Annotated in this window: 50 protein-coding genes, 1 tRNA gene and 1 pseudogene; 38 read left to right on the top strand and 14 right to left on the bottom strand. The window is 67.7% G+C overall.

Annotated elements, in window-relative coordinates:
* The 5 genes from Q7W02_26255 to Q7W02_26235 form a co-directional block, all read left to right on the top strand.
* On the top strand, positions 1-282 hold a 282-nt coding region (locus Q7W02_26255; protein ID MDO8479635.1), incomplete at its 5' end, for a response regulator.
* A 154-nt stretch (positions 283-436) separates the two neighbouring features.
* Entirely contained in the window at positions 437-3,919 is a 3,483-nt protein-coding gene (locus tag Q7W02_26250) for a PAS domain S-box protein (GenBank protein ID MDO8479634.1), read from the top strand.
* A 410-nt stretch (positions 3,920-4,329) separates the two neighbouring features.
* Positions 4,330-5,133: a response regulator gene (locus tag Q7W02_26245; GenBank protein MDO8479633.1), complete on the top strand. Its 804-nt coding sequence runs from the start codon at positions 4,330-4,332 to the stop codon at positions 5,131-5,133.
* A 76-nt stretch (positions 5,134-5,209) separates the two neighbouring features.
* The gene (locus Q7W02_26240; protein MDO8479632.1) at positions 5,210-6,385 is read left to right on the top strand and encodes a response regulator; all 1,176 of its coding nucleotides are present in this window, start codon (positions 5,210-5,212) and stop codon (positions 6,383-6,385) included.
* 14 nt (positions 6,386-6,399) lie between these two features.
* Complete coding sequence (locus tag Q7W02_26235; protein MDO8479631.1) at positions 6,400-7,122, top strand: uracil-DNA glycosylase; 723 nt, start codon at positions 6,400-6,402, stop codon at positions 7,120-7,122.
* Between the two features lie 35 nt (positions 7,123-7,157).
* On the opposite strand, the gene Q7W02_26230 is transcribed toward Q7W02_26235, so the two are convergent.
* Positions 7,158-7,466 carry a hypothetical protein gene (locus Q7W02_26230; protein ID MDO8479630.1) on the bottom strand — a complete coding sequence of 103 codons (309 nt, stop codon included), beginning with the start codon at positions 7,464-7,466 and terminating at the stop codon, positions 7,158-7,160.
* Between the two features lie 76 nt (positions 7,467-7,542).
* Between Q7W02_26230 and Q7W02_26225 the strand changes: the two genes are divergently transcribed.
* Genes Q7W02_26225 through Q7W02_26205 form a run of 5 tightly spaced genes read left to right on the top strand, consistent with a single transcriptional unit; the run spans position 7,543 to position 13,286 of the window.
* Positions 7,543-8,889, top strand: a complete 1,347-nt coding sequence (locus tag Q7W02_26225; protein MDO8479629.1) for a pitrilysin family protein — start codon at positions 7,543-7,545, stop codon at positions 8,887-8,889.
* A gap of 5 nt (positions 8,890-8,894) precedes the next feature.
* On the top strand, positions 8,895-9,884 hold the full coding sequence (locus Q7W02_26220; protein ID MDO8479628.1) for an efflux RND transporter periplasmic adaptor subunit: 990 nt from the start codon (positions 8,895-8,897) through the stop codon (positions 9,882-9,884).
* The gene (locus tag Q7W02_26215; protein ID MDO8479627.1) at positions 9,874-10,851 is read left to right on the top strand and encodes an ABC transporter ATP-binding protein; all 978 of its coding nucleotides are present in this window, start codon (positions 9,874-9,876) and stop codon (positions 10,849-10,851) included. Before Q7W02_26220 ends, Q7W02_26215 begins: the two co-directional genes overlap by 11 nt.
* Positions 10,852-10,853: 2 nt before the next feature.
* The gene (locus Q7W02_26210) at positions 10,854-11,981 is read left to right on the top strand and encodes an ABC transporter permease (GenBank protein ID MDO8479626.1); all 1,128 of its coding nucleotides are present in this window, start codon (positions 10,854-10,856) and stop codon (positions 11,979-11,981) included.
* Between the two features lie 9 nt (positions 11,982-11,990).
* Positions 11,991-13,286, top strand: coding sequence for a pitrilysin family protein (locus Q7W02_26205; protein MDO8479625.1), 1,296 nt, complete (start codon positions 11,991-11,993; stop codon positions 13,284-13,286).
* Between the two features lie 41 nt (positions 13,287-13,327).
* On the opposite strand, the gene Q7W02_26200 is transcribed toward Q7W02_26205, so the two are convergent.
* Positions 13,328-14,629, bottom strand: coding sequence for a hypothetical protein (locus tag Q7W02_26200; GenBank protein ID MDO8479624.1), 1,302 nt, complete (start codon positions 14,627-14,629; stop codon positions 13,328-13,330).
* Between the two features lie 66 nt (positions 14,630-14,695).
* Here Q7W02_26200 and Q7W02_26195 point away from each other — a divergent pair, with 66 nt between their 5' ends.
* The gene (locus Q7W02_26195) at positions 14,696-15,355 is read left to right on the top strand and encodes a hypothetical protein (protein ID MDO8479623.1); all 660 of its coding nucleotides are present in this window, start codon (positions 14,696-14,698) and stop codon (positions 15,353-15,355) included.
* A gap of 20 nt (positions 15,356-15,375) precedes the next feature.
* Here Q7W02_26195 and Q7W02_26190 read toward each other — a convergent pair whose 3' ends face one another.
* Positions 15,376-15,747: a Slp family lipoprotein gene (locus Q7W02_26190; GenBank protein ID MDO8479622.1), complete on the bottom strand. Its 372-nt coding sequence runs from the start codon at positions 15,745-15,747 to the stop codon at positions 15,376-15,378.
* On the opposite strand from Q7W02_26190, the gene Q7W02_26185 reads away from it, so the two are divergent.
* From Q7W02_26185 to Q7W02_26170, 4 genes are read left to right on the top strand one after another with little or no spacing between them, the layout of a single operon-like run.
* The gene (locus tag Q7W02_26185; protein MDO8479621.1) at positions 15,748-16,338 is read left to right on the top strand and encodes a hypothetical protein; all 591 of its coding nucleotides are present in this window, start codon (positions 15,748-15,750) and stop codon (positions 16,336-16,338) included.
* A gap of 22 nt (positions 16,339-16,360) precedes the next feature.
* Positions 16,361-16,864 (top strand): thioredoxin family protein, encoded by a 504-nt coding sequence (locus Q7W02_26180; GenBank protein MDO8479620.1) that lies wholly within the window; start codon positions 16,361-16,363, stop codon positions 16,862-16,864.
* Positions 16,865-16,871: 7 nt separating this feature from the next.
* Entirely contained in the window at positions 16,872-17,840 is a 969-nt protein-coding gene (locus Q7W02_26175; protein MDO8479619.1) for a quinone oxidoreductase, read from the top strand.
* Between the two features lie 18 nt (positions 17,841-17,858).
* Entirely contained in the window at positions 17,859-19,454 is a 1,596-nt protein-coding gene (locus Q7W02_26170; GenBank protein ID MDO8479618.1) for an AsmA-like C-terminal region-containing protein, read from the top strand.
* Here the strand turns inward: Q7W02_26170 and Q7W02_26165 are convergent.
* Complete coding sequence (locus Q7W02_26165; protein ID MDO8479617.1) at positions 19,423-20,271, bottom strand: methyltransferase domain-containing protein; 849 nt, start codon at positions 20,269-20,271, stop codon at positions 19,423-19,425. The genes Q7W02_26170 and Q7W02_26165 overlap by 32 nt on opposite strands.
* Positions 20,272-20,387: 116 nt before the next feature.
* On the opposite strand from Q7W02_26165, the gene Q7W02_26160 reads away from it, so the two are divergent.
* From Q7W02_26160 to Q7W02_26145, 4 genes are read left to right on the top strand one after another with little or no spacing between them, the layout of a single operon-like run.
* A complete protein-coding gene (locus tag Q7W02_26160; protein MDO8479616.1) occupies positions 20,388-21,530 on the top strand; it encodes a citrate/2-methylcitrate synthase in 1,143 nt (380 codons plus the stop codon).
* Between the two features lie 19 nt (positions 21,531-21,549).
* Positions 21,550-22,332, top strand: coding sequence for a glycosyltransferase (locus Q7W02_26155; GenBank protein ID MDO8479615.1), 783 nt, complete (start codon positions 21,550-21,552; stop codon positions 22,330-22,332).
* Positions 22,329-23,192, top strand: a complete 864-nt coding sequence (dapF, locus tag Q7W02_26150) for a diaminopimelate epimerase (GenBank protein MDO8479614.1) — start codon at positions 22,329-22,331, stop codon at positions 23,190-23,192. The genes Q7W02_26155 and dapF overlap by 4 nt, the downstream gene beginning before the upstream one ends.
* 20 nt (positions 23,193-23,212) lie before the next feature.
* Entirely contained in the window at positions 23,213-23,503 is a 291-nt protein-coding gene (locus tag Q7W02_26145) for a barstar family protein (GenBank protein MDO8479613.1), read from the top strand.
* A gap of 240 nt (positions 23,504-23,743) precedes the next feature.
* Here the strand turns inward: Q7W02_26145 and Q7W02_26140 are convergent, their stop codons facing one another.
* The 3 genes from Q7W02_26140 to Q7W02_26130 are packed head-to-tail and all read right to left on the bottom strand — an operon-like array spanning position 23,744 to position 26,289.
* Entirely contained in the window at positions 23,744-24,646 is a 903-nt protein-coding gene (locus tag Q7W02_26140; GenBank protein MDO8479612.1) for an SDR family NAD(P)-dependent oxidoreductase, read from the bottom strand.
* A gap of 2 nt (positions 24,647-24,648) precedes the next feature.
* A complete protein-coding gene (locus tag Q7W02_26135) occupies positions 24,649-25,767 on the bottom strand; it encodes a hypothetical protein (protein MDO8479611.1) in 1,119 nt (372 codons plus the stop codon).
* Between the two features lie 9 nt (positions 25,768-25,776).
* Complete coding sequence (locus Q7W02_26130) at positions 25,777-26,289, bottom strand: peptidylprolyl isomerase (protein MDO8479610.1); 513 nt, start codon at positions 26,287-26,289, stop codon at positions 25,777-25,779.
* Positions 26,290-26,440: 151 nt separating this feature from the next.
* Here Q7W02_26130 and Q7W02_26125 point away from each other — a divergent pair.
* Positions 26,441-26,516: transfer RNA gene (locus Q7W02_26125), tRNA-Val, on the top strand.
* Between the two features lie 60 nt (positions 26,517-26,576).
* Here the strand turns inward: Q7W02_26125 and Q7W02_26120 are convergent.
* Positions 26,577-27,062 (bottom strand): GGDEF domain-containing protein, encoded by a 486-nt coding sequence (locus tag Q7W02_26120; GenBank protein MDO8479609.1) that lies wholly within the window; start codon positions 27,060-27,062, stop codon positions 26,577-26,579.
* 103 nt (positions 27,063-27,165) lie between these two features.
* A complete protein-coding gene (locus Q7W02_26115; protein ID MDO8479608.1) occupies positions 27,166-27,798 on the bottom strand; it encodes a hypothetical protein in 633 nt (210 codons plus the stop codon).
* A 56-nt stretch (positions 27,799-27,854) separates the two neighbouring features.
* Here Q7W02_26115 and Q7W02_26110 point away from each other — a divergent pair, with 56 nt between their 5' ends.
* From Q7W02_26110 to Q7W02_26085, 6 genes are read left to right on the top strand one after another with little or no spacing between them, the layout of a single operon-like run.
* Complete coding sequence (locus Q7W02_26110; protein MDO8479607.1) at positions 27,855-28,958, top strand: MaoC family dehydratase N-terminal domain-containing protein; 1,104 nt, start codon at positions 27,855-27,857, stop codon at positions 28,956-28,958.
* Entirely contained in the window at positions 28,955-30,328 is a 1,374-nt protein-coding gene (locus Q7W02_26105; GenBank protein MDO8479606.1) for an MmgE/PrpD family protein, read from the top strand. Before Q7W02_26110 ends, Q7W02_26105 begins: the two co-directional genes overlap by 4 nt.
* On the top strand, positions 30,321-32,819 hold the full coding sequence (locus Q7W02_26100) for a CoA transferase (GenBank protein MDO8479605.1): 2,499 nt from the start codon (positions 30,321-30,323) through the stop codon (positions 32,817-32,819). Before Q7W02_26105 ends, Q7W02_26100 begins: the two co-directional genes overlap by 8 nt.
* Positions 32,820-32,875: 56 nt before the next feature.
* Positions 32,876-33,271, top strand: a complete 396-nt coding sequence (locus Q7W02_26095) for a hypothetical protein (GenBank protein ID MDO8479604.1) — start codon at positions 32,876-32,878, stop codon at positions 33,269-33,271.
* 25 nt (positions 33,272-33,296) lie between these two features.
* Positions 33,297-33,902: a PHP domain-containing protein gene (locus tag Q7W02_26090; protein ID MDO8479603.1), complete on the top strand. Its 606-nt coding sequence runs from the start codon at positions 33,297-33,299 to the stop codon at positions 33,900-33,902.
* Between the two features lie 46 nt (positions 33,903-33,948).
* Entirely contained in the window at positions 33,949-34,773 is an 825-nt protein-coding gene (locus Q7W02_26085; protein MDO8479602.1) for an MqnA/MqnD/SBP family protein, read from the top strand.
* Between the two features lie 49 nt (positions 34,774-34,822).
* Here Q7W02_26085 and mqnC read toward each other — a convergent pair whose 3' ends face one another.
* From mqnC to Q7W02_26070, 3 genes are all read right to left on the bottom strand, one after another.
* Positions 34,823-35,896: a cyclic dehypoxanthinyl futalosine synthase gene (mqnC, locus tag Q7W02_26080; protein ID MDO8479601.1), complete on the bottom strand. Its 1,074-nt coding sequence runs from the start codon at positions 35,894-35,896 to the stop codon at positions 34,823-34,825.
* A gap of 3 nt (positions 35,897-35,899) precedes the next feature.
* Positions 35,900-37,003, bottom strand: a complete 1,104-nt coding sequence (gene mqnE, locus Q7W02_26075; GenBank protein MDO8479600.1) for an aminofutalosine synthase MqnE — start codon at positions 37,001-37,003, stop codon at positions 35,900-35,902.
* A 101-nt stretch (positions 37,004-37,104) separates the two neighbouring features.
* Entirely contained in the window at positions 37,105-37,383 is a 279-nt protein-coding gene (locus tag Q7W02_26070) for a hypothetical protein (GenBank protein MDO8479599.1), read from the bottom strand.
* 185 nt (positions 37,384-37,568) lie between these two features.
* On the opposite strand from Q7W02_26070, the gene Q7W02_26065 reads away from it, so the two are divergent.
* The 12 genes and pseudogenes from Q7W02_26065 (at position 37,569) to Q7W02_26010 (ending at position 47,550) form a co-directional block, all read left to right on the top strand.
* On the top strand, positions 37,569-37,883 hold the full coding sequence (locus tag Q7W02_26065) for a hypothetical protein (protein ID MDO8479598.1): 315 nt from the start codon (positions 37,569-37,571) through the stop codon (positions 37,881-37,883).
* 105 nt (positions 37,884-37,988) lie between these two features.
* Positions 37,989-39,782, top strand: a complete 1,794-nt coding sequence (locus Q7W02_26060) for a carbon starvation CstA family protein (protein MDO8479597.1) — start codon at positions 37,989-37,991, stop codon at positions 39,780-39,782.
* 81 nt (positions 39,783-39,863) lie between these two features.
* Positions 39,864-40,160, top strand: a complete 297-nt coding sequence (locus Q7W02_26055) for a hypothetical protein (protein MDO8479596.1) — start codon at positions 39,864-39,866, stop codon at positions 40,158-40,160.
* 20 nt (positions 40,161-40,180) lie between these two features.
* Positions 40,181-40,456 (top strand): hypothetical protein, encoded by a 276-nt coding sequence (locus tag Q7W02_26050; protein ID MDO8479595.1) that lies wholly within the window; start codon positions 40,181-40,183, stop codon positions 40,454-40,456.
* Between the two features lie 71 nt (positions 40,457-40,527).
* On the top strand, positions 40,528-41,514 hold the full coding sequence (locus tag Q7W02_26045; protein ID MDO8479594.1) for a TRC40/GET3/ArsA family transport-energizing ATPase: 987 nt from the start codon (positions 40,528-40,530) through the stop codon (positions 41,512-41,514).
* The gene (locus Q7W02_26040) at positions 41,511-42,500 is read left to right on the top strand and encodes an ArsA family ATPase (GenBank protein ID MDO8479593.1); all 990 of its coding nucleotides are present in this window, start codon (positions 41,511-41,513) and stop codon (positions 42,498-42,500) included. Before Q7W02_26045 ends, Q7W02_26040 begins: the two co-directional genes overlap by 4 nt.
* Entirely contained in the window at positions 42,497-42,949 is a 453-nt protein-coding gene (locus tag Q7W02_26035; protein ID MDO8479592.1) for a MaoC/PaaZ C-terminal domain-containing protein, read from the top strand. The genes Q7W02_26040 and Q7W02_26035 overlap by 4 nt, the downstream gene beginning before the upstream one ends.
* Positions 42,946-43,374, top strand: coding sequence for a hypothetical protein (locus Q7W02_26030; GenBank protein MDO8479591.1), 429 nt, complete (start codon positions 42,946-42,948; stop codon positions 43,372-43,374). The genes Q7W02_26035 and Q7W02_26030 overlap by 4 nt, the downstream gene beginning before the upstream one ends.
* Positions 43,374-44,519, top strand: a complete 1,146-nt coding sequence (locus Q7W02_26025) for a glycosyltransferase (protein ID MDO8479590.1) — start codon at positions 43,374-43,376, stop codon at positions 44,517-44,519. The genes Q7W02_26030 and Q7W02_26025 overlap by 1 nt, the downstream gene beginning before the upstream one ends.
* Complete coding sequence (locus Q7W02_26020; protein MDO8479589.1) at positions 44,516-45,196, top strand: polysaccharide deacetylase family protein; 681 nt, start codon at positions 44,516-44,518, stop codon at positions 45,194-45,196. The genes Q7W02_26025 and Q7W02_26020 overlap by 4 nt, the downstream gene beginning before the upstream one ends.
* Before the next feature lie 40 nt (positions 45,197-45,236).
* Positions 45,237-46,931, top strand: a complete 1,695-nt coding sequence (ilvD, locus tag Q7W02_26015) for a dihydroxy-acid dehydratase (GenBank protein ID MDO8479588.1) — start codon at positions 45,237-45,239, stop codon at positions 46,929-46,931.
* A 79-nt stretch (positions 46,932-47,010) separates the two neighbouring features.
* Positions 47,011-47,550: pseudogene (locus tag Q7W02_26010) on the top strand (TCP-1/cpn60 chaperonin family protein).
* Positions 47,551-47,716: 166 nt separating this feature from the next.
* Here Q7W02_26010 and Q7W02_26005 read toward each other — a convergent pair.
* Both Q7W02_26005 and Q7W02_26000 read right to left on the bottom strand, forming a co-directional pair.
* Complete coding sequence (locus Q7W02_26005) at positions 47,717-47,911, bottom strand: PIN domain-containing protein (protein ID MDO8479587.1); 195 nt, start codon at positions 47,909-47,911, stop codon at positions 47,717-47,719.
* A 98-nt stretch (positions 47,912-48,009) separates the two neighbouring features.
* The gene (locus tag Q7W02_26000; protein ID MDO8479586.1) at positions 48,010-49,491 is read right to left on the bottom strand and encodes a hypothetical protein; all 1,482 of its coding nucleotides are present in this window, start codon (positions 49,489-49,491) and stop codon (positions 48,010-48,012) included.
* Between the last annotated feature and the right edge of the window lie 213 nt (positions 49,492-49,704).

The following is a 49,704-nucleotide window of genomic DNA, read 5'->3' as shown; positions in this document are numbered from 1 at the left end:
CACCCCGGGCCCATCCATCTCCTGCTGACCGATGTCGTGATGCCGGGGATGGGCGGGCGGAAGCTGGCCGAGCATCTGTCCGCCGCGCGGCGGCCCGAGATGAGGGTTCTGTACATGTCGGGACACACCGACGATGTCATCCTCCGCTCCGGCGTCCTCCAGGGAGACTTGGCCTTCCTCAGGAAGCCGTTCACGCCGATGAGACTCGCGCGGAAGGTCCGGGAGACCCTGGACGCCCGCTCACCGGCCCGCGGCGCGGGATCTCCGCCTTCGGTCCCCTGACGGCCCACGTGGGGTCAAGGGAGGAAGGGATCACTTCTCGTCGATCACGAAGCCGGGGCTACTGGGTGAAATGGCGCGCCTTCGATGAGATGGCGGACGCGCTGACCCAGCGGGAACACGCGTGGCTTGACGAGAGACTCGGAGAGACCTGCGCATGAACACGGATCCTGCCGGCTGGGCCAAGATCCTGATCGTCGCCGACGAATCGAGCCCCCCCTTGCTGCTGGAGGGACTTCTCCGGGACGCCGGGTATGTCAATATCAGGAACACCACGGACCTGCGGGCGGTCCTGACCCTGGTGGCGGAGCTCCAGCCGGATCTCCTGTGCCTCGATCTGCGGATGCCGCATCGAGAGGGCGTCCAGGTCATCGAGGACCTCCGCCACCAGCGCCCAGCGCGGACCTACCTGCCGATCCTCGTGGTGGCCGGCGAGGCGACCCCGGAGGCCCGTCGGCGCACCCTGGCGGCCGGGGCGAATGACTTTCTGACCCAGCCGGTCGATCGGCTCGAGCTCCTTCTGCGTGCGCGGAACCTGCTCGAGACCCGCCGCTTGCACCGCGTACTCCAGACCGAGAGGGCCTCCCTCAACCGGGTGCAGAGTGCGGCGCTGGAGGCGGCCGCCGACGCCATCCTCATCACCGACCGCGACGGCACGATCCAGTGGGTAAACCGAGCGTTCAGCGCCCTGACCGGGTACGCGCCGGAAGAGGTGGTGGGGCGATCCCCGCGCCGACTCCAATCGGGGCAGCACGAGCCCGAGTTCTATCGGCGGCTGTGGGACACCATCCTGGCGGGCGCCGTCTGGCGGGGTGAGATCGTCAACCGATACAAGGACGGCCGGCTGGCGACCGAGGCGATGACGATAACCCCGGTGCAGGGGGACGAGGGCGCGATCACGCACTTCATCGCCATCAAGCGAGACGTCACGGCGGCCAAGGACGCGGAACGGTCTCGAGCCCGGCTGGCCGCGGTTCTGGAGGCGAGTCCTGATTTCGTCGCCATGGCCGACCCGCAGGGGCGGGTCCTCTCTCTGAACGCCGCGGCCCGCCGCATGCTGGACGTCCCGGACGATCTCGGTCCGTCCCTCGTCACGTTCGCCGGAAGCCACCCTCCGTGGGCCGCCGACCTCGTGCTGAAGGAGGGCATTTCGACCGCCCTGCGCGAAGGCGTCTGGAAGGGGGAGACGGCCTTTCTGAGTCGCAGCGGAAGACTCATTCCAGTCTCGCAGATCATTCTCGCCCACAAGGCGCCCGATGGCCGGGTCGAATTCCTGTCCACCGTCGCCCGCGACATCACCGAGCGCAAGAAAGCAGAGCAAGCGCTGGCCGAGGCGCTGGCCTTCCATACGACCCTCGTCACGGCGGCACCTGTCGGGATCGTGACGTACAGACTGACCGGCGAATGCGTCTCCTGCAATGACACGGCGGCCGCGATCGCCGGTGCGACGGCTGAGCAGCTCAAGAGCCAGAACTTCCGCACGCTGGACTCGTGGAAGGCCTCCGGCCTGATGGACCTCGCAGAACGAGCCATCACCACACGACAACCGCAGGCATCCGAGTTCCAGATCCACACCACGTTCGGCAAGGACCCATGGGTCATGGGACGCTGTACGGTCTTCCGGGCAGGAGATGAAGACCTCCTGTTGGTCATCTTGGTTGACGTCACCGAGCAGCAGCGGGTCGCGCAGGCGCTGCGCGCCGAGGAGGCGTTCAAGAGCGCCATCATCCGGAGCGCGGCAGAAGGTCTGAGCGTCCGGCACGAGATTCCGGAGCCGCCCCACGTTGCCTTCACCCTCTGGAACGACCGGATGACGGGAATCACCGGCTACACCATGGAGGAGATCAACCGGCTCGGGTGGTATCAGACCGTCTATCCCGACCCGGAGGTCCGAGCGCGCGCCGCGGCGCGGATGGGCCAGGTGCGCGAGGGCAAGAACCTGCACCACGAGGAGTGGGACATCACGCGCGCCGACGGCACCACACGGCTGGTGAGCATTTCCACCTCCGTCCTGCCGACTGAGGATGGCACCGCCCACGTGCTGGCCCTCATGGACGACGTCACCGAGCGCAAACGTGCGGAGGAGGCAGTGCGGCAGAGCGAAGCGAGCCTGCGCGCCATCGCCGACAACGCGCCTTTCGGCATCGCGGTCATTCAGGATGAATGCCGCGTATTCGCCAACCGCCAAGCTGCGCGGCTGCTGGGCTACACCGTCGAGGAGCTCGCGCAGTTTTCCATCGTTGACTTGGTACATCCGGATTATCGGGCCACGATGCTTGAGAAGTACCGGCGCCGTCTCGCCGGCGAGGCCGGGCTGGAGACGGCTGAGTACATGGTGCTGGCCAAGGACGGGCGGGCGATTGCGGTTGAAGGCACTTTCGCCACCACGACATGGAACGGCCAGGCCGCCCTGATGCTCTTCTCCGAGGACATCACCGAGCGCAAGCGGGCGGAGGAGGAGAGTCGGCGGCAGCACGAACTCGCCGCGCAGAACGAGAAGTTGGCGGCGATGAGCACGCTCCTCGCGGGCGTCGCCCACGAGCTCAACAACCCACTGTCCGTGGTCGTCGGGCGAGCCGCGCTGCTGCGAGCCCAGGTCCGCGACGAGGCGCTGGCCCGGCACACCACTCAGATCGAGGAGGCCGCCGCGCGGTGCGCGCGCATCGTCAAGAACTTCCTCGCCGTGGCCCGCCAGCATTTCCCCGAGCGCGAGCCCAGCTCCCTGAACCTGATCGTCCGGGATGCCGTGGAAATCCTCGCGTACCCCCTGCGGGTCGACGGCGTGGAGCTCCGTCTGGAGTTGGCCGAGGACCTCCCCGAATTCCAAGCGGACGCCCACCAGCTCGGGCAGGTCATCATCAATCTCGTCTCGAATGCCCACCACGCGGTCCGCGGCGCCGAGACGCGCCGGATCACCGTGACGACCCGCCACGAGGCCCCGCGCGGGCTCGTCAGCCTTGCGGTCGAGGATACCGGGCCCGGGATCCCGCCCGACATCGAACGCCGCATCTTCGAACCCTTCTTCACGACCAAGCCGATCGGGCAGGGCACGGGATTGGGCCTCGCCCTTTGCCGCGGGATCACGGAGGAGCACGGCGGCGCGCTCCGGGTCGACGGCCGCCCCGGGCGCGGCGCCCGGTTCGTGGTCGAGCTGCCCGCCCAGCCGGCGCCCGAGCCAGCGTCGGGGCCAGAGGCGCCCGGGGCGCCGTCGCCGATCCCGCCGTGCAGGATCCTCGTCGCGGACGACGAGCCGGAGGTCGCGAGCCTGGTGGCCGAGGTGCTCGCCGGCGACCATCATACGGTCGAGACGGTCACGAGCGGCCGGGCCGCCCTCGAGCGTCTCGCGGCGCGCTCGTACGACGTCATTGTGAGCGACATCCGGATGCCCGATCTCGACGGCATCGCGTTCTACCGGGCGCTGGAGCAACGCCAGCCTGCGGCGTGCGCGCGCCTGATCTTTCTGACCGGGGATACGCTCGATCCTGTCCTCGGGGAGTTCCTCCGGAGCAGCGGACGTCCATACGTCGTGAAGCCGTTCGTTCCCGAGCAACTCCGCCGCGCGATGGCGCAGGTCCTCCCTCCGGGACCCGCTGGGGCCCCGGATGGGCGCGGCGCCGCGCCGCCTTCTCCGTCTCGCTGAGGAGGACGATCATCGCCGCCGTGTCCGGCGCTGGCCTTGATCGGCCCACGGTGGTGCTGGATTCCAGACACTGCGGAACGGTGACCCGTGGACACCCCTCCGCGACGTGGCCCTGGCTGGGAGCCTTGGGCAGAGAAGCAGAACGGGAGGGCCGCCGTCTGGCCCGTTTACACACCTCTTGACGTCACCTCTGACGCAGCCGTGGCGGCCGTCACGGATGGCGGTGACAAACCTCGACGCCACCGGCCGCCCTTTCGTGGCGGAAGTTGAACGGATACCTGAGCACGCCACACGATTTCCCGAAGAATCGGATACTTGCAGGGCACCCCCTTTTGGCACGAGGTCTGCTTCGGTAACCATTGGAAGTAGTGCTGGCCCGAGCCGACGAGCGGGAAGAGAGGAGCCTTGGGATGGAGCTTCAGCCGGCGACTATCCTCTGCGTGGACGACGAGCCAGAGGTGTTGGATCTGCTCAAGGAGTACTTCGGCCTACAGGGATTCGTGGTCCTCACCGCCACCAACGGCGTCGAGGCCTTTTTGCAGGCCAAGCAGTGGATGCCCCGCGCGGTCGTGATGGATCTCTTCATGCCCCGCCTGGGCGGCATCGGGGCCCTCGCCCGCATCAAGGCGCTCAACCCGGGCATCGCCGTGATCCTCGTGAGCGGGATGGGCAACGCGCTCGACCTCGTGACCGAGGCCGGCCTCTCTGTGGACGCCGCGATCGCCAAGCCGCTGGACTTGGCGAAGCTCTCGGACGCGCTCGCGCGCGTAGGCGTCATGGCGCCCGCCGCCCTCGCCGCCGGGCACGGCTCCCACCGACCTCGCCCCATCCGCGCCCGCGTGCTGGTGGTGGACGACGAGCTCGAGTTGCGGAAGATGCTGTCCGAGCACCTCCAGGAGAAGGGCTACGATGTGCTCGAGGCGGCCGACGGCGAGGAGGCAATGGCGCGGATGCCGGAGTACCGGCCGCACATCGTGCTGCTCGACCTCATGATGGCCGGCATCGGCGGCATGGAGACGCTCCGCCGCGTCAAAGCTATGGCGCCGGAGACGTGCGTGATCATGGTCACGGCCATCGAGGAGATCGAGTCGGCGCGGACGGCGCTGGGCCGTGGCGCCTCCGACTACATCACCAAGCCCTTCAGCCTCAAGTACCTCGACTCCGTTCTCGAGGTCCACCTGCTGATGGACCGCATCGACCCCGACTCGAAGTAGACTTGCATCGAGCGGGTCGCGCGACCCCCGATGCGAGCGACACGTCGGTGGCGTCTCCGGGGAGGAGGAAGGGGTAATGTACAAGGCCGAGTGGGTCTCCATCACAGCCGGGGACTATGGAATGGCGAGCGAGCTCGGCGATCCCTCGGAGCGGGCGGACCGGGCCATGCCCGAGACCGCCGCGCGCCGCGGGGCTCGGTCGCGCGTGCTCGTGGTGGACGACGAGCCGGAGATCGTGGCCTACCTGTGCGAGGCCCTCGAGGGGCTGGGGTACGAGGTCTCGAGCGCGCGGGATGGCCGGGAAGCCCTCGAGCGCGTCACCGCCCAGCAACCCGATCTGATCCTCCTCGACTGCGTGATGCCCGTGATGGACGGCGTGGCCGTGTGTCAGGCGCTCAGGCTGCGGGAGGCGACACGCTTGCTCCCGATTCTCATGGTGACGGCGCTCACCGACGTGGAAAGCCGGGTGCGCGCATTCGAGAGCGGTGTCGACGACGTGGTGACCAAGCCCTTCCACCACCACGAGCTGGTCACCCGGATCCACAGCGCGCTCACCCGCAAGCACGCCATTGACCAGAAGGTCCGCGATCTGCAGCGCGCCCGAGACCACTTCTCGAACTACGTTCCGGAAACCGTCAAACGCCTGGTCATGGCGAATCTGGAGGCGTCGGACCTCGCAAAGGTCGAGCGCGACGTGACGGTCCTCTTCGTGGACATCAGCGGCTACACGCGGCTGGCCGAGCGCCTGCCCGCCCACGCGCTGAACGCCCTGGTTGAGCGCTACTTCTCGGGCTTCTTCGACCGGCTGACCGAGGCGGGCGGCGACGTCAACGAGACGGCGGGCGACGGCCTCATGGTCATCTTTCAACACGGTGGGCCGCAGGAGCACGCGACCCATGCCGTGGACGCGGCGCTCATGCTGCTGGCGCTCACCGAGGCGCTCAACCATACGGAGGTGGAGACGCCGCTCGCCATCCACATCGGGATCAACTCGGGCGTCGCATACGTGGGGTCGACCCACTTCGATGGGCGGCGCGGGACGCGCTGGACTTTCACGGCGACCGGGCTCGTCACCGCGGTGGCCGCCCGCCTGGCGGGCCTGGCGCAGGACGGCCAGATCGTGGCGGGGCCCGAAACGGTGCTGCGCCTCGGCGACCGCTACCGCCTTGAACCTGTCGGTGCCGTGCGTCTCAAGAACATCACGGAGCCCATCGAGGCGCAACGCATCTTTGGACCCTCGTCGAGCTATTAACCGCGGGCGCTTCCGTGATTAGCCGCGAAGTCACCGCCGAGGACGAGCGGAAGCTCGCCGCGCTGGCCCGGCGCATCGTCCGCTGCCGGCTCTGCCCGCGGCTCGTGAGGCACCGCGAGGGGGCCGCGGCCGACCCGCCGCGGCGCTACCGCGGGCAGACCTACTGGGCGCGCCCGCTGCCGGCCTTCGGCGATCCTCGCGCGTGCGTCCTCATCGTGGGTTTGGCACCGGCCGCCCACGGCGGCAACCGCACCGGGCGCATGTTCACGGGAGACAGGAGCGGGGACTGGCTCTTTCGCGCGCTCTACGAGTCGGGGTTCGCCAATCAACCGGCGTCGACCCACGCCGGCGACGGGCTCGCGCTCCGCGGCGCCTACATCACGGCCGCGCTCCGCTGCGCGCCGCCGGCAAACAAGCCGCTGCCCGGTGAGATGCTCCGCTGCCAGCCGTACCTGCTCGAAGAGTTGGCGCTGCTCCGCGACGTGCGGGTGGTGGTCGCCCTCGGCAAGATTGCGTGGGACGCCTATCTCCGCGCGCGGCGCGCCGCGGCGCTGCCGCTGCCCCGCCCGCTGCCGCGCTTCGGCCACGGCGCCCGCTCGGCGATGCCCGACGGCACCGTGCTCCTGGGCAGCTTCCATCCGAGCCAGCAGAACACCTTCACGGGCAGGCTCACGCGCCCGATGCTGCGGCAGGTATTTGTCACCGCGAAACACCTCGCAGGCGTCCCCTCACCCTGACCCTCTCCCCCAGTGGGGGAGAGGGGGAGAAGCGCTTATGGCCGGCCGGAATGGATCACCAGGCCGCCCAGGACGATGAGGGCGCCGCCGAGCCAGAGTGACGGCGACGGGCGCTCGCCGCCGACCCAGAAGGCCACGGCCTGGCTCACGACGAAGAAGACCGCGATGTAGAGGCCCAACGTCCGGCCGAAACCGAGCGCGGGCTGGTTGACGAGGAGGCCGTAGGCGGCCAAGGCGCAAGCGCCCGCGACCAGGCTGGAGCGCCGTCCGCCCAGTCCGACGCGCATCAGGAAGTCGCCCGACACCTCGAGCGTCGCCGCCAGGGCGAGGTAGACGATGGTCATCGGACACCTCCGCGTGAAGGTTCGCACGGCCGGCGCCAAGGTTGCCGGGCGCAGGGGCCCGTAGCATAATCGATCCATGCCCTTTCGACACGCGCTCAAGGCCTGCGCGCTCGCCGCGACGTGCCTGGCCGTGTCCCTCGCCCACGCCGCGCAGGCGCCGCCCGTCACCGATGTCGTGCTCGACAACGGCCTTCGCATCCTGGTCCTGGAGGACCATCGGAGCCCCATCGCCACCATCCAGACCTGGTACAAGGTTGGGTCGCGAAACGAGATCCCGGGGGCGACCGGGCTCGCGCACTTCCTCGAGCACATGATGTTCAAGGGGACGCCGACCCATGGGAAAGGCCAGTTCGCGCGGATCGTGGAGGGGAACGGCGGGCAGGACAACGCCTTCACCTCCCACGACGTGACGTCCTACTACGTCAACATCGCCGCCGACCGGGTCGACCTCGTCCTGGGCCTCGAGGCCGACCGCATGCGCAACCTCCTGCTCGACCCGAAGGAGATCGATTCGGAGCGGCAGGTGGTGGCGGAGGAGCGGCGCACGCGCACCGAGGACGACCCCGACGGGTACCTCTCGGAAGAGTTTCTCGCCGCCGCGTACAAGGCGCACCCGTACGGCTGGCCCGTGATCGGGTGGATGCAGGACATCCTGCGCGTCCGCCAAGCCGAGCTTCGCGCCTTCTACAACCGCCACTACCAGCCGGACAACGCTCTCCTCATGGTGGCGGGCGACGTAGACTCGCGCCGCGTGATCTCCCGGGCGCGCGAGACCTTCGGCCGCATCCCGCGCGGCCCCGCGCCACCGCCCATGGATGCGATCGAGCCGCCCCAGCTGGCCGAGCGCCGCGTCGTCGTCTACAAGGCGGACGCGCGCGCGCCCATCGTGTACATCGGCTTCCACGTCCCCAACTACCTCTCCAAGGACGCCCCGGCTCTCGAGCTGCTGTCGACCATCCTTCAGGAGGGGCGGGCCTCGCGGCTGTACCGGAGGCTGGTGTACGAGCGGAGGCTGGCGCTCTCCATTGGCGGCGACTACGCCTACCTCTCGCACGACCCCAACCTGTTCTGGTTCTCGGGCACGCCGCTGCCCGGGCAGACGCCCGAGGTGCTCGAGCAGGCCATTATGGCCGAGATCGAGCGCGTCAAGAGCGAGACCGTGCCCGAGGAGGAGCTCGAGCGCGCCAAGAACCAGATCGAGTCGGGCTTCGTCTGGCGCCAGGACTCGGTCTACTCGCGGGCCGCGAGCCTCGCCCGCTTCGAGCTGGCGGGCTCGTGGCGGAACAGCGAGAGCTTCGTGCCCTTGATCCGCCACGTGACGGCGGCTGATCTCCAGCGCGCGGCCCGCGCCTACTTCCAGACCGGCCGCCGCACCGTCGGCGTCCTGTTGCCCGGCGCGCCGCCCGCTGCCGCGGGCAAGTGAAGGCCATGCGTTCCCGCTGGGCCAAAGGGGCGGCAGGCCTCGTTCTTCTGGTCGCCCTGTTCGTCGCCGCCGCGTGGGGCGCGCGCCACCTGGGCGGCGGGGTGTCCAAGCCTGTCGCCGTCACAGGCACCATCGAGGCGACCCAGGTGGACGTCAGCGTCAAGATCACCGGGCGCATCCTGGAGCGCCTCGTCAAGGAGGGGGACAGGGTCACGCGCGGTCAGGTGCTGGTGCGCCTCGACGGCTCCGAGCTGGCAGCCGACGTCAGGCGCCAGGACGCGGCACTGCGCTCGGCCCAGGCGACGCTGCGCGATCTCCAGAAGGGGGCGCGGCCCCAGGAGATCGAGGATGCGCGGGCCGCCGTCTCGAGCGCCGAGGCCACGCGCACCATGACCGAGCTCGAATACCAGCGCAGCGATCAGCTGTACACGAAGAACCTGATCGCGGCCCAGGATGTGGACCGGGCGCGGCAGGCGTACGAGGTCGCCAAGGCGCAGGAGCGGAGCGTCCGCGAGCGGCTCGCGCTCCTTCTCGCCGGCTCGCGCCCCGACCAAATCGACGCGGCGGGCTGGCAGGTGACGCAGGCCGAGTCCGCGCTGGCCCAGGCCCAGAGCCGGCTGCGCGAAGCGGTGGTCGTGTCGCCCATCGACGGCGTGGTGCTGAGGAAGAACCTCGAGGCCGGGGAGACCGCCAACCCCGGCGTGCCGATCCTGACCCTCGTCAACCCGAAGGACGTGTGGCTGCGCGCCTACGTGCCGGAGACCGAGGTGGGCCGGCTCAAGGTCGGTGACACGGCCGCGCTGCGCGTGGACGCCTTTCCCAACCGCGTCTTCACCGGGCGCCTCATCGAGATCGCCTCCGAGGCGGAGTTCACCCCGCGCAACGTCCAGACCAAGAAGGAGCGGGTCAACCTCGTCTTCCGCATCAAGATCCAGATCGACAACCCGGACGGCCTGCTCAAGCCTGGGCTGCCCGCGGACGCCGATGTCGGATGACGGCTGCGCCGTCGTCACGCGCCAGCTGACACGCCGCTTCGGCAAGCGCGTCGCGGTGGACCACCTCGACCTGCGCGTGCGGGCGGGGGAGCTGTACGGCTTCCTGGGGCCCAACGGGGCGGGCAAGTCGACGACGCTCCGGATGCTCTGCGGCATCCTCGAGCCCTCCGAGGGCGGCGGGACCGTCTTGGGCATCGACCTCGTGGCCGAGCCGGAGCGGATCAAGTCGGTCATCGGCTACATGTCGCAGAAGTTCTCGCTCTATGACGACCTGAGCGTCGAGGAGAACCTGAGCTTCTACGCGCGCGTGTACGAGGTGCCTCGGGCCCAGCGCGCGGGGCGGATCGCGCAGATGGTCCGGATGGCGGACCTGGCGGAGCGGGAGCGCCAGCTCGCGGGCACGCTGTCCGGCGGCTACCGCCAGCGGCTGGCCCTGGCCTGCGCCCTGGTCCATGCCCCGCGGCTCATCTTCCTCGACGAGCCGACGGCGGGCGTGGACCCCGTCTCGCGCAGAAACTTCTGGGGGCTCATCCGACGGCTGGTCGACCACGGCACCACCATCCTCGTCACCACCCACTACATGGACGAGGCCGAGCTGTGCGACACGCTCGGCTTCATCTACGAGGGCAAGCTCATCGCGCAGGGGTCGCCCGCCGTCATCAAGAGCGAGACGTTCCGCCGCCCGGTCATCGAGGTGGACGTGGAGGACCTGCGCCGCGCCTCCGATCTCCTGGCCGATTGGGAAGCGGTCGAGGAGGTGCTGCGGGTCGGGACGCGGCTTCGCGTGGTGCTGGCTACGGGCGCGGCCGGGGCGGGGGACGTCAAGGGCTTCCTGGAGCGGGCCGGTCTGCGCGTGCGCTGGGCCCACGACGTCGAGCCCTCGGTCGAAGACCTGTTCGTCTCCTTCGTGGACAAGGAGCGCAAGGCGCGGCTCCGCGAGCAGCTGCGGGCGCTCGAGGCGCCCTAGCCATGGGCTCGCGGCTCCTCGGCATCATCGTGAAGGAGTTCATCCATCTCCGGCGGGACGTTCTCGCCCTCGTCCTGGCGCTGGGCGTGCCCGTGGCGATGCTCGGTATTTTCGGCTGGGCCATCAATACGGACGTCAAGCACCTGCCCACGGCCGTCTTCGAGCAGTCGGGCAGCGCCGAGGCGCGGAGCTTCCTCGAGGCCATGGACAACAGCCAGTACTTCGACGTGCGCTTCTGGGTGACGAGCCATCGCGAGCTGACGCGCCTTATCGACCAGGGCACGGCCAAGGTCGGCGTCGTGATCCCGCCGGACTTCGGGCGGCAGCTCTCCCGACAGTCCGCCGATGTCCAGGTGATCGTGGACGCCTCCGACCCGCTCGTGGCGACCTCGGCGCTGAACGCCGCCGCGTCGCTCGGCGCCCAGCGGTCGCTCCAGATCATGACCCGCACGCTCGAGGGCACGTCCTTCGGCCGCCAGGGCGAGCCGCCGCTCGACGTCCGCGTGCGCGCCTGGTACAACCCCGACCTCGTCTCGGCCATCTTCATCGTGCCCGGGTTGATCGGGGCGCTCCTGATGCAGACGACGATCACCGCGATGGCCGTGTCGATCGTGCGCGAGCGCGAGAAGGGCACGCTCGAGGCGCTGATCGTGAGCCCGATCCGCCGTTGGGAGCTGCTCCTGGGCAAGATCGTCCCGAACCTGGTCGTCGCCTATGGGCAGATGACCATGGCCTTGCTCGTCGCGCACTTCGTCTTCGACGTCCCGATCCGCGGCAGCCTCCCGCTGCTCTACGCGCTCTCGGCGACATTCATGCTGGGCACGCTCGGGATCGGCATCTTCATTTCCGCCGTCTCCCGCACGGTGCCGGCGGCGATGCAGCTGGCGTTCTTGACCTTCCTGCCGTCCATATATCTGTCCGGGCTTTTGTTCCCGATCGAGGGGATGCCTACGGCGGCCCAGTACCTCGCCTCCATCATCCCGCTGACCTATTTCCTGCGCATCGTCCGCGGCATCGTCCTCAAGGGCGTGGGCTTCGGCTACCTGTGGCCGAACCTTATTCCGCTGGTGATTTTCGGGGTCGCCATCTTCTCGCTGGCCGTGCTCAAGTTCAGAAAGACTCTCGACTGAGGGGTGTCCATGCGATTTCTTCGCCTGTCGCTCTGCATCGCGCTCGCGGCCCTGGCTGTTCCGGCCTTTGCCGGCCCGCTTGCGCATCGCGAAGTCCTGCCCAACGGCGTAGTCCTGCTCGTGGCCGAGCGACCGAGCATCCCCATCGTGGTGGTGCGCGCATACGTGCGCGCGGGCTCGGTCTACGACCCGGCCGACGCGGGCGGGCTCGCCAACCTGACCGCCGACCTGCTGACGCGCGGCACCGCCAAGCGCACGGGGCCGGAGCTCGACCAGGCCATCGAGTTCGTCGGCGGCAGTCTCGAGGGTGACGCCTCACGGGACGGCGCGACGATCGGGCTCTCGGTGCTGAGGAAGGACCTGGCGCTGGGCCTCGATCTTCTCGCCGAGGTGCTGCTCCAGCCCGCCTTCCCCGAGGCGGAGCTCAAGCGCCGTAGCGAGGAGATCACGGCGGGCATCCAGCGCTCGGAGCAGGACCCGCAGACCGTGGCGGGCCGCGCGATGGCCCAGCTCCTCTACCCGGGGCACCCGTACAGTCGGCCGGTGTCGGGCACGGTCGAGTCGGTGCGGCGCCTGACGCGGGAGCAGGTCGTGGCTTTTCATCGCGAGAACTACCGGCCTGACGTTGTCGTGATCTCCGTCGTGGGCGACGTGACCCGGGATGAGATCCGACGCGACCTGCTGGCGCGCTTCGGCGCGTGGACGGCGCCGGCCGCGCCCCGCCCCGCGATCCCACAGGCGCCGGCCTCGCCGCCCCTCGAGGCGCGTCGCATCGAGCGCAACCTGACGCAGGCGACGGTGTCACTGGCGCGGCCGGGGATACGCCAGGACCATCCCGATTATTTCCCGCTCGTGGTCGCGAACTACATCCTGGGCGGGGGCTCGGCCTCGCGGCTTTACACGAAGGTGCGGGAGGAGCGCGGGCTTGCGTACTCCGTCTACAGCGGCCTCGGCCCCGGTCGCTACGGCTCGTCCTACTTTGTGGGGCTCCAGACACGGCTCGAGGCCGTGGACGAGGCCGTGCGCCTGGTGAAGGAAGAGCTGGCGCGCCTGGCGCGCGAGCCCGTCACAGCGCGCGAGCTCGAGCTGGCCAAGGCGTACCTGATCGGCAGCTACCCGCTCCGGACCGACACCTCGGGCAAGATGGCGGGGCTCCTGGTGGCGGTGGAGGAGAACCAGCTCGGCCTGGACTGGCCCGATCGCTTCAAGGCGGGGATCTCGCGCGTCACCGTCGCGGACGTCAGGCGCGTGGCGACGACCTACATGGACCCGGCGACATTCTCGTCGGTCACCGTTGGTAAATAGGCGGGGGGCAAGTAGGCGGAGTCAGCCGGGGCCTCTCTGATTCAGCGGGGCGTCCTGAAGAATCTCAGGACGTATTCCTTGTTCTCCGGGTACCAGAGGTTGCCGAGGTGTCCTCCATACGGATACAGCGTCACTTGATCCCCCAACCCGTCTTTGAGCTCTTCGATTGATTTCCTGCGGGCAATGAAATCATCGGCGTTATGCATGAACTGCACTGGTAAATAGCCGCGCAGCCGCCCGAGAATCGGCGCCAGGGATCCCCGCTTCCAGAAGCTCTCTGAATCAGCCTGCGGCTCCGCCGCCCGGAGCCTCCACAATGGCACGGCGATCTTTTCGCTGTAGTCGCTGAACGTCAGCGTCTTGGCTTCCTGGAGGCGCTTCCTGGCCTGGTCCTTGGGCGTTTTGAGAACGTTTTGATCCTGAATCGCCTGCGTGACGTAGACGAGATCGGGAAGCAGAGATTGCAAATCCTCGGCAATGAGGAACTGGAGCTCTTCCGTCGTGAAGCCGGCGAAGGCTTTGGCCAACTTGTCAAAGACCGCGGGGTCATCGCGCTTGTCCTTGGAGAAGGACTCGACGATGCCAAGTGCCTTCGCCACGAGTTTCTTGGACTTGTCCCTGCCAAACCTGTTCTGGAACGCCTCCCACTCATCAACCTTCGTGAAGGCATAAGAAAGATCGAGTGGCGGGTTCACGAGAAGAAATTTTTCTATGCCGATCTTCCGCTCCTCGGCATCGATCACGCTCAGATAGGCGCCTTGAAGCGCCCCCAGGCTTGCCCCCAGGAAGTTGATTCCGGTTATCTCGAGCCCGTATTGGATTCTTAGCATTGGAAGAAGTTTTTGCATGGCGTCATAGAGATCACGCGCGTCTTCCGGAGCGTAGCCTGGTGCGCCGCTTCGGCTGGCCGCCAACGCGAAATTCCAGCTCATCGGGGAGGGCAAAATGACCACATGGGAGCCCTCGCGATAGAAAAGCCCGGCGAAATACGAGGCAAGCCCGAAGTAAGGGTTGGATCCAATACCAGAAAGAATGAAGAGCAAGGGCGCTGGATGGTGTTGGCGATAGAGGGCGACACTCAGTTGGTCGCGTCCTTCGAGAAGAGGCACATCATGTCGGCCGGGGAGGCCGGGCACGTGGACCACCTCTCGCTTGGGGCGGTGAGCGAGACCATCGCCATCCAGAATGGCGGTGGTGACCGTCGCCAAATAGGGATCGTGATACGGATACCTGTAGTCGTCGGCTTCGGCGGAACTCCAAGAAAGGCATAGCGCTGTCAATACGATAAGAGGAAAGCGCACCGTGAAGAACCCCCGTTGCCTTGTGTGGTAGAACCGTTGCATGGTCCTCGCCGGCTTCCTCCCGGTCGTGCGGCGCCTTGCGGCCGCGCCCCGGAGACAACATACATCATGACAGCGGCACCGCGCCAACGCATTCCAACTTGGGTGAAGGTGGCTCACTCGTCCTTGGTGGCTATCCTCGTCCCGTGCTACTGGGTGACCTATACCCCGTGGAACTTCTTCTACTTCTGTGACGTAGCGTTGCTCGTCACCGGTGTCGCGATCTGGATCGAAAGCCCTCTGCTGGTGAGTATGCAGGCCATTGCCATCACGCTGCCGCAGATACTGTGGGTGATCGATCTTCTATGCCGACTTGTTGCGGGCGTGCACGTAACCGGTGTCACCGGCTACATCCTCGATTCGAAGATTCCCGTGTTTCTGCGTGGGCTTTTGTCGTTTCATGGCTGGCTGCCCTTCGTCCTTGTGTGGTTGCTCTCGCGGTTGGGTTACGACCGGCGGGCGCTCCCGATACAGTCCGTGGCCGCAGTTATGATCTTGCTCGTTTCCTATCTTTTCGGTCCGGCCCCGCCACCCCCTGCCGGTCACCCTAACTGGGCGGTCAACCTCAACTACGTGTACGGACTCGACGACAAGCACCCCCAAACGCTGATGGCGCCCCGGCTCTGGTTCCTGTGCATGGTGGCGTTCAACCTGATCGTGCTCTACGCGCCTACCCACCTCGTCCTGCGGCGTGTCTTTGGACCACCCTCCCGGACCTCAGTCCGTTAGACACCCGAAATCTCGACTTCCTATCGGGTGTACGGCAGGACGGGCGAGTCGAGCGGCAGCGGCGGGTACTCGCCGCCGACCCAGGGAGTTTCTTTGGGCCAGAGCTTGATGCGCTCGGCGCTGATCACAGGATAGGCGTATGGCGGGTCGCCCACGCGCCGCTCCGATCGTCCGGCGACGGTGCCCAGGACCGTGAGCCGCCGTCCCGGGGCATAGATTGCCGGGTCGAGAAATTCTCGAGTGCTCACGAGGAAGCGGCCGTTGGGAATGGCGAGGTCGCACAACCCGCGACGAACACCGCGACAAAGACGAGCGCGCGCATGCAGAGACTGTACCGCCGCAGGCGCGGCGTCGCAAGGGCGGCCGTGCCGTGTGCTAGAATACGCTTTCACATGGGCCGCAGATCCTCTTGGTACGGGTGTCTTCCGTTCCTGGCGCTGGCGGCGGGGCTGATCGGCGTGGCGCCCGGCGAGGCCGTGTCGTTCGTGCTGACGGACCGCGACCGCGAGCAGGCCGTCCGCGCGGGCAAGAAGAGCGTCGTGGTCGAGGAGTTCGGGACGGAATGGCGCCTCAAGGACGCGTCCGGGCAGACGCTCACCGTCATAACGCCGTTCCACCGCTTAGCACTGGCGGCGCGCAACTCGACGTTCCGCAGCCAGGAGCTCAAGCCCAAGGACGTCGAGGCACTGATGAAGGACTACGGGGGTAAGCTCGCCTTCCGGGTGACGCTGCGAGGCAGCAAGACGGATTTCGCCCGCTTCTACGCGCCGACGCTCGTGGCGGGGGCGCAGGAGGTGAAGGCGAGCTTCGTGCAGAACGAGCGCACCGCGCTCCGCGAGGACGACGGGCGGTACGCGGCGCAGTGCCTGTACGTATTTCCGGCCGAGGGACTGAACCCGAAGGGCCGGGTGGTGCTGGTGGTCAAGGACGCCGACGAGCGTGAGGTCGCGAAGTTCACCGTTGATCTGGCCGCGATGCGATAGGCGCGGCACACAGGGAGATCCGATGGTCACGAAGGAGCGGTTCGCGCAGGGCATGACGGTCCAGCAGTACCTCGATCAGATGGGCACTAACAAGGACACGTTCGTGAAGTTCCTCGGCGAGATCAAGGTCAAGCTCGAGGACAAGAAGGCGCTCGAGTCGCTCGGCAAGAAGCTCAAGTGCATGATCATCACCGAGGACTGGTGCGGTGACGCGCTCTACAACGTCCCGGTGCTCCTCAAGCTCATCGAGGGCAACCCGAACATCGAAACCCGCGTGTTCCTGCGCGACAAGAACCCCGACCTGATGGACCAGTACCTGAACAAGGACATGTTCCGGTCCATCCCGGTGTTCGCGTTTTTCGACGAGAACATGACGGAGGTTGCCCGGCTGCTGGAGCGGCCGCCCAAGGTGACCGAGGAGCTCGAGGCCAAAATGCTCGAGGTGCGCAAGGCGTTTCGCGCCGAGAAGCTCGAGTCGTGGCGGCAGGCCGTTGTGGGCGAAATCCGTACGCTCCTGAAGGCGTGAGGCGGCCATGAAAGCCATCCGGATCCACACACCGGGAGGACCCGAAGCGCTCCAGTACGACGACGTCGCCGAGCCCACGCCGGGCGCGGGCCAGGCCGTCGTCAAGCTCGCCGCCGCCGGCGTCAACTACATCGATGTGTACTTCCGCACGGGCGTCTACAAGGCCCCGCTGCCGCTGGTTCTGGGCCTCGAGGGCGCCGGGGCCGTGACGGCCGTCGGCGCAGGCGTCACCGACGTCAAGGTCGGGGACGCCGTCGCATGGACCGGCGTGCCGGGCTCCTACGCCCAGATGACCGCAGTGCCCGCCGACCGGCTCGTGAAGCTGCCCTCCGGGGTGGCGCCGAAGGACGGCGCGGCCGCCATGCTCCAGGGGATGACGGCGCACTACCTGGTGAAATCGAGCTACCCGCTCAAGAAAGGCGACACGTGCCTCGTGCACGCAGCGGCGGGCGGCATGGGCCTCCTGCTCTGCCAGATGGCCAAGATGCTGGGCGCCGCCGTGATCGGCACGGTGTCCACCGAGGAGAAGGCGGCGTTCGCGAAGGCGGCGGGGGCCGACCACGTTATCCTCTACAGCAAGCAGGACTTCGAGCCTGAGGTGAAGCGGATCACCGGCGGGCGCGGCGTGGACGTCGTGTACGACGGCGTCGGCGCCACCACGTTCGACAAGAGCCTGAGCTGCCTCCGCCCGCGCGGCTTCATGATCCTGTTCGGCGCGGCCAGCGGAGCCGTGCCGCCGCTCGACCTCCAGGTCCTGAACGTGCGCGGGTCCATCTTCCTCCAGCGGCCGAGCCTCAACCACCACATCGCGGCCCGCGAGGAGCTGCTCCAGCGAGCCGGCGAGGTCCTCGGCTGGATCCGCGACGGCAAGGTCAAGCTGCGCATCGAGCACCAGTTTCCGCTGGCCCAGGCCGCAGAGGCGCACAAGGCGTTGGAAGGTCGCAAGACGACCGGCAAAATCCTGCTGATCCCGTAGCGCGGGGCAGCGACGAACATGGCCGGCCGGAAATGGCTCCGCTGGTCGCTGATCGTCTTCGCCGTGATTGTGCTGCTCGCGGCGGGGACGCTGACGCTATTGCCACGCCTGGTCGACACCGCGGCCTTCCGCGCGCATGTCGCCCAGGCGGCGGGGCAGGTTGTGGGCCGCCCGGTGAAGTTCGCTTCGCTGTCCGTCTCGCTGCTCCCCTTGCCGAACGTGACTCTCCGCGAGCTCGAGATCGCCGATGATCCGCACTTCGGCACAAGCCCAGTGCTGCGGGTGGGCGAGGTGCAGGTGCGCGTGCGCCTGCGGCCGCTGCTCTCGCTCAAGATCGAGCTGGCGAGCATCACGCTCGACAAGGCGCAGGTCGAGCTGGTGGAGGAGGGCGGGCGGTGGAACGTTGCCACGTTGGCCGGTGCCGCGATGCTGCCGAAGACCGCTCCCCGCGCCGTGCCGGGAATTCCCGGTGCCACCGCCGTCGGCGGCGTCATGGTCTCGCGCATCAGCCTCACGAACGCCGTCGTCCACGTCAAGCGGCTCGGGGACAAGCGCGGCGATGTCCGGATCCAGGACATCAACGCGACCGTGGCGGGTGTCGGCGGCGCGGACCTCGATATTCGCGGCGAGGCCCGCGTCGAGCCGGGAGGCCTCAAGCTCCGCGATCTGCGAATGACCGTCGGGACGCGTGCCGGCGACATGCCCATCAAGGCCTCGCTCGACCTGGAAGGCGCCGACATCGCGCCGCTCGCACGGGCTTTCTTCGCCGCTTCGCCCGAGGTCTCGGGTCCAGTGAAGGGCAAACTCCAGGTCTCCGGCGCGCTGGCGCGGCTGGGCGCGACGGGCCAGCTCGATCTGAGCCGCGTGACCGTGAGTCAGGAGCGGAGCCAGTGCCCGCCGCCCACGCGGCGCCAGCTGGCGTTCAACGACGTGCGCATGCCTGTGCTGCTCAAGCCTGCGGCCTTCGAGAGCGCGCCGCTCAGCGCGAAGCTCGGCAAGGGCTCGGTGGCGCTCACGTTCACGGCCGGGCTGACCGAGCCCTCTCCGCTTCTGAACCTTACGCACATCACGATTAACGGCGTCGAGCTGCAGCCGGTGCTCCAGGGCTATCTCTGCCAGGGCTTCGCCGTATCGGGGCCGCTCGATCTCGCCGGAGAGCTGTCGATGCGCACCGCGGACGTGTGGCGCAGCATGAACGGTACGGGCCGGCTCAAGATCGGCAAGGGCCGCGTCGTGGGCGAGGGCGCGCTCAAGCTCGTGCGCGACGTCCTCGAGGCCGGCACGGTCGTCGACCAAGCGCTGCGGGGGAAATTCTCCGGATCGAGGAAGACGTCGCTCGATTTCGACTCGATAACGGGCAGCTATCGGATCACCGCCGGTGTGCTTCGCACGGACGACCTCCTTTATCAAGGCAAGGACCTGAAGGTGGCGGTGGCCGGGACCTACGCGCTTGTGGACGGCCGGACGGACATGAACGTGGTCGCGACCCAGGGATCGAACCAGCTCCGCGCCCAGGTGACGGGCAGCGGCGGCTCGCTGCGGGTCATCCCGACGGGCGTCAAGGTCAAGGAGCCCGAGCAGGTCAAGAAACTGCTGGACCGGCTGTTGCGCTGAAGCGCGCCCCGCCGAGTTTTCCCGCTTCGACGAGCCCGACGAAGAACGCGTAGAGCTGATCGTATTCGTCGTAGCGGGCCTGACCCAGTCTCGCTACGGTATCCGCCCGCAGGCCGCGGTACATCTCGAGCCGCCGCCTGAGAATGCCGATCCACTCAGCCGAGAGGTCCTCGGCGTCGATGGCGCCGAATCCGGCCCGCGCGAGAAGTGCCTTATAGCCAGCGATGCTCTGGAGCGTGACCGCGGCCATCCACTCCTCGAGCCGTCGCCGCTCGCCGTCGGCGAGGCGCGCCGTGACGATCCAGTCGCTGAAGGCGATGCGTCCGCCCGACAGCAGCACGCGGCCGCACTCCGCCAGCACCCGGCCCTTGTCCGGAATGTGGAGGAGCCCTTCCTGGCTGACCACGGCGGTGAACGCCCGCGCCCCGAAGGGGAGGCTCTGCGCGTCGCCCCGCACCATCCGCACGAGCCGAGCGAGGCCGACCCGGGCGGTCAGGCGGCGGGCGCCCGCCGCACGCTCGGGGTTGAGATCGAGCCCTGTCACGCGCGCGCCCCAGCGGCGGGCGATGAACCGCGCGGGCCCGCAGAGCCCGGCGCAGATGTCGAGGACGCGGCTCGCGGCGTCGATGCGCGCGCGCCGCGCCAGGGCCTCTACGGCCTCGAGGCCCCCGTAGTGGTCCTGGTCGAGGTCGTACAGGTCTTCGGGCTGGAGGCGTTCGAGGTCCTTGCCCTGCCGGCGGAGGGCGTCCACGATCTGGCCCTCGCTGATCGGATGGCGGCTGTAAAAGTCCACGACGGACGGAATGCGCCGGTCCATGCGGGGCAGTATACGGTTGTCCAGTTTGGCACTGGGCCGAAGTGTTGCTCAGGGTTCGGCCGTATGGTACAAGACAACCGCTGTCATCCCGCACGCCGAGGAGACTGGGTGGAGCCATGAGCGACGCCGCCGCCAATCCCACGAAGGCCGGTCTGGAAGACGTAGTCGTCTCTCCCTCGGAGGTCTGCTTCATCGACGGCCACAAGGGCCGGCTGGTCTACCGGGGCTTCGACGTGGAGGACCTGGTCGCGGAGTCGACCTTCGAGGAGGTGACGTACCTCCTCTGGTACGGCAGGCTGCCCACGCGCAAGGAGCTGGACGCCCACGTCAAGGCGCTCTCCTCGACGGCCAATCGCAAGCTCCCGCCCAAGCTCCTCGCCATGCTCCGGCTCTTCCCGAAGAAGACGACGCCGATGGAGATCCTGAGAACCGGCGTGTCGGCGCTGTCGGCCTTCGACCCGGACGCCGCGGACAACTCCCGGGAGGCGACGCTTCGCAAGTCGATCCGGTTGACGGCGCAGATGCCGACGCTCGTGGCGGCCTGGGACCGCATCCGCAGCGGGAAGGCGCCGGTCGCGCCCAACCCGCGGCTGTCGCTCGCGGGGAACTTCGTCTACATGATGAGCGGCCAGAAGCCCACCCCGCTGGCCACCAAGACCTTCGACGTGGCCCTGATCCTCCACGCTGACCACGAGTTCAACGCCTCGACCTTCGCCGCCCGCGTAACGGCCGCGACGCTCTCCGACCTTCACTCGGCGGCGGTGTCCGGCATCGGCGCGCTCAAGGGCCCGCTGCACGGCGGCGCCAACGAGCAGGTCATGCTGATGGTCGAGAAGATCGAGGACCCCGCCAAGGCCGACCGCTGGATCCGCCAGGCGCTCGCCGACAAGGCGCGCATCATGGGCTTCGGCCACCGCGTCTACCGCGTGGAGGACCCGCGGGCCAAGCACCTCAAGCGCCTCGCCCTCGAGCTCGGCAGGCAGGCCGGCAGCACCGCCAACGTCGAGATCCTCGACATCATGGCGCGCGTGGTCTCCGCGGAGAAGCATATCTTCCCCAACGTGGATCTGTACTCGGGAGCGGCGTACGCGTCCATGGGCATCTCGACGGACGAGTTCACGCCGATCTTCGCCATGAGCCGGGTCGCCGGCTGGGCCGCGCACGTGCTCGAGCAGCACGGCAACAACCGCCTGATCCGGCCGCGCTCCGACTACACGGGCCTGACGAACGAAAAGTACGTCCCGCTCGCCCAGCGGTAGCCCGGCCGCCAGCGTCGTCCTGGTCGTGCACAACCAGGAGGCGCTCACGCGGGCCTGTCTGGAAAGCCTCCGGCCGACCACCGTCCCCTTCGAGCTCTGCGTGGTGGACAACGGCTCGACCGACGGCACCGAAGCCTATTTCCGCCGCTTCGCCCCGCTGTTCCCGCTCCGCTACGAGCGGAACGCCGCCAACGTGGGACTGATCAGCGCGCTCAACCAGGGGACGCGGCTGGCCGGAGGCGAGGTGATCTGTTTCCTCCACAACGACACCGAGATGCGTGAGCCCGCGTGGCTCGAGCGGCTGGAGGCGGCACTCGGCGACGGCAGGCGTGTGGGGCTCGCGGGGCTCTACGGAGCGCGGCGGGTCAGGCGCGACGGGCGCTACGTCGGGCGCACCATCGTCCACTGTCTCGAGGGGGACCTCCGCATGCCGGCGCCCGTGGTCGAAGTGGCGGCGGTTGACGGCGTCTGCCTTTGCCTCCGCCGATCGCTCCTGGACGAGATCGGCGGATTCGACGAAGGCTACGGTTTCTTCCACGGCTACGACCGGGAGCTCTCCTTCGCCGTGCGGGAGCGAGGCCTTGCGTGCGCCGTCGTGGACGCGCGCTTCGTCCACCGGGGCGGCGGCACGCGTACAGGGGAGCGCGCGCCCGTGGCGGCCGCCGAGGACTTGGAACAGCGGCGGCAGGCCATGGCGCGCTTCGCCCGGAAATGGCGGCGCCGTCTGCCGAGCGACGTGCGCGGGCTTCCGGAGCGCATCCTCAACTACATCAATCAGCGGGGTGCTAAAGCGAGCGTATGATTCCGTTCGTCAAGGGGCACGGGCTCGGCAACGACTACATCGTCATTGACGGACGTGACCTGCCGGCGCCGCTGACGGTTCCGCAGATCGTGCGGATCTGCGACCGCAACCGGGGCGTGGGTTCCGACGGCATCCTGCTCAAGGTGCCGGCCTGGACGGGCGCCGACTTCGGGCTGCGCATCTTGAATCCCGACGGCAGCGAGGCCGAGAAGTCCGGCAACGGGCTCCGCATCTTCGCCAAGTACCTCTGGGACCACGGGCACGCCAAGCAGCCCGTGTTCACCGTGGACACCAAGGGGGGGCGCGTGGAGTGCCACTGCCACCTCGTCCACGGGCGCATGAATCTCGTCACGGTCGAGATGGGGCGCTGCACCTTCGTGGCTCCCGAGATCCCCATGAATGGACCTCCGCGCGAGGTGGTGAAGGTGCCGCTCCAGGTAGGCGCAGAGACGTTCCTGGTCACGGCCGTGTCGGTCGGCAACCCGCACTGCGTGGTCTTCGTGGACGCGCTGGACGAGGCGCGTGTGAGGACGCTCGGCCCGCAGATCGAGCGCCACCCGGCCTTCCCCAACCGCACCAACGTCCAGTTCGCGCGCGTGGCGTCGCGCTCGCAGGTGGACATCCTGATCTGGGAGCGCGGGGCAGGCTATACGCTGGCGTCGGGCTCGTCCTCGTCCGCCGTCGCGTGCGCGGCGGTCAAGAACGGATTGTGCGACCACGGGCTTGTCACGGTGCGGATGCCCGGCGGCGCGCTCGAGGTGGACGTCCGGCCGGATTGGTCCATCCGGCTGAAGGGCCCAGTGGAGGAGGTCTACGCCGGCACCTTCTCCCGCGACCTCATGGACGCGCTCAAGGCCTAGTCCGCGCGTCCTCTTGCGACATGGCGAGGAAAGAGATCGTCCTGGAGGGGGTTCACTGGCGCAGCAAGGACGACTTCTACGACGCCTTTTTCCTGGCGGTAGGGTCTCCGAGGTCGCACGGGCGCAGCCTCGGCGCGCTCGCCGACAGCGTCTGCGGAGGCCAGATCAACGACGTGGACATACCGTACACGCTGGTGATCCGCGGGTACGAGCGGATGCAGGAGGCCGCGCGCCGGTTCGTGGACCGGGTCTGCCGCATCCTCCTGGAGCTCCAAGCCGAAGGCTGCGACATCGACGTCCGCTGCGAGTAAACCGTCAGGCGGCTGAAAAGGGCCCATCTGCGCCATTTAGCATGAAGACTCTTGGGGCGCCCTCGGCCGCAGGCTCGTGGCTGTTCGAGCTGAGGGGCGGAGCCCCGAGGCGAGGGCTGAGACAGAGTCGTACGGTTCGTCTGCGGAATCAACTCAGCCCTTGTCTCACGACGGCATACGCCGTCGTTCAACTCGAACAGCGGGGCGCCGCCTCGCATCTGGACCCTTTTGAGCCGCCTGCTAGCCCCAGGCTCCTTCTCCGGCTTTCGGAGGAGTTGAGGGAGCGGTTTTTGGGAGACGCATGGCCTTGGCGACCAGGCTGTCGCGGACGCGGTCGGGGACGAAGAGGGCCATCGCCGCCCGGATCTTGGCCTCGCGGCCGACGACGTAGCGGGTCCTGGGCTTCGCGGCCGTGAGCGCGTGCTCCACGGCGCGCGCCACGTCGACAGGGGAGACGGCGTTCTTCGCGGCGTGCGCCGCCGTCTTCTTCACGGCCTCGATCGCCTCCGCGTAGAGCACGAAGGTCTCCGGGGGGACGGCGCCAAGCATGGCCTCGGCGTTCTTCGCGGACTTCTCCCAGATGGGCGTGGCGACCGCGCCTGGCTCGATGATGGACACCGAGATGCCCCAGGGCGCGAGCTCGAGTCGGAGCGCGTCGGTCAGCGCCTCGAGGGCGAACTTGGAGGCGCCGTACGCGCCCGTGAACGGCGTGGCCATGCGGCCGGCGATCGACCCCATGTTGACGATGCGGCCGCGGCCCGCCCGGATGAGAGGCAAGAAAGCCTGCGTCACCGCGACTTGGCCGACCACGTTGATCTCGAGCTGCCGTCTCAAATCGGGCAGGGGAAGGAACTCGATCGGTCCCGGCACCACGATACCCGCGTTGTTGACGAGTCCCGCGAGGCCGGCGTCTCCGACGGCGCCGGCGACCGCGCTGGCCGCGGTCGAGATCGAGACGGTGTCCGTGACGTCCAGCGAGATCGGCGTGAGCCGCGCCGAGCCCTGGGCCCGGAGCGCCTCGGCATCGGCCTGCTTTCGCACACCCGCGAAGACTCTCCAGCCCAACTGGTCCAGATGGAGCGCGCACGCGGCGCCGATGCCGGTAGAGGCGCCCGTGATCACGACCGACTTCGCCGGGGCCATGCTCAGAGGGCGTCCGACAGCCGCTTGGCGGCCGCTCCGCCCACGAGGGCGGCGACGAAGGTGATGATGAAGGCGGCAAGCGTGGGCCCGGCGTCGGGGACCATCGGGGCCAGGGCCGGTCTCGCGGCGATGAACCAGCCGCCGACGATGAACAGCAGGAGGCTGAACGCGACGGTGGACGCGACGGGGCGGCGGCGGGCGTCCACCAGCGCCATCCCGACGACCGCTGCCGAGCCCATGTACAGGAGCGGCAGACCGCCCACCCGTCCCGGCGTCACGCCGTTCTTCCTCGCCGTGATGTTGGCCACCGCGATGGGCGAGGTGGGATCCTTGGCGATCTCCTCTTCGATGACGGACACCGGCTGCATCACCTCGAAGCCCACGCGCGCGACCCAGAGCCCCGCCGTCCCGACGAGCGCCACGACGACGAGGACGAGCGCCGGCGTCCAGCGGTTTCCCGAGAGCCGCGCCGTCGGGACGAGCGCCAGCGGCAGGAGCACGGCGGCCAAAATCGCGAAGGTGTAGAAGCGGACGCCGCCGTAGAGGTAGGCGATGCGGAAGGACGGGTCCACGACGAGGTGGAGGCTGCCGTACAGCGTCGCGCCCGTGAGGACCATGGCCGCGAGCCGCGCGCGGCCGCCCTCGGGGTAGACCTCACGCGTGATCGTGAGACACGCCCAGGCATTGATGACGGCGCCCAGGATGCCCATGAGATGCGGCGGGCTCCAGAGCGTCACGTCGATGCCGAAGAGCCGGTGCCAAAGGTCGTCGATGGGCGCGGCGATGATGGTGACCGCGATGCCCCAGGCGGCCAGCTGGAAGCCGGGGCTGCCGCGGAGCCCCAGCACCCGCATGTCGCCCGTCCCGCGCCAGGTCTCCCAGAAGAGCACGCCGAAGGAGAGGAACACGGCCGCGCTGACTCCGGCGTAGGTGATGAGGTGCGGCGGGATCCAGAACGAGTCGCGGCCGATCAGGACATGCCACTGGATATCCCACTGGACGCCCCAGCCCGTGACGACCTTCGAGGCCAGCAACGCCCAGAGCGTCGCGCGCTTGACGCTCAGCGCCTCGGCCGGCGTAGGGACGGCTTCGAAGGGAAGATCGCTCGCGCGGGTGCTCACGAAATCAGTCTACTTGGCTGCGGGCGGTTCGACCGAGACCACCTTGACGTCGAAGAAGAGCGTCTTGCCCGCCAGCGGGTGGTTGAGGTCGAGCAGCACGGTCGTGTCCTTGACGGCCTTCACGGTGACGGGACGCGGCTGCCCATCCTGGCCGCGGGCCAGGAGGCGCGTGCCCACCACGGCCGCGCCCTGTGGCAGCGCGTTCTTCGGCACCTCGGCCTCGGCCTTGGGATCCACGGCGCCATAGGCGTCCTCCGGCTTGACCGTGACCTTCTTGCTGTCGCCTGGTTTCATGCCCAGGAGCGCCTTGTCCAGGCCCGGGATGATCTGCTGCGCGCCCTGCGTGAAGGCCAGCGCCTCCTTGCCGGCGTTGGTGTCGAGCACCGCGCCCTTGTCGTCCTTGAGCGTGTACTCGATCTTGACGGAGGAGCCCTTCTCGATGGCTGCATTGGATTGCGCCCCCGCGGGCGCGGCGGCCAGCAGGACCAGAAGCGCCACCAGTGTGCCGAGGGAACGCATCATGGGACCTCCGTGGCGACCTCCGTGGTGCCGACGTGGGAATGTGAACTCTTCAAATAGGTTACACCCGCCCGCGCCGGGCCAGCAAGCTTCTCCTCGGTCGCGGCGCGAGGGTTGACGCCCGGGCGGCATATGTGTAACGTAACCGTGCTACGGACGATTAGCTCAGTTGGCAGAGCACCGGCCTCACATGCCGGGGGTCACTGGTTCAAGTCCAGTATCGTCCACCATCGCACACACCAAAGGCCGGGGAGAGATCCCCGGCCTTTTCATTTGCTGCGGCGGGCGGACTAGCTGCCGTCGCTGGCGACGACCCGGTTGCCGCCGTGCTCGGCGGCTTCCTTGAGACGGCTTTGGACGCGCGAGAGGAGCACGGTCTCGTTGTGGCCGTCCCGCGGGAAGGCGACGAGCCCCATCGAGAGCGTCACGCGCCGCGCGGCCCCGGCCGGGTCGGGCTGGAAGGAGACGTTCTCGAGGTGGGCGCGGATGCGCTCGGCCACGCGCGCGGCGTCGGCGTCCGGCGTGTTCAGCAGCAGGATGGCGATGCCGTCCCGGAGGCGGGCGACCACGTCCGTGGAGCGGAGGACCTGGGTGATTTTGCGCGCCACAGCCTGCTCCATGGCCGGGTCGGGCTCGTGCTCTGGCCCGTCGGGCCGCACGAGGCAGACGGAGAAGAAGTCCTGGTAGCGCGTCGCGCGGGAGGCTTCGCGGGTCAGGAGCTGGTGGAAGGCTTCCTCGCCGAAGACGCCACTTGCCGGATCCATGAAGTCGGGCACGGCCTCGCTCCCTCGTCCTGCTGGTCGCTGCTCCCGCTCCCGGTGGGCTGGGGCGGCGATGGGGAAGACAATACACGAAATCGGGGGCTTGGTGGGAGTGTCTTCAGCGGAAGGAAAATGGGGCCAGGACGAGGCCGACCGAGTCCGTGATGAGCTCGTCCATGCTCTTGCGCCGGATGAGGCGGCCCGTCTTGCAGTCGAGCTCCGCGTCGACCGCGCGCAGGTCCTCCGCCGGCGGCTCCACGAGGAGCGGCTGGCCGTCGGCCACGCGGCGGATCTCGAGGCCCACATCCCAGTAGGTCGTGGGGCCCGAGCGGGCCCGGCCCGACTGCTTGCAGTGGGTCAGGTCGCCTTGGGAGAGACGGGCGTCCACGATGACGAGCTGCTCGGCGCCGGCCTCACGCGCGCGGCTGAGCGCCGCGGTCCTGTCCAGCCCTTCGAGCGATCGCGCGGACGACCCCGGGACGGACATCATATCCAGAGCCAAGACGCCGGCCCGCTCGAGCCCTTCCACGACTGCCGCCTCGTAGTTCTCGGGGATCCGATCGCGCTCGCGCTTGTCCAGCTCGGCCGGAACGCTCACGCGCACGAGGAGGGCAGGGCGGCGCACCGAGGTGGCGCGAAAGCCCGGCTCGCGGGAGGCGGTCGTTCCGCTCCCGAAGCCTCCCGCGCAGCCCGATGCGACGAGCAGCGCCGCCAGCGCGAGATTCCACTTTGTGAACCGATGGCGCCGCATGGCGGGATGCTACAAGATTCCTTGACCCGCGGCTCCACCGTGCCCACAATCGCCCCATGTCCACGACGGCCAGATTCCCCACGATCACCCCCGAGGCGCTGGCGGCGTTGAGAGCCCGCATCGGCCAGCCGGTCCGCCGTCCCGAGGCCTACATCGAGGTCGCGACGCGGGATGCCATCCGCCACTGGGCCCACGGCATCGGCGACCGCAATCCATTTTGGGCCGAGGCCGGCGTGGCGCCGCCGACCATCCTCTTCGCCATGGACCGGATCGTCTCGGGCTATGTCGGCGGGCTGCCGGGCATCCACGCCATGTATGCGGGGTCCGACTTCCGCTGGCATCGCGCCGTTCGGGAGGGAGACCGGATCGTCGGCGAGAGCGTGTTGAAGGACGTGATCGAGAAGCCCTCCGCGTTCGCCAAGCGGGCCATCCAGCAGGTGTACCGCACGACCTTCACGAACCAGCGCGGCGAGACCGTCTGCGAGGCCGACTCGTGGTGCTTCCGGACGGAGCGCGACACGGCGCGCGAGCGCGGCAAGTACAAGGACGTCGCGCCGCACCGGTATAGCGAGGACGAGATCGAAAAAATCTCCCGCTTCTACCGGAATGAGGAGATCCGCGGAGCCAGGCCGCGGTTCTGGGACGATGTCCACGTGGGGGAGAGCCTGCCGACCGTCTGCAAGGGCCCGCTGACCGTGACGTCGGTCGTGGCGTTCGTCCAGGGGTGGGGCAGCCTCTACGTGCGCGCGCACGGGCTGGCGTTCGATCTCATCGAGCGCCACCCCGCGCTCGGCATCCCCAACGCGTTCGGGGTGCCTGAGCCGCCCGAGCGCGTCCACTGGGACGAGGCGTTCGCGCGGACGGTGGGCGTGCCGGGCGCCTATGACTACGGCCCCGAGCGGGTGGCGTGGCTCGGCCACGTCGCGACCAACTGGATGGGCAATGACGGCCAGCTCAAGAGGCTCTCGGCCCAGGTCCGCCGCCACAACCTGATCGGGGACGTCAGCTGGTGCCGCGGCATCGTGACCGGCAAGCGCGAGGAAGACGGCCTGTCGCTGGTGGACGTGGACCTCGTCGCGGAGAACCAACACGGTGACATCACCGCCAAGGGCTCGGCTACCGTGGCGCTGCCGCGCGGGAAGCGGTCCGGTTCTAGGTGACGCCGGCCGCGCGGACGCTTGGCGAGTGGGCGGCGCGACTCCGCGCCGAGGACATCCCAGCTGCCGTGCGGGACAATGCGGCCCTCCGCGTGCTCGACACGATAGGCTGCGCGCTGGCGGGCGCACGGGAGGAGCACGCGCCTTCCGTGCTGGCGCTCGCGTCCCGCTGGGGAGGGCCCGGCCTCTGCACCATCTGGGGCACCCCGCTCACGGCCGCGCCGCCCCAGGCCGCGCTCGCCAACGGCGCCCTCGCCCACGGCCTCGACTTCGACGACACCCACGCGGACTCGGTCTGTCATGCCTCAGCCGTGCTGGTGCCGGCGGTGCTGGCCCTGGCCGAATCGGAGCGGCTGGGCGGCCGCGACGCGTTGACGGCGCTGGTCGCAGGCTACGAGTCCATGATCCGCCTCGGCATGGCGGCCCCCGGGCGCTTTCACGAGCGGGGCTGGCACGCCACGGCGGTCTGCGGAGCGTTCGGGGCCGCGCTCGCCGCCGGGAAGTCCCTGGGCCTCGACGCCGACCGTCTGACCGCGGCCCTCGGCATCGCGGCGAGCATGGCCTCGGGAGTGATGGAGTTCCTCGAAGACGGCTCCTGGGTCAAGCGGCTGCACCCCGGATGGGCGGCGCAGTCGGGGATACAGGCGGCGGCGCTCGCGGGCGAGGGCTTCACCGGACCGGCGACAGCTCTCGAGGGGCGGCTCGGCTTCTACCGCGCCGCGCTTGGTGACGCGCCCGATATCGAGAAGCACCTGAAGAATCTGTGGGATGAGTGGGAGACGCTGCGGAGCTCGTTCAAGCTATATCCGTGCTGCCATTTCAACCACGCCTATCTCGACGCCGTGACGCGCCTCAAGCGGACCGAAGGCCTGAGGGCGGAGCAGGTGGCGGAGATCGAGTGCCTCGTGCCCGCAGGGGAAGTGCCCATCGTCTGCGAGCCCGTGGCCGCGAAGCTCCGGCCACGGACGCCCTACGACGCCAAGTTCAGTCTCGCGTTCTGTGTCGCGGCGGCGCTCTGCGGGGACCGCGTGGGCATCGGCGCCTTCACCAGGGAGAGTATCCGGGAGGATCGTGTGCTCGCGCTGGCCGCTCGAGTGCGGTACACGGTGGATCCCGCCTCGCCCTATCCGAGGACCTTTCCCGGCTGGGTCAAGGTGCGGCTCGCGGACGGCAGGGTGCTCGAGGCGCGCGAGGAGAGCCAGCGCGGCGGCCCCGATCGGCCGATCGCGCCCGACGAGGTGATCGCGAAGTTCCGCGACAACGCCGCGGGCCTCCTGCCGCCGCCCCGCGTCTCCGACCTCGAAAGCGCCGTGCTCGGCATGGAGCGAGCCCGGGACCTGGGCCCGCTCCTGGCTCTCTGCCGGCTTGGCTGAGGCGCCGGGCGCGCTCGACGGCATCGTCGTCGTCGAGATCGGCGGGTTCGTCGGGGCGCCCTACGCGGCCCGCTCTCTGGCCGATCTGGGCGCCACGGTCATCAAGGTCGAGCCGCCGGGCGGCGATCCCTCGCGCCGTCACGGGCCGTTTCCGAAAGACATTCCGCACCCGGAGAAGAGCGGGCTCTTCTGCCTGCTCAACGCCAACAAGCTGGGGGTGACCCTCGATCTGACGCGCGCGGGCGACCGGGAGCGCCTTGACGTGCTCCTCTCCTCTGCCGACGCGCTCGTCGAGGATCTTCACCCGGATGGCGCGCGGGCCGTGGCGCTGTCCCCAGCCGATACGGCCGCGCGCTTTCCCCGTCTCGTCCACGCTTCCGTCACGACCTTCGGCCACCGAGGGCCCTGGAAGCACTTCCGCGGCCACGCGCTCCAGGCAGGGGCCGCCGGCGCCGCGAGCATCGTCATCGGCGAGCCCGGACGACCGCCGCTTGCACTTCCATGCTCGCAACCGGATTTCCAGGCGGGAATCAACGCGGCGGCCGGCGTGCTGCTCGCGCTCCTCGCGCGAAGAAGCTCCGGCAGGGGGCAGCACGTGGACGTGGCGGCCGCCGACGTGATGGCTTTCTTCGGCGGCATCACATCGCCGCTCTACACCGCGACGGGGCTTGAGTGGAAGCGCGCCGGCCATCGCGCGTCGGGCTCGGGCGGCTTCTATCCCTACACCATCCTGCCCACGCGAGACGGCTACCTCTGCATGATCACGCGCTCCGGGCAGCCGTGGAAGAAATTCATCGACGCCCTCGGCGCGCCGGCCTGGTCGGCGGAGCCGCGCTACCGCGATCGCGCGGCCCTCGGACGCCTCTACCCGGACGAGGGCGACGCGCTGCTGGCGCCGCTGCTGGGAGAAGGCACGAGCGCCGATCTCCAGGAGATGTGCCGGCGGCTCGCCATCCCGTTCGCGATGGTGCGGAGCACGGCTGAAGTCCGGGCCTGCCCTCAGCTCGGCGCGCGCGGCTTCTGGGTGACGGTGGATCGCGAGCACACGGGCCCGCTGACCTATCCCGGCGCGCCCTGGCGCTTCTCCAAGACTCCGTGGCGGATCCGCCGTCCCGCGCCCACGCTCGGCCAGCACAACGCCGAAGTCTTCGGGAAGGGAACCCTCACCCCGGCCCTCTCCCTGGCAGGGAGAGGGAGCCAACCTAGTACCCTCTCCCCTATGGGGAGAGGGCAGGGTGAGGAGGCTAGAAGACCACTCGCCGGCCTCCGCGTCATCGACTTTGGCTGGGTCGCCGTGGGGCCCGTGCTGTCGAGCCTCCTCGCCGAATTCGGCGCCGAAGTCATCAAGGTCGAGTCGTCGAAGCGGCTCGACTACTGCCGCCTCATCCCGACGCCGCTTCGCGAAGGGGAAAACGTGAGCGAGGCGCTCGGGGCCCGGGCGGCCGAAGTCGACCGCGTCCCGCTCTTCCACCAGTACAACCGCGGCAAGCTCGGAGTCACCGTGGACCTTCGCCATCCCAGCGCGCCGGCTCTTCTCAAGCGCCTGGTGGCCGAAGCCGACGTGGTTGTCGAGAACTTCTCGCCGTCGGTGCTCAGGTCCGCGGGCCTCGACTACCCGGCGCTCAGCGCGCTCCGTCCCGGCCTCGTCATGATCTCCTGCTCGGCGGTGGGCTCGGGCGGACCCTGGGAGGACGTACGCACGTTCGCGCCGTCGCTCACGAGCCTCTCCGGGCTCGAGCGCCTCATCGGCTACGCGGGAGAGCGCACGCTCGGGGCGCTGACGCTCGGCTACGGCGACCCGTCGAATGCGCACCACGGCTTCTTCGCCGTGCTGGCAGCCCTCGCGCACCGGGCGCGACCGGGTGAAGGCCAGTGGATCGACATGAGCCAGCTCGAGGCGACGGCGGGGCTCGTCGGCGAGGCGCTGATGGATCTCGAGATGAACGGCAGGGTCTGGGATACGGAAGGCTCGCGGCACGCCTCCATGGCGCCCCACGGGATATATCCGTCCTCAGGCGAGGACCGATGGGTCGCCATCTCCTGCTCGGGAGACGACGAGTGGCGCGGGCTCGCGCGTGCCATGGGCGGGCCCGCCTGGGCGGGCGCTGCGCGCTTCGCGTCGCATTCGGGCCGACAGGCCAGCGCGAGCGAGCTCGACAGAGCGATCGCGCGATGGACCTGCTCCCTCACGGCCGAGGAGGCGACGGCGCGCTGCCAGGCCCACGGGGCTGCCGCCGCGCCGGTGATGGGGCTCGAGGCTCACCAGGATCACCCGCACTTCCGTGCACGGGGGACAGTCCGTGCTGTGAGGCATCCTGCTGTGGGCGACTTCGCGGTCTACACGTCGCCGATCAAGCTTTCCGAGACCCCTGGCAAGATCGAGCGCGCGGCCCCCTGCCTGGGGGAGCACAATGCCGAGGTTTTTCGCGGCCTTCTGAGGCTCAAGAAGGAGGAGTATAAAGGTCTGATTCGGGACGGCGTGATTCGCTAGGGGATTTGCTTGCGTACTCGAGCCTTATCTGCGAGACTTAGGCTATGTCTCCGAAAATGCTGGGCGTTGTAGTGACGGTGGTGCTGTCGCTGGCGGGCGCGGGAGCGGCCGTGGCGCAGGGCCTGGAGGTCGAAACGACCGCGCCTGCTCCGCCCAAGTTTGAGGTCATCCGCCCAGAGGTTCCGGGCAGCGAGATCACGCGCCCGAGGGACGCCGACACCTACCGCGGCGACCCCGTTATCAACTACGATCCGGCCTTCATCGAGCCCTTCTCAACGGAGACGGCGACCGGGCGCATGGGGCTCGCAGGGTGGGGCTCGCCGGTGGGCGTCGTCACTACCGACGGGCCCGCGGGCATGCGGCAGCCGGGGTGGCTCAGCTTCGGCTTCGCGATCACCTGGGGCGGGCCCGTCCGGAAGACCGTCGTCACGCCCGTCGCCTCTCCACGCTGAACTCGCTGCACCCGGCCACCGGCCCATGCCGCTCCTGAAGGGCAATCTTCACGCCCACACCACGTTCTCCGACGGGCGCCGGCCCGTGGCAGAGGTCGTCGAGCGCTACCGCGAGCTGGGCTACGACTTCCTGGCCATCACCGACCACGACGATCGCATCGGCGACGACTACTGGTTCAACATTCCCTCCGGGGACGACCGCATGCTGGTCCTGACGGGCATCGAGCTGGACTACCGGCCGCTGTCCCAGCACGTGGGCAAGATCGTGGGCGATCGCGAGACGCTCTACGTCCTGAACCACCCTGCGCGCTACGGGCTGAACGTCAAGCAGATCCTCTACCGGATCGGCGTCATCAGCGAGGACGGGCTGCCGATCCACGCGGTCGAGATCACCGACACGGGCGTTTACCAGGCCCAGCACGATGTGGAGTTGATCCGCCTGCCGAAGATCGCCACCGATGATTCGCACCGCGACGACGAGTTCGGCCGCGCCTGGGTCGAGGTGGACGCCGCGCGCAGCCCGGACGCGATCATCCGCGCCATCAAGGCGGGGGACTTTCGCTTGGGCTTCACCGCCGCGCTCGCCCCGCTCGACGGGCGCGGCTTCGATCTCCTCGGCCTCTCGGACTAACCGCGCGTCCCAATACGCAAGGGCCCTGTGGTACCCTTCCCACGCGATGCTGATCCGTATCGGCCACAGCCCTGATCCCGACGACGCCTTCATGTTCTACGCGCTCACCGCGGGCAAGGTGAAGGCGGAAGGCATCGAGGTCGAGCACGTGCTGGAGGACATCGAGTCGCTCAACCGCCGAGCGCGAACGGGCGAGCTCGAGGTGACGGCCGTCTCGGCCGCGACGTACGTCATGGTGCACGAGCAGTACCGGATGATGGATCCCGGCGCCTCGATGGGCAAGGGCTACGGCCCCATCCTGGTCGCGACGGAGCCCATCGCGCGTCAGGACCTCGAGAAGAAGGTCGTGGCCATTCCGGGCAGCCACACCACCGCAGCGCTCCTGCTCAGGATCTACGTCGGCGACCCGCCCATCATCGAGGTCGCCTTCGACAAGATCCCGAAGGCCGTGCTCGAGGGGCAGGCCGACCTCGGGCTCTTGATCCACGAGGGGCAGATCACGCACCAGCAGATGGGCCTGGTCAAAGTGCTCGACATGGGGCAGGAGTGGGAGCGCGAGTCGGGCCTGCCGCTGCCGCTCGGCATCAACGTCATGCGCCGCGACCTGGGCGACGCCGTGCACCGGAAGCTGTCGCAGGCGCTGCGCGAGTCGATCGACTACGCCTACGCGCACGAGGACGAAGCGCTCGAATACGCCATGCGATACGGCCGGGGGATCGACAAGGAGACCTGCAGGAAGTTCGTCTTGATGTACGTCAACGACTACACGAAGCGCCTCGGCCCCGACGGCAAGGCCGCCCTCGAGCGTCTCTACGCGATCGCCCACGCCAAGAAGCTGATCCCGGTCATCCCGCCCGTCGATCCGATCTAGCCCGCAACTCTCCCTCTCCCCTCTGGGGAGAGGGCAGGGTGAGGGGTGATCAGTAGACCTTGAGGATCTCGTACTCGGTGGTGCGCTGGACGGGGGTGAAGCCAGCATCGCGGATCAGCATCACGATCTCGTCCACCGTGATCTTGTTGACGTAGTCGGCCGCGGCGTGGACGTTTTCCTCGAACAGCGTGCCGCCGAAGTCGTCCGCCCCCCAGTGCAGCGCGATCTGTCCGGCCCGCTTGCCCTCGGAAAACCACGAGGCCTGCACGTGCGGGAAGTTGTCGAGGTAGAGGCGGGAGGCGGCGAGCATCCGGAGATACGCGTTCGGCCCCTTGTGGATCTTGATCCACTTCTCGAGAAGCGTGTTGCCCGGCTTGAAGGACCACGGCACGAAGGCGGTGAAGCCCGCGGATTCGTCCTGGAGCTCCCGGATCGCGTCGAAGTGGTCGAGGATATCCTCCGGCGTCTCGACGTGGCCGTACATCATGGTCGCGGTGGACTTGAAGCCCTGTCGGTGGGCCTCGCGGTGGACGTCGAGCCACGCCCGCGGCCCGCCCTTCTTGGGCTCGATGCGCTTGCGCACCCGCTCGGAGAGCACTTCGGCGCCGCCTCCCGGCAGTGTCGTCTGGCCTGCCGCCTTGAGCCGAGCCAGGACGTCGGGCATGGAGAGCGATGAAACCTCCGCCATCGTCATGATCTCGGAGGCCGTGAAGAAGTGCGGCGTCACCTGCGGGAAGCGGCGCCGCGTCTCGCTGACCAGGGACAGGTAGTACTCGAGGGGAAGGGCGGGGTTGTGACCGCCCTGGAGCAGCACCGTGGTCGCGCCTTGCTTCGCGGCGAACTCGACCTTCTGGAGGACCTCCTCGACCGTCAGCGTCCAGGCCTCGGAGTCGCCCGGCTTACGGTAGAAGGCGCAGAACTGGCAATCGGTAACGCAGACGTTGGTGTAGTTGGGGTTCGAGTCGATGACGAAGCTGACCTGCTTCTCCGGATGGGCGCGGAAGCGCGCATCCTGCGCCAGCGCGCCGACCTCGAGTATGGGCGCTTCTGTCAGGAGCCACAGGCCTTCGGCGCGGTCGAGCCGCTTGCCGGCCTCGACCTTGGCGCGGATCTCGGCGAGCACGGGCTAGTTCCAGACCTTGACGACGTTGTAGAGCGCATCCCGCTCGACCGCGACCTTGCCCGCGTCGCGGATCATGCGAAGGATCTGCTCCTGGGCCAGGCCGGGGGGGCTCTCGGCCTGCGCCATGTGGGCGATCTTCTCGTCTTCCAGCGTGCCGTTGACGTCGGACGCGCCGAAATTGAGCGCGACCGACGCGGTTTCCTCGCCGATCATGACCCAGTAGGCCTCGATGTGCGGGAAGTTGTCGAGGAGGAGCCGCGAGGCCGCGATGGTGCGGAGATCGTCCGTGGGCGGAGTCTGGCGCGGCACGAGCTTCGTCGTCCCGACCTGGTAGGCGAGGGGAATGAAGGTGAGGAAGCCTCCGCTCTTGTCCTGCTGCTCGCGCAGGCGCACGAGGTGCTCGACCCGCTCGGCCATGGTCTCGATGTGGCCGTAGAGCATGGTCGCGTTGGTCTTGATCCCGAGGGAATGCGCGATGCCGTGGATCTCGAGCCAGCGGTCGGCATCCGCCTTCCCGGTGTAGTGCAGTTCCTTCTGGAGCCGCTTGGAGAAGATCTCCGCGCCGCCACCCGGCATGGAGTCGAGCCCCGCCTTCTTTAGCCTTGTGAGCGCCTCGCGGGGCTCAATCTTCCAGCGGCGCCAGAGGTAGTCGATCTCGGCCGCCGTGAAGGCCTTGATCTGAGTCTCGGGCCGCGCGGCGTGGATGGCCCCGATCAGCCGCTCGTAGTACTCGAAGGGCCAGTCGGGGTGATGGCCGCCCACGATGTGCGCCTCGCGGGTGCCGGGCTTGATCATCTCCAGCACGTCCTCGATGGAGTTCTCGAACGCGCCCTCCTCGCCCTTCTTCCGCGCGAAGTCGCAGAAGGAGCACGACAGGACGCAGATGTTGGTCGGGTTGACGTAGCGGTTCATCACGAAGAAGACCTGCTCACCGTGCAGCCGCGACTTGGCGAAGTCCGCCATCCGCCCGAGACCGTGGAGGTCTTCGGTCTCGAAGAGCACGAGGCCGTCTTCGCGTGAGAGACGGGTGCCGTGCCGGACCTTCTCCCAGATGGGCAGGAGACGGGAGTCGCGAAGCAGGGGGGGAGCGGTCACGGCAACAGCCATTCGAGCCTCCGGTGATTAAGGTGGACCGACCGCTCGCACTGATTCTAAGTTTCGCCCCGCCGGCTGTCAACGAATCCCGGAGCTTTGGGGCAGTAGCGCGGTCAGCCGCGCTCGCGCTTCCGCCGCCTCAGCTCCAGGTGGATTCTTCTATCCGTCAGCCGCATCACGAAGGCTACGACGGCCGCAGCCGCGGCGAGGCCGAGCAGGGCGCCGATCGTGAGCATGTCGGCCGTGGTCGCCACGCCCCGGATCCCGAGATACGTCGTGGCGACCGCCGAGAGGAGCATGATGGCAAGCATCCCGCCCCGGTGGAGCCAGCGCTCCACCAGGAGCTCCTCCAGCGCTGTGTCGTCCTTGTCCAGCCACTCCGAGTCTCTCATCGCCCCCGGCCTCGGGATGTCCCGGCATTCTTGCGGTTCCGAGACTGAAGGTATAGGATGCTGGCCGACCGAGTCAACGAGACAGAGGGGGATGGGCCATGGGCAGTGTCGCCCGCGATCGGCCGCTCCGCGTCGAAGTCATCACATACGTCCCAACCCACTTCCAGCATTGACAGCACTGCGAGGTGACCTGGCAGGTCGCCGGGCTGGGTCAGAAGGTCCACAGGGAGCAGCTCGACGCCGGGCTCCCGGACGACCTCGCGGCCGAATTCCATTCCCTTTCCCAGTGGGCCCACGGGCTGCCTCACCGGTACGGATCGCGGGTGACGGTCCGGCTCGTGGATGCCGCTTCCATCGAAGGCTTCTTCAAATGTCTGGTTCGTGGTTTCAACCGGTACCCCGCATTCATCGTCGACAGCAGGAAGTACGTGGGGAACGATTTCGCCAAGGTGGATTCCCTGATCTCGGAGAGCCTGGCAGCCCGGCAGCCGGGACCGTGAAATGGGCGGAGGCCCCCCAAAATCTGGAAAGGAGGCGACGCGTCTCTTCGCGGTGAGGATCGGGCGGTGACCAACTGCCGCACATACATACAAGGAGAAGGCAGAATGAACACTCTGCTGGCCGTAATCATCGGGGCCGTGACCGTGTACCTCGCGTACACGCTCTACGCCCGCCGGATCGACCGCAACGTGATCCAGTCGGATCCCAAGCGGGCCACGCCGGCCACGCTGTACATGGACGGCGTAGACTTCATGCCGACCAACCGCAACATCCTCTTCGGCTACCACTTCAAGTCCATCGCGGCCGCCGGGCCTATCGTGGGCGCCATCGTGGCCGCGACCCTTTGGGGGTGGCTGCCGTCCATCATCTGGCTGGTGCTGGGGGTCTCGTTCATCGGCTGGGCCAGCGACTACAGCGCCATCGTGATCTCGGTGCGGAACGAGGGCAACAGCCTGTCCGCCATCGCGCACCGGCTGGTCTCCTCCCGCACGCGGATCTTGCTGCTGCTCTTCATCTTCTTCTATCTCATGCTGGTGACCGGCGCCTTCGTCAGCATCATGGCGCAGGTGATGGACTCACAGCCGCGGACCCACTTCGGCATCATCATGCTGGTCGCCATGGGGCTCCTGCTGGGCCAGATGCTCTACCGGTGGAAGACGGGGCTGGTGGGCGCCACGCTCCTTACCGTCGGTGTCACCCTCGTGGCGATCATGTCGGGCCCGTGGAGCGAGCCCGCCTTCCAAGGGCTCAACAGCTGGCTCAATGGGCTCACCGGCGGCGCGCCGCTGGTCACGTACTTCGACCCGACGCTGGCCGGTTTCAAGGGGGCCGAGGCCAAGATCATGCCGAGCCTCCTCTTCTGGGCCATCGCGATCTCCGTCTTCTGCTACGCCGGCTCGGTTCTTCCCATCTGGCGCATGGCCCAGCCAGTGGTCTACGTGGGCTTCTGGATCACCGCGCTCTCCATGGTGCTCGGCCTGGGCGGCGCCGCCATGGCGAGCTTCATCAAGCCGGAGGTCGCCCAGTTCCAGATCCCGGCCTTCAAGGGCTTCAATCCCCAGCTCGGGCCGGCGGGCATCATGCCGCTGTGGCCCATGCTGTTCGTGACCATCGCCTGCGGCGCGATCTCGGGCTGGCACGCGCTGTTCGGCGCGGTGGGCACGGCGCGGCAGATCGAGAACGAGGCTGACATGCTGCCGGTGGGCGGCGGCTCCATGTTCACCGAGTTCCTGCTCGGGCTGCTCGCCCTGCTGGCCGTGTCGGTTGGCGCCAAGGGCGCTCCTGTCGGCGCCTTCGCCAACGGGCTCGGCGGCTTCATCAGCGTCTGGGGCGTTCCGATCCAGTACGCCGTGTCGCTTGCCTTCGCGGCGTTCATCGTGATCGTGCTCGTGGTCACCCAGCTCATCTTCCGGGTCATGCGCATCACTCTCACCGAGTGGCTGGGCGACGTCATCCCGCCCTGCCGCAACCAACACGTGTCCTCGATCATCTGCGTCCTGCTGGCCCTCCTGCTGGTGGTGACGGGGACGTGGGTGTATCTCTGGCAGCTCTTCGGCGGCGCCAACCAGCTCATGGCTGCGCTGTCGCTCTTGCTGGTGACGGTGTGGCTGGCGTCCGTGGGAAAGAACTGGCTCTACGCCGGGCTGCCGATGATCTTCATGTACGTCACCACGGTGGCCTCGCTCTTGGTGACCGCCTACAACGTTTACTTCAACGTCTACCAGCCCAACCGGGAGGCCGGCCGCATGCTGCCCATGGTCGGCTCGGGGCTCATGGTCCTGGTGGCGCTGCTGCTCGTGGTCGCAGCGGTATTCATCGGGATTGACGGCTGGCGCGCCTTCATGAAGTATCTGCGCCGGCCGACGCCCGCGCCGAAGGCCGCGCCCGCGGGCGGGTAGCCGGCAGCCGCCGCGCGGCAATGTGCGCGCCTGGGGAGGATAGCCTCCCCCGGCCCACCGCCGGGCGCGAGGCCAGCGTTCATGGCGACTCGACCGTTCACGCACCGTCTGTCCGCCGGCTGGGAGGCGGTCAAGCAGTTCATGTACGGGATGACGGGCCACGAGTTCGCCCGTCACGCGCTGGAGATGCGCCATCAGCTGGAGGCGGTCTTCATGGTCGTCACGCTCGGCGACCTGATCGGCGTGCCGATACTGCCGCCCGTCTACTCGCTGCGCCTGCTGCCGTATGTAGTGCCCGAGATCGCCAGGTGGAAGCGCCACATGGCGAAGCGGCGGGAGTACTGGGAGAAGGAAGAGTATGATATGCACGGTGTCTAATCCAAGACAGGGAAAGGCCCATGGCTGACGAAAAGAAGCCCAAGAAGGGCGGGATCCTGAGCGTGTTCAAGGACATCGTGTACGGGATGTCCTCCCACGAGATGACCCGCCACGCCGTCCGCTCGCGGGCGAGCATGGAGCACCTCTTCATCCTCATCACCATGGGCGACCTCTTGGGAGTCCCGATCCTGCCGCCCTACTACTCTCTGAGGCTCCTGCCGTACGTGACGCCCCAGATCGCCTCGTGGAAGCGCCGCATGCTCCGCGAGCGCGACATCACCGACGTCCTCGGATAGCTTTCGGCGGGTAGACCCGGCCCTCACGAGTCGCCATGACGCCCGCGGGGCGGGCTTCGGAAGGAGGCACCATGTCGCTCAGAACCGTGTTCGAGAGCCAGCCGGACCGGCGGTACATCATGTTCGGCGGCAAGGGCGGGCTCGGGAAGACCACGCTCTCCGCCACCTGCGCTTTCTGGCTGGCCAGCCAGGGCAAGCGCGTCCTCCTCTTCTCCGTCGATCCGCAGGCCAGCCTCTCGGACATCTTCCAGAAGGATATCTTCGGCAAGGGCCCGGTGCCGATCATGCAGAACCTCTGGGCCCAGGAAGTGGACGCCGACCGGCGGATCAAGGACTACCAGGAGGAGATCCGCAAGAAGATCCTGGACATGTACGGTTTCGACCGCGTCCCCGAGGAGATCGACAACTACATCGCCGCCGCCTCCGCCGAGCCCGCCATGGAGGAGAGCGCCATCTTCGACGCCGTCGTGGACATCATCGTCCAGGGCGACTACGACTACTACATCTACGACCTGGTGCCGCTCGGTCACGCGCTGTACTACCTGTCCATGGCTAAGGTGTACGACGAGTGGATCAACAAGATCACCAAGCTCCGCGAGGAGATGCGCCAGTACGACCAGGTGGCGGCGACGATGCGCCGTGAGGAGACCATGGAGGAGGACAAGATCCTCAGCGAGCTCCTCTACATCAAGGAGCGGATCAACGCCTCCTCCCGCATCCTGACCGACAAGAGCCGCACAGCCTTCTTCTTCGTGCTGGTGCCGGAGGAGATGATCATCCTCGACACGAAGAAAGCCGCGGAGCTGTTCGCCAAGTTCGACGTGCCCCTCTCTGGATACGTGGTCAACCGGGTCCTGCCGCCGGACCTCGGGGCGGGCCGCATCCCCGAGTACCTGAGGAACCGGATCACGATGCAGCAGCGGTACATGAAGGAGATCCAGTCCACCTTCGGCGCCCAGATCCTGGCCCACGTGCCGGAAATGGAGCGCGACATCACCGGGCTGCCGATGATCGAGCGCCTGGCGAAGCGGCTCTTCGAGGAGGGGCCGAAGGCATGAGCGCCCAAGCCGCCGTCACGACCTCGATGCGCGCCTACCTGCAGGAGCACCCCTCGCTCAAGTTCTTCTTCTTCGGCGGCAAGGGCGGCGTGGGCAAGACCGCGCTGGCCGGGGCGGCCGCCCTCTGGCTCGCCGGGCAGGGCCGGCGGACGCTGCTCGCTTCGACCAACCCGGTCCACAGCCTCTCCGGTCTCCTCGGGCAGGACGTGTCGGGCGGCCACGCCGCCATCACCGGCGTGCCCAATTTCTGGGCCTACGAGATCGACACCCGGGAGACCATCGAGCGCTCCAAGAAGGACATCCGCGACAAGATCCAGTGGTTCCTCAAGTTCGCGGACATCTCGACCAAGGCCGACGACTTCGTCGAATCCGCCACCATGAACCCCGCCTTCGAGGAGTCGGCCATGTTCGAGAACATGGTCGACATGATGCTCAAGAACGAGTACGACGTCTACGTGTTCGACACCGCGCCTACCGCCAACGCCCGGCGCCTGCTCGGTATGTCCAAGGTCTACTCCCTCTGGGTGGACAAGATGCTCAAGTCCCGGGAGGAGGCGCGCACGCTCCGCGAGATGCTCTCCTTCACCAAGAAGAAGGAGGACGACCCGCTCCTGCGGTACCTCCTCCAGTTCCGCACCCGCATGGGGCAGGCGCGCCTGCTCCTGACCGACGCCCAGCAGACCGCCTTCTTCTTCGTGACGCTCCCCGAGGCCCTCCCCATCGCCGTCATCACCCGCTTCATCGGCTGGTTCCACGATTTCGGCATCCCGGTGGGCGGCGTGATCGTGAACATGCTGCTGGACCGGCAGGCGCTCGGGAAGGACGTTCCCGAATTCGTCCTCAACCGCATGGAGATGCAGGACGAACACATGAAGACCATCTGGGAAAAATTCGACGGGAGCGTGCGCGCCGTCGTGCCGCTGTTCGACCGGGAGGTGCGAGGGGTCGACATGCTCCGCGAGGCGGCCGGGAAGCTCTTTGAGTGAGCGGCCAGGAGGGCGTGTTCTTCGAGGATTTCGTCGTCGGGCAGGAGTACACCTCTCCCGGGAGGACCGTCACCGAAGCTGACATCGTCATCTTCGCCGGGCTCAGCGGCGACTACAACGTGCTCCACACCGACGCCGAGCACATGAAGACCTCCATCTTCGGCGAACGGATCGCCCACGGGCTCCTGGGCCTCGGCATCCAGCAGGGCCTGGCCTCGCGGGGAGAGCCCGCCGCGGCGCACGGCCTTCTCAGCGGCCTCAAGTGGAAGTTCAAGGGCCCGATCAAGATCGGCGATACCGTGCTCGTCCTCTCGCGCATCGCCGCCAAGAGGGACGGGCCCGACGCGGGCCGCGGCCTCGTCACGGTGGAGCGGCGGCTCGTCAACCAGCAAGGCGAAGTCGTGCAGGAGGGCGAGACCGAGCACGTGGTGGAGCGCCGGAAGCCGTGAGCGGAGCCGCCGTCCAGCCGGCGCAGTGCTACTTCGAGGACGTGGAGAAGGGCGTGCCGCTCGAGACCCCCGGCGTCACGCTCACCGCCGCCCACGTGACCCTCTTCTCGGGCGTCACCGGAGATGCCGCCCTGCGGGATCCGGGCGCGGTGCCCGAGCTCCTCCCGCTCTGCCTGTCCTCGGGCCTGGGCTGGCGCGTGCCGCGTCCGCCTCTGGCGGTGCTGGCCTTCATGGGGTTCGAGTGGCGCTTCCTCCGGCCGGTCAGAGTCGGCGACACCATTCATAGCGTCTCGCGGACGCTGACCAAGCGGAGCATGCGCGAGGGCGGGGTGGTCATCGAGGAGCGCCGCATCGTCAACCAGCGTGGCGAGACCGTGCAGTCGGGCAAGCTGACGCTGCTCGTCGCGCGCCGGCCGGCCGCCTGATGGGGACGCAGCCGCGGGTCCTCATCCTCACGGCCTCGTACGGCTCGGGGCACGCCCGCGCCGCCGGCGTTCTCGCCGACGAGTTCCGCCGGGCCGGAGCGCTCCCGACGGTCGTCGACCACTTCCGTGACCTCGTCCACCCGAAGTTCGACCAGTGGAGCCGCGCGCTCTACTACACCATCCTCCGCCGGGCGCCCGCCCTCTGGGGCGGGGCTTACTGGTTGGGCGATCAGATCAGCGTCTCGTCGCCTTTCATGCTGGGGTTCAATCGGGTCGGTGCGCGGAAGCTCCGCCGGCTGCTGCGCGCGCAGCAGTTCGACCAGGCGGTGTCGGTCCAGCCGACGCCCGCGGCGGCGCTCTCGTACCTTCGCTCACGCGGCGAGCCGACTCCACCGCACACGACGGTCTTCACCGACTTCGTCGCGCACACGCAGTGGATCCACCCGCACGTGGACCGCTACTGCGTGCCCGCCGAGGAGATCGCCCACGAGCTGACGGCCAAGGGTTTGCCGCGGGAAGGCGTGGTCGTGACCGGCATCCCCGTGGCGCGCGAGTTTCTCCAGCAGCCCGACCGCGCCGCCGCGCGCCTCGGGCTGGGGCTCTCGCCCCGGCTGCCGGTGCTGCTCTTCATGGATGGTTCCGGCGGCGGCTTCGGCCGCCTCGAGGAGGCGGCGCGCGCCGTCCTCGGCATGGAGCAGTCCTTCCAGGCCGTGTTCGTGGCCGGGCACGAGCGGGGTCTCGAGGCGCGGCTGAGACGGCTCGCGGAAGGGCGCGAGAACCGGGTCAAGGTCTTCGGATTCGTGGATCACATCCGCGAGCTGATGGCGGCCGCCGATTTCCTCGTCACCAAGGCCGGCGGGCTCACCCTCGCGGAGGCGCTGGCCGCCGAGCTGCCGGTCATCTGCTTCGGCTCGCTCCCGGGGCAGGAGGCGCGCAACGAGCGATTCGCGGCCATGGCGGGCGTCGGACTCGTGGCGGGGTCCGGGGCGCAGCTCCAGCGGGTCATCGCTGCCGCCCTGCGCGACCCGGTGCTGCTGCGTGACATCCGCGAGCGCATCGGGCTCTACCGCCGGCCGCGCGCCGCCCAGGACATCGTCGGCCTCGTGCTCGGCGACCAGAGGCTGGCGCGCGAGCGCGCATCGTGAGCGCGGCGGCCTGGCTCCTCGCGGCGCCGGCGCTCTGGGCGGGCTATACCTGGGGCTCCCACGCGCTGACGTTGGGGAGCGTGTGGCGTGGGCCGCGGGCGGGCCTGAAGGTCGCCCTCACCTTTGACGACGGCCCCGATCCGGAGCACACCCCGCGCGTGCTGGACATCCTGGCCGCCCACGGCGTGAGGGCGACCTTCTTCCTGATCGGCGAGCGGGTGGCTCGGACGGGCGCCCTGGTCCGCCGCATCGCTGCCGCGGGCCACGATCTCGGCAACCACACCTGGAGCCACCGGAGCCTCTGGCTCGCGGGACCTCGGGAGACCGCGCGCCAGGTCAGCCAGGGGCACGAGGCCATCTCCCAGGCCGCCGGCGCGCCGCCGCGGTTTTTCCGCCCGCCCTGGGGCATGACGAACCTCGCGCTCTTCCCCGTGCTGCAGAGGCTCGGCACGCCGTGCGTGTTCTGGACGGCGCAGACGGAGGGGCGGCGCCCCGCTGCGCCCGCCCTGCAGGTGGAGCGCGCTCGAAGACGCGTGAGGGCCGGGGCCATCGTGGACCTCCACGACGCCGACGGCGTGCCCGGCGCCGGGCCGCGCCTCGTCGAGGCGCTGCCGGCGATGATCGGGATGCTGGGAGCGGAGGGCTATTCGCTGGTTCCGCTCAGCGACCTGCTGTAGAATCGCCCGCACCTCGTTCATTCGACAAAGGAGTCCAGTGATGGCTACCGACCCCCGCCGCAAGAGCCGCGTCCTCCTCGAAGGCGCCGACCGCGCCCCGGCCCGAGCCATGATGAAGGCCGTGGGCTTCTCCGACCAGGACCTGGCGCGTCCGCAGATCGGCGTCGCCCACTCCTGGATCGGGACGATGCCGTGCAACTGGAACCACCGGAAGCTCGCCGAGAAGGTGATGCAGGGCATTCGCACGGCCGGCGGCACGCCCATCGAGGTCAACACGATCTCCATCACGGACGGTATCACCATGGGCACCGAGGGGATGAAGGGCTCGCTCATAAGCCGCGAGGTGGTGGCGGACTCGGTCGAGCTCGTGGCCCGGAGCCACATGTTCGACGGCATCGTGACCATCTCCGGCTGCGACAAGACCATCCCCGCCATGGTCATGGTGCTCGGACGGCTCAACATCCCGGGCCTCATGCTCTACTGCGGCTCCATCATGTTTGGGCGCTGTGCGGGGACCACAGGCCCGTTCGCCAACCGCAACCTGACCATCCAGGACGTCTTCGAGGCCGTGGGCGCCTACAACGCCGGCAAGATCTCCGCCGAGGTGCTCAAGGACGTGGAGGACCACGCCTGCCCCGGCGCCGGCGCCTGCGGCGGCCAGTTCACGGCCAACACCATGTCGACGGCCTACGAGATGCTCGGCATGTCGCCGATGGGCTGGAACGGCATCCCGGCCATCGATCCGCGCAAGGAAGAGGTCGCCGTCGAGTGCGGCAAGCGCGTGATGGAGCTGGTGAACAAGGGGATCACGCCGCGCTCGCTCGTCACACGGCGGAGCTTCGAGAACGCCATCGCCGGCGTCCTTGCCACCGGCGGCTCGACGAACGCCGTCCTCCACCTGCCGGCGACGGCGAGGGAATTCGGCATCAAGCTCTCCATAGACGACTTCGATCGCCTGTCGAAGAAGACGCCCGTGCTGGCCGACCTCAAGCCCTGGGGCAACTACACGGCGCCCGAGATGTACGACGCGGGCGGCATGCCCGTCGTAGCGAAGCGGCTGCTCGAAGCGGGGCTGCTCCACGCCAACGAGAAGACCGTCACCGGACGTACGATCGGCGAGGAGGCGCAGGCCGCGCCCGAGACGCCGGGGCAGCAGGTGATCAAGTCCCTCAAGCAGGCGCTCAAGCCCACCGGGGGGATCGCGATCCTTCGCGGCAACGTTGCCCCGGGAGGCTGCGTCATCAAACTCTCCGGCCACGCACGGTACTCCCACCGCGGCCCGGCGCGGGTCTTCGAGCGGGAGGAAAACGCCTTCGCGGCGGTCAAGAAAGGCAAGATCAAGCCGAACGACGTCATCGTCATCCGCTACGAAGGCCCCAAGGGCGGTCCCGGCATGCGCGAGATGCTGCAGGTGACGGGGGCGCTCCAGGGCGCGGGGCTCGGGGACACGGTGGCGCTCATGACGGATGGCCGATTCTCCGGCGCTACGCACGGCTTCATGATCGCCCACATCGTTCCGGAGGCCGCGGAGCGCGGGCCGATCGCCGCGATCAAGAGCGGCGACATCATCCATATCGACGTCAAGAAGCGCCGGCTCGACGTGGAGATCTCCGCCGCGGAGATGAAGAAGCGGCTGGCCAAGTGGAAGGCACCCAAGCCCCGCTACACGAGCGGCGTCTTCCACAAGTACGCCAAGACCGTGTCGAACGCCTCCGAGGGCGCGATCACAGGCTGAGAGCGGCCGATCGCACCAACGCAGACGCCCCAAGGGCGTAGATGACATAAAGCCTATTCTCAGTCATCGCCTTGGCAGCGAGAAGCTCCAGGAGCGGCTCGCGAAGCTGGCGGGCGGCGTCGCCATCGTCAAGGTGGGGGCCGCCACGGAGACGGAGATGAAGGAAAGGAAGGCGCGGGTCGAGGACGCCCTCAACGCGACGCGGGCGGCCGTCGAGGAGGGCATCGTGCCCGGCGGCGGTGTGGCGCTTCTCCGGGCCTCGAAGGCCCTCGAGAGCCTCAAGCTCTCCGGCGATGAGGCGACCGGCGCCAGCATCGTGCGGCGTGCCCTCGAGGAGCCAATCCGGCAGATCGTCCAGAACGCCGGGCTCGAGGGCTCAGTCGTGGTCGAGAAGGTCAAGTCCTCCAAGGACGTGGCGCACGGCTTCGACGCCGAGTCGAACGAGTACGTCGACATGATGCAGGCCGGGATCATCGACCCGACGAAGGTGGAGCGCGTCGCGCTGCAGAATGCGGCGTCGATGGCATCCCTGCTCCTGCCGACCGAGGCGATCATCACAGACCTGGCGGAGGAGGAGCAGGCGGCCATGCCCTCCATGCCGCACGGCGGCGACTTCTAGCCCGTCGCCGAGGTGGCCGGGCGCCGGCGCCTGACCTCGATCCTTCGCAGCACTGCGGCCTCCAGAGGGACTGCCCCTCGGAGGCCGTCGTGCTGCCGATCGTGATTATCCGTGCCCATGTTCCGCTTTACGTTCTCCGCTCACGCCTTCATCTCAGGTCACCGCACTACGACCGTGTCGGGGGCCCCTCGAAATCAGAGTCGCGGGTGACGAGGGTCGCCCCGAAGCGCCGCGCCGTCGCGTCCACGAGCGAGTCGGCCATGGCGAGACCATGGGCGAGAGACAGGTCGGCCGCCTCCAGCGCGAGAGGCTCGTCCACCGGCGCGAGAGCGTAGAGAACATAACGCCCGTTCTCAGTCATGGCGCCGCCTCGCCCGAGGGTCTTCCCTCGGGGTCTGCCTTGTCACAGATATGCCGATAATCAAAAAGTGTCAGCTGAGCAATCCGACTGCATTGCTTTTATTCGGCAGGCCTCGGATCGGAAGGGCGACGGTAGGCGAAATCGATTGCGTAGATTTTAGATCGCCAGGCATCCGCGACGTAAATTTGTCCATCCGCGCCGAAGAGAATGTCGGAAGGCGTATCCAATGGCTGATTTAAAAGCCCCGGCGGATTCGCGAGTTTATCGATTTTATCGCCATCAGGGGAATAAATCGGAATTTGAGCGCTATCCAAGCTGAGCAACCAAAGATAACCCTTGGGGTCCACATAAAGGCGCGTATCCCGGGTGAACGCATTCACGGAAAATGATTTGTTGGAGCGGGCATTCGATCGGATCACGTAAATTCTTTGAGAGACTCCATCCAGAATATAAATATTTTCTTCCTTATCTAAACCGACGTCAAAACTTTCGATGGGAATCGCCCCTTCGCCGAACGAATGGTCGAACTGGCGAATGATTTCGGCGCTCTTGGAAAACAGCAGCACGGCTTGACGACCGATGTCGATGACCACTACGGAATCATCGGGTCCCAGCGCGAAACGGGTAGGTGCTCGAAGGCCCCCACCGAAGTGTCTGACCAGACGCCCCTCAAAATCGAATGCACCCAAAAAACCTTTCCGCCAATCGGAAACGATAATTCTATTCTCGGAATCGACAGCCATGTCGGTGACGTCGAGGGACTCATGCGTGTCCGGATGATAAAATACGAATTCCTTCGGCGGCTTGCCCTCCGCGTCTAAAATATGCAGTTTCCGCAAATCGGGCTCATACCATAAGAACCCTTTGTTCCATAGAGCCGCTTTTGGAATCTGAAAATAGGTGTATTCGCGTTTGTGCGCGGAAGATGGCATTCCGATTGCCTTGAGGATTTTCCAGGGATGATGCGTGTCCAGACCGAAAAGGAAAATACTTTCCGCGAGCGTAACTGACACAATGACCCCATATATAAACGTTCCCGCCAATTGAGACGGTCTGGAGGGATGTCCATCTTTTAAAATAGCCGCAGATTCGCCGTGAGGATTCGGAAGCGTGGATGTTGAATCAACCGCCCGCGTCTCGATGGCCGTTTTCGAAAACCAGACCTCAACAATCAGCCAACCGATCGTTATCCAGAAAATGCCGGTAGGCAGAGTGTGCAGCCAAAGGACATATTGATCCGGGAAATGCACGACCGGAAGGGAGCCAAACAGAATCTGCGGGTAAACCTTCCAATAAGCCACCGCCACGGCTATGCCGCCCGCGAGTGAATACGTCAACGCGGCTCTGAAAGACCCGAAAAACAAGAAAGGCAGCACCCAGATATAGTATTGCTGGGCGACGTTGGTGAGCAAGAAATACAGAAGCAAAAACGGCAAAATAATCAGTTGCAAGAGATTGAGATGTTTCCATTTTGACAATGAAACAATCACAAGCACGGCTAATAGAAGGGGAGGTAAGAAAGATGGAATCTTGTCCGGATGAAGATTTGGCAAAAACGTGTCATGCAAGCCTCGCAACACCGCCAACCAGCCTAAAGTTCCCTCGATGCCTGTATAGGTTAACGCTTTTAGGAGCGCGACGGGACTGGCGATTAGACTGAAGTTCCTTCCTTCTTCCAGCGTGATTATCCTGTCGGATTATGCATTTGCGGTCTCCGACGATGTTGGTTTTCTGACTACGCGTTGATCGTCTCGATCAGATCGAGCGCTTGTTTCTGTTTGAGGTTCGGCCTC

Source organism: Candidatus Rokuibacteriota bacterium (assembly GCA_030647435.1).
In the GTDB taxonomy this organism is placed as follows: domain Bacteria; phylum Methylomirabilota; class Methylomirabilia; order Rokubacteriales; family CSP1-6; genus AR37.
The sequence above is the reverse complement of the archived record's forward strand: the minus strand, read 5'-3'. Positions and strand labels throughout refer to the sequence as shown.

Excerpts from the sequence above, each read along its gene's own strand:
- Q7W02_26250 (MDO8479634.1), top strand. The coding sequence starts at position 437 with ATGAACACGGATCCTGCCGGCTGGGCCAAGATCCTGATCGTCGCCGAC.
- Q7W02_26245 (MDO8479633.1), top strand. The coding sequence starts at position 4,330 with ATGGAGCTTCAGCCGGCGACTATCCTCTGCGTGGACGACGAGCCAGAG.
- Q7W02_26240 (MDO8479632.1), top strand. The coding sequence starts at position 5,210 with ATGTACAAGGCCGAGTGGGTCTCCATCACAGCCGGGGACTATGGAATG.
- Q7W02_26230 (MDO8479630.1), bottom strand. The coding sequence starts at position 7,466 with ATGACCATCGTCTACCTCGCCCTGGCGGCGACGCTCGAGGTGTCGGGC.
- Q7W02_26225 (MDO8479629.1), top strand. The coding sequence starts at position 7,543 with ATGCCCTTTCGACACGCGCTCAAGGCCTGCGCGCTCGCCGCGACGTGC.
- Q7W02_26220 (MDO8479628.1), top strand. The coding sequence starts at position 8,895 with ATGCGTTCCCGCTGGGCCAAAGGGGCGGCAGGCCTCGTTCTTCTGGTC.
- Q7W02_26215 (MDO8479627.1), top strand. The coding sequence starts at position 9,874 with ATGTCGGATGACGGCTGCGCCGTCGTCACGCGCCAGCTGACACGCCGC.
- Q7W02_26210 (MDO8479626.1), top strand. The coding sequence starts at position 10,854 with ATGGGCTCGCGGCTCCTCGGCATCATCGTGAAGGAGTTCATCCATCTC.
- Q7W02_26205 (MDO8479625.1), top strand. The coding sequence starts at position 11,991 with ATGCGATTTCTTCGCCTGTCGCTCTGCATCGCGCTCGCGGCCCTGGCT.
- Q7W02_26200 (MDO8479624.1), bottom strand. The coding sequence starts at position 14,629 with ATGCAACGGTTCTACCACACAAGGCAACGGGGGTTCTTCACGGTGCGC.
- Q7W02_26195 (MDO8479623.1), top strand. The coding sequence starts at position 14,696 with ATGACAGCGGCACCGCGCCAACGCATTCCAACTTGGGTGAAGGTGGCT.
- Q7W02_26185 (MDO8479621.1), top strand. The coding sequence starts at position 15,748 with ATGGGCCGCAGATCCTCTTGGTACGGGTGTCTTCCGTTCCTGGCGCTG.
- Q7W02_26180 (MDO8479620.1), top strand. The coding sequence starts at position 16,361 with ATGGTCACGAAGGAGCGGTTCGCGCAGGGCATGACGGTCCAGCAGTAC.
- Q7W02_26175 (MDO8479619.1), top strand. The coding sequence starts at position 16,872 with ATGAAAGCCATCCGGATCCACACACCGGGAGGACCCGAAGCGCTCCAG.
- Q7W02_26170 (MDO8479618.1), top strand. The coding sequence starts at position 17,859 with ATGGCCGGCCGGAAATGGCTCCGCTGGTCGCTGATCGTCTTCGCCGTG.
- Q7W02_26165 (MDO8479617.1), bottom strand. The coding sequence starts at position 20,271 with ATGGACCGGCGCATTCCGTCCGTCGTGGACTTTTACAGCCGCCATCCG.
- Q7W02_26160 (MDO8479616.1), top strand. The coding sequence starts at position 20,388 with ATGAGCGACGCCGCCGCCAATCCCACGAAGGCCGGTCTGGAAGACGTA.
- dapF (MDO8479614.1), top strand. The coding sequence starts at position 22,329 with ATGATTCCGTTCGTCAAGGGGCACGGGCTCGGCAACGACTACATCGTC.
- Q7W02_26145 (MDO8479613.1), top strand. The coding sequence starts at position 23,213 with ATGGCGAGGAAAGAGATCGTCCTGGAGGGGGTTCACTGGCGCAGCAAG.
- Q7W02_26140 (MDO8479612.1), bottom strand. The coding sequence starts at position 24,646 with ATGGCCCCGGCGAAGTCGGTCGTGATCACGGGCGCCTCTACCGGCATC.
- Q7W02_26130 (MDO8479610.1), bottom strand. The coding sequence starts at position 26,289 with ATGATGCGTTCCCTCGGCACACTGGTGGCGCTTCTGGTCCTGCTGGCC.
- Q7W02_26115 (MDO8479608.1), bottom strand. The coding sequence starts at position 27,798 with ATGCGGCGCCATCGGTTCACAAAGTGGAATCTCGCGCTGGCGGCGCTG.
- Q7W02_26110 (MDO8479607.1), top strand. The coding sequence starts at position 27,855 with ATGTCCACGACGGCCAGATTCCCCACGATCACCCCCGAGGCGCTGGCG.
- Q7W02_26095 (MDO8479604.1), top strand. The coding sequence starts at position 32,876 with ATGCTGGGCGTTGTAGTGACGGTGGTGCTGTCGCTGGCGGGCGCGGGA.
- Q7W02_26090 (MDO8479603.1), top strand. The coding sequence starts at position 33,297 with ATGCCGCTCCTGAAGGGCAATCTTCACGCCCACACCACGTTCTCCGAC.
- Q7W02_26085 (MDO8479602.1), top strand. The coding sequence starts at position 33,949 with ATGCTGATCCGTATCGGCCACAGCCCTGATCCCGACGACGCCTTCATG.
- mqnE (MDO8479600.1), bottom strand. The coding sequence starts at position 37,003 with ATGGCTGTTGCCGTGACCGCTCCCCCCCTGCTTCGCGACTCCCGTCTC.
- Q7W02_26070 (MDO8479599.1), bottom strand. The coding sequence starts at position 37,383 with ATGAGAGACTCGGAGTGGCTGGACAAGGACGACACAGCGCTGGAGGAG.
- Q7W02_26060 (MDO8479597.1), top strand. The coding sequence starts at position 37,989 with ATGAACACTCTGCTGGCCGTAATCATCGGGGCCGTGACCGTGTACCTC.
- Q7W02_26055 (MDO8479596.1), top strand. The coding sequence starts at position 39,864 with ATGGCGACTCGACCGTTCACGCACCGTCTGTCCGCCGGCTGGGAGGCG.
- Q7W02_26050 (MDO8479595.1), top strand. The coding sequence starts at position 40,181 with ATGGCTGACGAAAAGAAGCCCAAGAAGGGCGGGATCCTGAGCGTGTTC.
- Q7W02_26045 (MDO8479594.1), top strand. The coding sequence starts at position 40,528 with ATGTCGCTCAGAACCGTGTTCGAGAGCCAGCCGGACCGGCGGTACATC.
- Q7W02_26040 (MDO8479593.1), top strand. The coding sequence starts at position 41,511 with ATGAGCGCCCAAGCCGCCGTCACGACCTCGATGCGCGCCTACCTGCAG.
- Q7W02_26025 (MDO8479590.1), top strand. The coding sequence starts at position 43,374 with ATGGGGACGCAGCCGCGGGTCCTCATCCTCACGGCCTCGTACGGCTCG.
- ilvD (MDO8479588.1), top strand. The coding sequence starts at position 45,237 with ATGGCTACCGACCCCCGCCGCAAGAGCCGCGTCCTCCTCGAAGGCGCC.
- Q7W02_26005 (MDO8479587.1), bottom strand. The coding sequence starts at position 47,911 with ATGACTGAGAACGGGCGTTATGTTCTCTACGCTCTCGCGCCGGTGGAC.